We start from the raw sequence: 54,411 nt of genomic DNA on the forward strand, positions 1-54,411 counted from the left end.
GCTCACCGACCGCGGCGGAGACGGCGTCGGACTTGTCGGCAGCGACCGACAGCATCGACATCGGCTCGATCAGCTCGTCGAGGTGATCGGGTTGCGGCGTGACGATGATCCACCGCCCACCGCGGCGCAGAATGCGCGCGGTCTCGTCGACGTTGCGCGGCGCGAACACCGACAGCACGACGTCGGCGCAGTCGTCGACGAATGGGAGATCGCGCCAGACGTCGGCGACGACGGCACCGGCGCCGGGAATCCTGCGCGTCAACGCGCGGGCACAGTATTTCGAGAGATCGACACCAACGCCGCGAGAGTGCTCGACGCCGTCGAGCGCGGCCGAGAGGTAGTGTCCCGGTCCGGCACCGAGATCGACGATCACCGGTGCACCCGTGTGCACCTGAACTCTGGGAACTGCTGCTGCGGCAGCCTGGGCGACCGCGTACACGACGGGATCGAGAACACCTGCGTCGTGGACGCGCAGGCGTGCCGACACCATGTCGGCGGTGTCGGACTTGAGCGAACCCGATCGACCGTCGAGCAGCGATACGTACCCCTGCTTGGCGATGTCGAACGAGTGTCGGAGCGGGCAGAACAGGCGCCTGCCGGGTTCATCGACGGTGAGAGGCTCCCCGCAGACCGGGCAGCGGAGCAGGTCGGCGACGTCGGCGATGTCGCCGACGGACCCCGCCCGTCCTGGCTGCGCCCGTGGCTCCTGAGTCAGCCGGTGACCCCGCGCAGCTCTTCACCGAGCGCCGCGGCTTCGTCTGCGGTCAGTTCGACGACGAGACGGCCGCCACCCTCGATAGGAATGCGGACAACGATCCCACGCCCCTCCTTGGCTGCTTCCAGGGGTCCATCCCCAGTACGTGGCTTCATCGCCGCCATTTCGCAAACTCCCTTCAGAGTTCTCCTCGCCGTGGTGGATTCGACGACAGCGCACGGCTGCCGTGTCAATGATACGTGTTCACTGAATCGGCCCGACCGACGGACGCGCAAACGCCTAGTCGAATTCGTCCTGCGACGTCGAATCCCCGGCACGCGCGGCGTGCGTGGAGTCAGCGTGTGTGGAGTCAGCGTGCGTGGAGTCAGCGTGCGTGGAGTCGTAGACCGACCCGCTCTCGGCCGACACCGGTTCGGCGCCGTCACGCGCCTGCAGGGTGAGCACCACTGCACGCAGCTCGTCGATTTCCGCGGCAAGCCGCTCGAGAGCCCAGTCCACCTCTCGCGGCTTGTAGCCGCGCACCGTCTGAGCGAAGACAAGGGACCGCACATCGTCGCCTGCGATACCCGCGGCGGGCAGGCGGGTCAGGGTTGTGTCGTCGTCGATCGGGGGCAATTCTTCTCCCCGACCGAACACGAACCACACGACAGCGAACACGGCGGCCACGACCACCACCATGATCAGCAGGTAGAGCAACAGCGTCTGCATGGAGAGAAGTCTATGACCGCCGTGCCGACGCTCAGATCAGCTGGCCATCTCCTCGGCCGTCGCGTCGGCGCCGCGAACGGTGTTCATCGGCGGACGATCCTCGAGATAGAGGTCGGTGGTGTGCGGGGTGAAGGTGCCGTCCGGCTCCGCGGTGAACTGGGTGAGCCCGGCCCCTGAGTCCTCGATGCCGCATCGTCGCATCAACGTGCCGACGATCTGCCTGCTCATGACGCCCAACTCGATCAGCGGGCGGTTGCGATGTGTGCGGACACCCAGATTCACCTGGCCGATGCCGGGCAGTCCATAGCGGTCGTAGGTGTCGATCAGCAGTCCGATCTCGACTCCGTACCCCGGCGCGAATGGAACGGCCGAGAGCAACTCCCGCGTGCCCGCGTACTCGCCGCCCAGCGGCTGGAGCACTGCGGTCAGCTCGGGTTTCTGCGATGCGAGCAGCGGCCGGGCCACCAGTTCGGTGACTCGCCCGCCACCGTTGGCGTCCTGGGTTGCTCCTGTCCGCAGTGGACGCCGGTAGTAGCCCTTGACGAGGTGGATCTGCGGGTTGACCAGGAGCGGTCCGAGCATCTTGGGCACGAACATCGGGTCGGGGTCGATGAGGTCGGAGTCGACGAAGGCGATGAGGTCGCCGGTGACCGCGGCGATGGACCGCCACAGCACCTCTCCCTTGCCCTTCACCGGCTCGAGTTCCGGTACGGCCTCCTCGCGGGTGATGACCCGGGCACCGGCGGCGATTGCTCGCTCCGCGGTGGCGTCGGTGGACCCGGAGTCGAGGACGACGAGTTCGTCGACGAGCGTGCCGACGAGAGGCCTGATCGTCGCGATCACATCGGCGACGGTCTCCTCCTCGTTGAGCGCGGGCAGGACGACAGACACCGTGCGTCCCTGTTTGGCAGCCACGAGTTCTTCAATGGTCCAGTCCGGCTGTTCCCACGTGTGCGTACTCGACCACGACTGTTCCTCGCCGATGGCGTCGGCGGGGGTCGGCCACATGGCTGTGCGGTCGCGGTTGTTTGAAGTGGTCGCCCTGTGGCGAGCTTGGGTTCGACGTACCTGTTCGGTCATGCGAGTCCCCTGACTGTTCGGGCGGGTGGCCGTGTTCCCGCTATTGCAGCGACCATGTCGACCACGCGACGCGTGGCGGCGACCTCATGGACGCGAAAGATCCGAGCTCCGGATGCGGCGCTCAACGCTGTCGCGGCCAGTGTCCCCTCCACTCGTTCGTCGAGGTCCACACCCAGAGTCTCCCCCACGAAATCCTTGTTGCTCAGTGCCATCAGCACTGGCCAGCCTGTATTAACAAGATCTTTTACGTGGCGTAACAGGAGCAGCCCGTGATGAGTGTTTTTGCCGAAGTCGTGTGTCGGGTCGATAACGATTGAGTCGCGGGCCACGCCCTGCGCTTCGGCCGCTTCGGCCGCCCGGGTCACCTGGGCGATCACCTCTGCCACCACATCGGTCGGTTTCTCGCCGTAGGCGACGCGATGGGGACGCGTGCGGACCTCCATGCCGCCGGTGTGTGAACACACGATCCCGGCACGCCGTGCCGCGGCGACCTTCACCAGATCGGGATCGGCACCCGCCCAGGTGTCGTTGATGAGGTCGGCTCCCACGGCGCACGCCCGATCGGCCACTTCCGCGCGCCAGGTATCCACACTGATCAGCAGATCCGGGTAGCGCTCACGGATCCACTCGACCATCGGCACGACCCGCTCGGTCTCGGTCGCGGCGTCGACCTCCTCGCCGGGACCCGCCTTCACCCCACCGATGTCGACGATGTCGGCACCCTCGGCGACGACCTGCCTAATGCGGGCCTTCGCCGCGTCGTCGGAGAACGACGATCCGCGGTCGTAGAACGAATCGGGCGTGCGATTGACGATGGCCATCACCAGGGCCCGATCGGCAGGCACGGGCCTGCCGCACAGGGTCGCGTTCATGGGAGCCAGCGTAGCGATCGCCGCCGATCACAGACCGCGGCGACCGCCTGCGCCGGCGGTTCACTGCGTGTTCAGTTCTTGGGCACCTTGGCATTCGCCACGTCGTCGGCGTAGCCGTCGTAGTACTCGACGTAGCCCTCCGAGCGGCCCTTGAGCACGTAGAGCGGATCGTCGCCGGTGTCGGTGTAGCCCTCGTCACGGAGTTCGACCTTGCGGTTCTTGAATGTCGACGTCGCCTCGAGATGGTCGACGACGCGCACGAACAGCGGGATCGCATACGACGGCAGTGCGTCGTAGAGGTGTGCCGCGAGCTCCTTGCCGTCGAGCTCACCTCCGTCGCGGAGGGTGATCGCACCCATGCCCGCCTTGCCGTCGGCTCCGGAGACCTCGACCCCGAACACGACGGACTGGCCGACCTGACCGAACCCGTCGAGTCCCGCCTCGACCTGCGTCGTCGCAACGTTCTCGCCCTTCCAGCGGAACGTGTCGCCGAGGCGATCGACGAAGGCGATGTGGAAGAAGCCCTGATCGCGGACGAGGTCGCCAGAGTTGAACCACTCGTCGCCATCCTTGAAGGCATCGCGGACGATCTTCTTCTCGGTCTCCGAGGGATCGGTGTAGCCGTCGATCGGGACGCGGTCATTGATGCCGGAGATCAGCAATCCGATGCCGCCGCGCTTGACCTTGGTCAGTCGGCCGTCGGCGTTGCGCTGAGGCTTGCCCTCGTCGTCGTACTCGACGATCGCGTACGGCAGTGGGCAGAACCCGGCGGTGCGCTCGACACTGAAGGCATTGACGAAGACCAGGTTGAGTTCGCTCGCGCCGTAGAACTCGACGATGCGCTCGATCCCGAAGCGTCGCTGGAACTCGTCCCAGATGTCGGGGCGCATGCCGTTGCCGACGATGAGCCGGACGTCGTGTGCGCGGTCGGTCGGCTTCTCGGGCTGAGCGAGCAGGTACCTGCAGAGCTCCCCGATGTAGCAGAACGCCGTGGCGCGATTGCGGATGACGTCGTCCCAGAATTTCGACGCCGAGAAGTGCTTGCCGATCGCGATGCAGGCGCCCGCCGCGAGGACAGACGAGAGCGAAACGCTCAGCGCGTTGTTGTGATAGAGCGGCAGCGGAACGTACATGGTGTCGCTGTGCTTGAGGCGGACGGCGAGCCCACCGATTCCGGAAAGGCTTGCCAGCCAACGGTTGTGGCTCATCACGCTCGCCTTGGGCATGCCCGTCGTGCCCGAGGTGAAGATGTAGAACGCCTCGGTGGAGGCCGGCAGGTCCGCAGTGACCGAGGGGTTGGTTTCCGGTTTCCCGTCGGCTTCCTTCTCGAACTGCTCAAAGTCGTAGACATGCGTCGGCAGGGCGTCGGCATCGATGGACTCGAGGGCCTCGCTGCAGTCGGGGTCGAAGACCAGGACACGTGCGCCGAGCAGCTTCACACTGTGTTCGAGAACGTCGCCGCGCTGGTTGTAGTTCAGCATTCCGGCGATCGCACCGAGTTTGACCGTCGCGAGCATGAGCAACAGGTCCGTCGGGCAGTTCTTCGACAGGATCGCGACGACGTCGCCCTTGGTCACCCCGTCCTCTTGGAGCACCCCGGCGAACCTGTTCACATGTCGGTTGGCCTCGCCGTAGGTGATGGTCTTGCCCTCGAAGCGGATGAACGGACGCTCCGGATGATCGGCCGCACGCTTGGCGAAGATCGAGCCGATCGTGCGCTTGGCATCGGGCGGGCGCCTGATCAGACCCGGCGCGTTCTTGATCATGCCGACGGCGTCGGGAGCCATCTTGGCGACACCCTTCAACACGTCCGATATTCCGACGACCTTGGTGGCGTCACCTGACATCTATTTCCACCCTCCGCTACGTGTGCCAACACGCGTCAAAACGTGTTCTTCGACACCTTACCGTTCAGTAGCAAACGCGAGGGCGGCCGGCACCGTGTCCGCCACTTTTAGCCGCGCAAGTGACCGCTCCGACACGAACCCCTGACCGTGCAAGTCTTGCAGCCAGTCGAGCAGCGGAGAGTAGAAACCGAATGGATCGCAGATGATGACCGGTTTGTCGTGCATTCCGAGGTAGCCGCCGGTCCAGGTCTCGAAGAACTCCTCGAGGGTGCCTATCCCTCCCGGCAACGTGATGAATGCGTCGGCGCGGTCGTCCATCAGTTGCTTGCGCTGGCGCATGGTCTCGGTGACGACGAGTTCGTCGGCATCGAGGTCGGCGACCTCGCGCTCCATCAGCGCCCGCGGGATGATCCCGACGGTCGTGCCGCCCGCCGCGCGTGTTGCCGACGCGACCGCCCCCATCATCGACACGTTGCCACCACCCGAGACCAGCGTGTGTCCCGCGGCCCCGATCGCGGTTCCGAGCTCTGCCGCGAGGTCGAGGTAGCGCGCGTCGACCGGACCCGACGCGCAGTACACGCAGATCGCGGTCATCGGGTGGGAGTCGCGTCGACGATGATCTGCACCGCTTCCTCGGGGGTGTCGACGACGTGGAAGAGGTCGAGGTCGTCGGAGGAGATCATTCCGCCCGCGAGAAGACGGTCGCGCATCCAGTCGACGAGGCCCGCCCAGTGCTCACGTCCGAGCAACACGATCGGGAAGCGCACCACCTTCTTGGTCTGCACCAGGGTGAGTGCCTCGAAGAGTTCGTCGAGCGTCCCGAACCCGCCGGGCAGACAGACAAATGCCTGCGCGTACTTGACGAACATCGTCTTGCGGACGAAGAAGTAGCGGAAGTTCATCCCGAGATCGACCCACGGGTTGAGGTGCTGCTCGAATGGCAGCTCGATGTTCAGGCCGATGGAGCGCGAATCCGTATGCGCGGCACCGCGATTGGCCGCCTCCATGACACCTGGTCCACCCCCGGTGATGACCGCGTAACCCGCCTCCCCGAGCGCCTTGCCCAACCGGACGCCGAGGTCGTATTCGGGGGTTCCCTCCCGGGTGCGCGCCGACCCGAACACCGTCACCGCCTCGGCGACGTCGTTCATCGCGTCGAAGCCCGCGACGAACTCGGATTGGATGCGCAGCACCCGCCACGAGTCGCGCATGGTGCGTTCGGCGCGCAGCGTCTGGTCGCGGGGGTCCACCCACTGCAGCAGCCGCCGGTCGGTGGTCTCGGGTCGCTGCAGATCTCGCCGGATCCGCATCGGCCCGACGTAGCAGGCACCCTCGTCGATCACCACCTCGGCGCCTGTCAGGTCGCCGCTCGCGTCGGAGTCGGTGGCGCGTTGCGGCGTGCTCGGCACAGCGTCGGACGAGGCGTCTTCAGGTACGGATGACATGCAGGTCACGCTAGCAAGCCTTCGGGTGCGGATCGACGTCGTCGGGGTCCGAGAGCCGGCAGCCCTACAGACCGCACCTCATCTGTGACGATCTACCTTCTGCACTGCCGAAGGTGTCGAGTGACAGATGAGGTGCGGATCGTCGATGGTCGCGTCGAATGCGGCGCCGACGAATCCGCGACCGCCGTCAGACCAGCGGCGGCGACAGTTGCGCGAAGCCCTCCTGCCGCCGGTACGGGAAGTAGGGATAGGGCGCCTCGCGTTCGGAGACCGCGTCGAGGCGGGCCACCTGGGCGTCGTCGAGTGACCAGCCGACGCTGCCGAGGTTGTCGGCCAGCTGCGTCTGCGTGCGCGCCCCGATGATCACGCTCGACACGGTCGGCCGACGCAGCAACCAGTTGAGTGCCACCTGCGGAATGCTCCGACCGGTCTGGGCGGCGATGTCGGCGAGCACATCCACGACGTCGTAGAGCAGGTCGTCGTCGACGGGAGGTCCCGCGTCCGCGGTCGCCGACAACCTAGACGGTCCGGAGGGCGTGACCCCACGACGCAGCTTGCCCGTCAACCGACCCCAGCCGAGTGGACTCCACACGATCGCGCCGACACCCTCGGCCACTCCGAGCGGCATCAGCTCCCACTCGTAGTCGCGACCGATGAGTGAGTAGTAGACCTGGTGCGCGACATAGCGGGCGCGCGCCCGACGCTCGGCTACCGCGAGCGACGACATCAGTTGCCACCCACTGAAATTCGACACTCCGACATAGCGGATCTTGCCCGCGCGCACGAGGTCGTCGAGGGCGTCGACCGTCTCCTCGATCGGCGTGCGGGCGTCGAACGCATGGAGTTGGAAGAGGTCGATGCGATCGGTGTCGAGTCGTCGGAGCGCGGCATCGACCGCACCTATCAGGCGTGATCGCGACGTTCCGGCGTCGGTCGGCCGCGTTCCGGTCGGCAGTGCGGCCTTCGTCGACACGATCACATCGTCGCGTCGCCCCTTCAACGCCGCGCCGAGGATCTCTTCCGACGCCCCGTCCGAGTAGACGTCTGCGGTGTCGAACAGTGTCACGCCCGCGTCGAGGCACGCGTCGACCATCGCCCGCGCCTCGTCGACGTCGACACTTCCCCACGCGCCGAAGAAGTCGCCGACCCCGCCGAACGTCGCAGCCCCGAACCCGACCTCAGAGACGACGAGCCCGGAATTCCCCACGGTGCGATATTCCATATTTCCTCCTTAACGGAACCAGTTTCCCGTTAAGAACGTAGCGCATGTTGCCCCTTAACGGAACCCCTGTTCCGTTAAGGGTCGACGGTGGGTACGCTCAGTTCATGGTCGACACCACGACACCGCGTCCGGAAGGTCGCACAGCACCACCGCGTCCGGGCGGTCGCACAGCGGCGGTCCGGGCCGCGGTCCTCACCGCGACCGAGGACGCGCTCATCGACGCGGGCTTCGCGAGTATCGATCTCAGCGCGATTGCCGCTGCGGCGGGTGTCGGCAAGACGACGGTCTACCGACGTTGGGGTACACCCGAGGCGTTGGTGGCCGATCTACTGCGAGAGATGGCAACACAGTCCGTATCTGCCACGCGCACAGGCAATCTCGCCGACGACCTACTGGCAAACGCACGGCTCGTCGTCGACACGCTGCGCGATCGGAGGCAGGGCCCGCTGTTCGGCGCGCTCATCGCGGCGGCCACCGGTGACGACCGCACGCGCGACGCGCTCGCCGAGTTCTACCGCACGCGGGTGAGTGAATGGGCGAGCTGCGTCGACGACGCGATCGTTCGAGGCGACATCCCCGACGACACCGACACGTCTGCGGTGATCCGATCCGTGTCGGCGCCGCTGTACTACCTGATGCTCACGGGCGTCCGCACGCCGACCGAGCACGACGCACGGGTGGCGGTCGACGCGACACTCGCCGCGCTCGACGCCGGGGTCTTCAGCACAGACACGGTCAGGACAGATACGCCCTGAGGAGTTCGGTGACCTCGGCGATCTGAGCGACAGGTACGCGCTCGTCGACGCGGTGCGCGAGGTTCGGATCACCCGGGCCGAGGTTGACGGCCGGGATTCCGAGAGCCGAGAACCGCGACACGTCGGTCCAGCCGTACTTCGCACGGAACCGACCGTGAGCGGCGTCGACCAGCGCGGCTGCGGCGGGGTGGCTGAGTCCTGGCAGCGCGCCCGGTGCGGCGTCGGTCAGTTCGAGCGTGATCATGTCGGTGTCGAGATCGTGGGCGAACACGTCGCGAACGTGGTCGAGTGCGTCGTCGACGCTGCGGTCGGGGGCGAACCGGAAGTTGATGGTCACCCAGGCGCTGTCGGGTATCACATTGCCCGCCACTCCCCCGCCGATGCCGACCGCCGACAGCCCCTCGCGATACTCACAGCCGTCGATGTTGACGTAGCGCGGCTGATAGTTCGCAAGCGTGGTGAGGACTCCGGCGAGTTTGTGAATTGCGTTGTCGCCCATCCACGATCGCGCCGAATGCGCACGGGTGCCCGACGCGGTGAGCCGAACACGCAGGGTCCCCTGGCATCCGGCTTCGATCTGCCCGGCAGTCGGTTCACCGAGAATCGCAACGTCGCCTGAAAGCCATTCGGGCAGTTCGCGTTCGAGGAATCCGAGCCCGTTGTACTCGGCCGCGATCTCTTCGCAGTCGTAGAAGATGAGCGTGAGATCGTGCGACGGATCGTCGAGAGTTGCGGCGAGATGGAGGAAGACCGCGTCGCCCGATTTCATGTCGACGGTTCCGCAGCCGTGCAGCACGTCGCCCTCGGTATCGTCGACGGTGCGTCGGCTCGGCAGGTTGCCCGCGACAGGCACGGTGTCGAGGTGGCCAGCGAGGATGACTCGGCTCGGCTTACCGCGATTCGTGCGCGCGAGAACGCGATTGCCGTGCCGGAGCACCTCGAACCCGACCGTCTGTTCGCGGAGCGCCTTCTCGACGGCGTCGGCGATCGCCGATTCGTTGTGCGACTCGCTCTCGATGTCGACGAGTGCAGCGGTCAACTCGACGGGGTCGGCATGCAGGTCGAGTTCGGCAACGGAGTTCTCGGTGGTGCTCACCTCTCCAACTTATCGCGCGTGTGCCGACCCATCGCCCCTTGTGCACCGTCGGGATGGCACAGGCGACGGCCTCAGAGGTCGATCGTGTCCAGATGCCACTCCACGGACTCGAACGCGGGCATCTCGCGACCGTCGTCGACGCCGATCTCGCGTGCGATGGCGGCTTCGAGCGCGTTGCTCATCGCCATGACCAGGTCGTCGTTGCGGCCCTTGACGGCGCCGAGATTGTTCATCTCGCCGGGATCGGTGCGCAGATCGTAGAGTTCGACGTCGTTGTGCTCGTAGAGTTCGTCGATGTCGGCGGGAACGTGCCGTTGAATCGGCGCGAAGTAGCGGGTGAACTTGTACCGGCCGTCGAAGACCGTGCGCAGACTGCCGCGCTTGGTGAAGTCGGGTTGCCAGCCCGATGCGAACAACTCCGCCTGCGGATCCTTGCCTGCCGCCTTGAGTTCGACGACGGCACGAATCGTCTCGGCGTCGTTGGTCGCGATCCCACTGTAGGTGTAAAGGATTGCATCGCGCCTGCTGTGCAGTTCGGCCGACGCCGGGTCCGATAGCGCCTCGGAGAAGTCGCATCCGGGGAGGTCACGCCCGGCGAACTCAGATGCGTTGGTCGATGAGATTCCTGCCATCGACAACAGGCTGGGCACCAGATCGATATGACCGGTGAGCGCATTCATGCTCTGGCCACCGGCGACGTCCGGGTGGCGGACGTGCATCGGCAGATGAATGCACTCCTCGTAGGCGAACGGCCCTTTGCCGCGGAGTCCGTGCGCACCACCCATTTCGCCGTGATCGGAGGTGAAGACCACGATCGTGTTGTCGCCGAGACCGAGGTTGTCGAGCTCGGTGAGCAAGAGTTCGAGTTGGCGGTCGACAGATCGGATGCTGTTGAGGTAGAAGTCCGAATGCCGTTGCCAGCGTTCCTCTTCCAGCGGGATATGACCGAGCGTATACGCCCATGCGCGGTCGAACTCACCGTGTGCTGCCGGTCGGCCCGACTCGTCGAATCGCTGCCCGAGGCTCGACGGAAGTGTTGTGTTCCACGACTTCTCGTAGAGGACGTTGGTGGGCGCGGGCGCCGCCTCCATGAGAAGACGCCCGGTGTCCTGCACCGGCTCGCCGGGAAGATCGGTGTTGAAGTACATGATGTCGTGCGGGTTCACCAGCGACACGAACAATGCCCACGGTCGCTGCTCGTCGGTGAGGGGACGGCCCCTGTTGCGCAGCCACGCGAGCGCGGTTCCGCCGATGACGTCGTCGAACTTGTAGCCACCCAACGTCTTTCCCACCACGTCACCCGGCCACATGTAGTCAGAGAACCCGTAGTTGTTCATTTCCGCGGTGAACAGGCGCTCGGGGTTCTCGACGTCGAACGCGGCGTTGAGATGCCACTTGCCCTTGTAGGCGGTGTAGTAGCCGCCCATCCGGAGCATGTCGCCGACGGTCGGGATGTCGTAGCTCATCGGCGCCACGTAGCGCATGTCGGAGTTGTCGAACATCTTGGTGTCCGGAGTCTGCAGTCCGGTGATCATCACCGATCGCGAACTCGTGCACATCGATGCCGGGGCGTAGTGCTTCTCGAAGCTGACGCCCTCGGACTGCAGTCGTTCTCGTCCCGGCAGGTCCATGCCCTGTGGCCACGAGTCGAAGTACCGCTCTTGATCGGTGAAGACGAAGACGATGTTGGGCTGAGTCATCGGTTACCTCGAGGGGTCGAGAAGCATTCTCTGTATGCTTCACTACAGAGAATGTAGCTCTTCATATAGTGGATGTCCATGAATGCACAGAGTCCTGGGTAGGCTGGCCTGGTGAGTTCCTCGTCAGAACAGCCGTCTGCACCGTCGACGCGCCAGCGACCGTCGACCGCGCAGACAGGGCGTCGCCGTTCGCCCGGATCGCGCGAGCGAATCCTCGATGCCGCAACCGAAGTCGCGTCGGAGCTCGGCTACGACGGCACCACGATCGCCCAGGTGAGCAAGCGCGCAGGGCTGCCGCCGACATCGATCTACTGGCAGTTCGCCGACAAAGACGAGATGATCGCGGCGGTCATCGAGCGCAGCTTCCAGCGCTGGGTGACGACCATCGATCTACCGACCAATCAGGCGAGGGTCCGGGCGCTGGAGATCGGACGACATGTGGCGAGTGCGCTGACACGAAGTCCCGACTTCCACCGACTCGGACTCAAACTCGCCCTCCAACGTCGGGAGAAGCAGCCGAGCGGCCGCGAGATCTACCTCAATGCCCGCGCCATCACCCACGGCCAGTTCGCCACTCTTGTTCGCGACGCCGCGCCCGAGTTGAGCGACCGCGGGGTCGACCTGGTCGCCACCTACGCCATCTCCGGCGCGGACGGTATCTTCGTCGCACGCGAGATCGACGGCGATGCAGTCGATTTCGTCGCGCTCTTCGAACTGCACGCACGGATCGTCTTCGGGGCCGCGATCGAGATCGTGTTGGCCGACGAGGCGGCGTCGACGGCCCGGTAGCAGTCGCCGAGCACCGGTGGCATGGTGGAACGCATGCTGGGAACCGTCATCCACGCGCCATTCGACGTGCGCTTCGAAGAGCTCGATCGACCCGCGATCATCGAACCGACCGACGCGATCGTCCGGCTGTCGGCGACCTGCGTGTGCGGGTCGGATCTGTGGACCTATCGCGGCATCAACGAGATCACCCACCCCGTGTCGATGGGACACGAATACGTCGGCGTCGTCGAAGAGGTCGGGTCCGCGGTCACCGGGGTGGCGCCCGGTCAGTTCGTGATCGGCTCGTTCTTCGCATCCGACAACACCTGCGACATCTGTCGGGCCGGATACCAGACCGGCTGTGTACACCGCGCGCCCGTACGCGGCGCGCAGGCCGAGTACCTCCGCGTCCCGCTTGCCGACGGCACGCTGGTCGCGACACCCGAGGTTCCCGACGACGAGATCGTGCCCGACCTTCTCAGTGCGTCCGACGTCCTCGGGACCGGTTGGTTCGGTGCTACCGCAGCCCAGGTCGGGCCGGGCAAGACCGTCGTCGTGGTCGGCGACGGCGCCGTCGGACTGTTGGCCGTGCTCGCCTCTGCCCAACTCGGCGCCGAGCGGATCATCGCGATGAGCAGGCATGAGCAGCGCCAGAAGCTGGCCCTGGAGTTCGGGGCAACCGATATCGTCGCCGAACGCGGCGACGAGGGCGTCGCGGCGGTGAAGGAACTGACGAACGGGCTCGGCGCACACTCGGTGATCGAGGCAGTCGGCACGCAGCAGTCGATGACGCAGGCCATCGATTCGACGCGGCCGGGCGGACACGTCGGCTTCGTCGGGGTGGCACACGGAGTGGAGATTCCCGGCGACCAGCTCTTCTACAAACTCGTCCACCTCCACGGCGGCCCGGCGCCCGTCCGTCGGTTCCTCCCGGATCTCATCACGCGCATCATGAGTCGAGACATCAACCCGGGCAAGGTCTTTGACCTCACACTGCCACTGAGCGACGTGGCGCAGGGCTACGCCGCGATGGACGAGCGACGGGCGATCAAGGCGTTGCTGCAACCCTGACAAACCCACCGTGTCCGAAAGGTTCATGTGCGGACCGCGGCCGTCGCATAGTGTCGCGTCCATGAGCGAAGACATCACTCCACGACCCGTTCTCAACGCCATCTCGTTCGTCGTCGCCGACATGGCGGCGACGGTCGAGTTCTATTCGCAACTCGGACTCGAGTTCGACCCCGACGCCGCGAACGCCCCACACGCACAAGCCACCGTCGCAGGCATGCAGATCATGTTCGACACCCGCGCCGTCGTGCTGTCATTCATGCCCGACTGGTACGTGCCGGAGGGAGGCCATCGCGCCGCCCTCGCGTTCGAATGTTCTTCGTCCGCAGCGGTCGACGCCGAGCACACCCGCCTTGTCGACCTCGGCTATCGATCGCTGCTCACCCCGTTCGACGCGGTGTGGGGACAGCGCTACGCGGTCATCCTCGACCCCGACGACAACCCGGTTGACCTCTACTGCGCGCTGAGCTGAGCAACGTCGGCCTCCGTTGGCACGAACGCTGTCGGAGACGCGCCCGCAAGCGCAACGAAGTCGCGGAACATGTGGGCGTAGTCGGCGTATCCGGTGCGAAATGCCACCGCTGACAGCTCGTCGTCGCCGAGCACACTCATCGCGTGCCGCATGCGGAGAATCCTGGCCAACGTCTTCGCTCCATACCCGAAGTACTGCAACGACATTCGATGCAGAGTCCGTTCGGTGACGGACAGTTCCGCTGCACATTCGGCGACCGGCACCCGACGATGCAGCATGTCGACGAGGTGCCATGACCAGAGCGGCGGGGCCGCGTGCCGATCAGCGGTGCACAACTCGGTCAGCGTGGCGACCTTGTCGTCGGAGGCTTCCAACAGCTCACACCAGCGTTCGACACGCGGTCGCTCCCACAGGGCGTCGGCGTCGACCCGCAGATCACGGAGATCCCGGGCGGGTACACCGAGCAGCCCCTGCGCATGTCCGGGAAAGAAACGAAGCCCGACCATGTCACGCGGTTGGTGCGAGACAAAAACATTCGGACGAGTGTCCGGGCCCGCGAACAACAGACTCTCACCGGTCCAGATGACGTCCATACAGCCGTCGGGAAGGATTGTCGCTTCGCCGACGTCGACGGCACCTCGCCACGCGTGAACGACTGCCACGGGTGGGGCTGATGCCGTCATTCGTCCAGTGTCGCCCACCGCAGGTTCGGGTGTCAGCCCACCGGACCCAAAGCCCTGTCGTGTTGGGACGAAAGACCCTCTCCCCCAAGCCAACCGAGGTCGAACATTGGACACGTAGACCACTCGTCGAGGAGATGATGTCCGATGTCCATCCGCCGCACGCACACCGATAACCCGCAGCACCCAGCCGCCATCGTCGGATTCGCGATCTTCCTGGTCGGTTTCGGCGCCGCACCGCTGGCCCTGACAGCGCTCGCCTTCGGGCACGGAACCGCCGCCCTGGTCGCCGCGATCGTGGCGGTCATCGGAATGGCGATCGGGATCGGCATCGTCTCGGTGATGACACAACGCCTTCATCACAGCGCGCTGCTGCCCGATGCGTCACCGAAAGAGGAACAGCACTACCTGGAGGTTTACCGCCACCAGGCCGCCTAGCGCCCGGCCACGATAGTGGTCAGCGAGGTCGAGGTCCCGAGTTGGGCGGGGCGTCGACCTCGCTGTGCTTCCTGGTCGACGGTCGTATCTTGCCCTCATCGACCATCAAAATGTGACCTTGGTAACACTAGGCTGAGTGCGTCGTCGAATCGAGGAGATGGCGCCATGACGGCTTTCCACAGATCTCACGTGTCACACGGCAATCACCCGATGGGGGTGGTCGCCTTCGTTCTCGTGCTGGCGGGCTTCCTGTCGCTGGCGATCTCGCTGACCATGTTGGCGACGGGCGAAACCACCGCGGGCATCGTCTGGGCGGTGGTCATGGTGGCGGCGTTCGCCGGTGGTGCGGCGGTGCTGATCGCACTGAGCCGACAGATGTACCACAGCGCGTTCTTCCCGGTGAACACCGAGCACGACCGCGCCGAGTACGACCACATGTATCACCAGCACTGATTCGGGTCGATCCCGGCGACCTGCCCCAATCCGAGCGGAGGTCGCCGGTAAACTCCTGCCCGTGACGACGAATGGCGCTTACGCAACAGGCATCGCAACCGTGACCAACGGAGGGTCCGCCGATCCCGGCGTTGTCCTCGACGTCTGGTACCCGGACCCCGAACTCGCAACGCCCGATCTTGCCGACACCAAGATCCTCGAGGGCGACGACATTCCCACAGACCTGAACGATCTGGTCGGGCTCGATGAGGCACGCGGCGTCAAGATCGTCGCGGTGCGCACCTCCATTGCTGATCTGTCGGTCGCCCCGTCGGATGCCTACGACGTGTACCTGCGTCTGCACCTGCTGTCGCATCGACTCATCGAGCCGCACGAGGCGAATCTCGAGGGCATCTTCGGTCTGCTGTCGAACGTCGTCTGGACGAACTTCGGCCCGTGCCCGGTGGAGGGATTCGAGAAGGTTCGACGACGCCTTCGCGCTCGCGGACACGTGACCGTACTGAGCATCGACAAGTTCCCCCGGATGGTCGACTACGTCGCACCCGGCGGAGTCCGCATCGGCGACGCCGATCGCGTGCGTCTCGGCGCACACCTCGCCCCCGGCACCACCGTGATGCACGAGGGATTCGTGAACTACAACGCGGGCACGCTCGGGTCGTCGATGGTCGAGGGTCGGATCTCCGCGGGCGTCGTCGTCGGCGATGGTTCGGACATCGGTGGCGGAGCGTCGACGATGGGCACGCTATCGGGTGGCGGCAAAGAGATCATCTCGCTGGGCAAGCGCTGCCTGCTCGGCGCGAACTCCGGCTGCGGCATTCCTCTCGGCGACGACTGTGTCATCGAAGCAGGTCTGTACGTGACCGCCGGCACCAAGGTGACCGGACCCGACGGCGCGTCGATCAAGGCGCGCGAGTTGTCCGGACAGTCGAATCTGCTGTTCCGCCGCAACAGCCTCACCGGCGCCGTCGAGGTTGTGCCGTGGAAGGGCGACGGCATCGCGCTCAACGAGGCGCTGCACAAGAACAACTGACTCGGGGGCTGCCGGGTCGACATCGCGGACGCCTTCGTGGGGGCGTGTGATTTCGACTCGGCAGCTCGCTGCGCTCGCGGCCGGCTCAATCAGCGGCGAGGCGTCGGGCTCAATCAGCGGTGGGGCCGGCTCAATCAGCGGCGAGGCGTCGGGCTCAATCAGCGGGCGGGGCCGGCTCAATCAGCGGCGCGGCGTCGGGTCGGGTTGTAAATGTGTGTCAGATCGAAGGATGTGGGTGCTGCAGCACCCACATCTTTACGTTCAACACACATTTGTGGCGGGCCGCCGGGTGGGCGACGCACAGTCGGCGGGATAGAGCGCCCAGTCGGCGGGACGGGGCCCTCAGGCGGTGAGCCGCGCCACGGCGGCGTCGATGCGCTCGTCGGTGGCGGTCAGAGCGAAGCGCACGTGGTTGACCCCGAGCGGTCCGTAGAAGTCTCCGGGGGCAGCCAGGATTCCGCGCTCGGCGAGCCACGCAACGGTGTCGCGGCAGCCCTCGCCCCGGGTGGCCCAGAGGTACAGCCCGGCTTCCGAATCGTCGACGCGGAAACCCGCCTCGCGCACCGCGGGCAGCAACCGCGAACGGCGCAATTGGTAGCGGGCGCGCTGCGCCTCGACGTGCGTGTCGTCGGAGAGCGCAGCGGTCATGGCGGCCTGGATCGGGAACGGCACGATCATGCCCGAATGTTTGCGCACGGCAAGGAGTTCGGCGATCAGATCACGGTCACCGGCGAAAAAGCCCGCGCGATACGACGCCAGGTTGGAGATCTTCGACAGGGAGTGGATGGCGAGTAGCCCGGTGTGGTCGCCATCGCTGACCCGCGGATCGAGAATCGACACCGCCTCGGTGTCCCACGACAGTCCGAGGTAGCACTCGTCGGACGCGAGGATCGTGTCGTGCTCGCGGCACCATGCAACCACCTTGCGCAGATGGTCGACGCCCAGCACGCGGCCCGTCGGATTCGACGGGGAGTTGATGAACATGAGCGCGGGTGCCGAACTGCCCATGACCGGGCCGATCTGCAGCGTCGAATCCGCTCGTGTCACCGACGCGCCCGCCAGCAGCGCGCTGACTTCGTACGTGGGGTAGGCGACCTCGGGGATCACGACGTGGTCGCCGACGCCGATACCGAGCGCGGAGGTCAGCCCGGCGATGGCCTCTTTGGTCCCGATGACCGGGAGAATCGACGATTCGTCGAGATCCGATGCGCCGTACCGGCGTGCGAGCGCCTCTGCTGCGGCCTCGCGTAGCTCTTTCGTACCGATCGTTGTCGGATAGCCGGGGAAATCCGACGCGGACGCCAACGCCTCACGGATCAGCGTGTCGACGGGATCGACGGGCGTGCCGACAGAGAGGTCGACGATGCCGTCCTCGTGGGCGGCAGCAGTCGCCTTGGCCTCGGCGAGCGAATCCCAGGGAAAATCGGGTAGCGCCTCACTCACACGTGCCCGACGGGCCGTTCGCAAGTCAGTCCTCGCCCTCGTTCATCGGCGGGAGTTCTTTGACGAAGGGCGGGTCGAAGTCGGTCTTGCCGACCTTGCTCGCGCCACCCGGCGAACCGAGGTCGTCGAAGAAGTCGGCGTTCGCGCTGACGTAGGGCTCCCACTCGTCGGGAACGTCGTCCTCGTAGAAGATCGCTTCCACGGGACACACCGGTTCGCAGGCACCACAGTCCACGCACTCATCCGGCTGGATGTACAGACTGCGGCCACCCTCGTAGATGCAATCGACAGGGCACTCCTCGACGCAGGCCTTGTCCATCACGTCCACACAGGGCTCCGCGATGATGTACGTCACCACTTTCTCCTTTTCCGCATCACACGTTCACGTGTCCGCTCGCGCCCGCGTGTGCTCACACGGCGGCAGACCTCGACGCGAGGGCTGATCGCGTCGCACGCGCGCACCGTCGACCTCCCCCGAGACAGGCGCCGAGCACACACGCATCGTCAACCTTATCTGCCCGGCAATGCCACAGCCCACATCGCCCCGTGCAATCGCCCACATCTTTCCCGGTCAGGGCAACTCGGCACGACGAAGATCACAGTTTCGACGACTCGATTCCCTCCCCGACGGCAGCCGTCGATTTGCGTTCAGCGTGACGCCAACCCTCCCGCGGCGCAGACGTCGGGAGCATCCTGTCCTGGTGAGTCTGATCATCGCCCGGAACGGGGCCCAGCAGATCAGCGTGGGATTGGCCATCGCGCACTGTCGACGCCGCTGATCATCCGCCGATCCCCGACCCCTCTCCACCTTTCTTCCGGAGTGCTCATGACCTCGACCCTCGATCCCGTGCACCGCGCCGCGACACGACCGACGAGTGCCACCCTTCCCACACGACTTCGACCCGCCGACCTCCTGCGCATCACCGATCAGGGCGTCGCAGACGTTCTCGACGGTCGATATAACCACCTGCTGCCTCCGTCCTGGGACCCCGTCGAGCGCTGGTCGACCCGCCTCGAATCCGACGACGACCTCGACCTCTGGCTGATCAGCTGGACGCCCGACCGCTCGACGGACCTGCACGACCATGCCGGCTCACTCGGCGCACTGACCGTGCTGTCCGGCGCGCTACGCGAGTACCGCTGGACCGGCAACGACCTCGCACTGCGCATCCTGTCCGCGGGCGACCAGGCGTCGTTTCCCCTCGGTTGGGTCCACGACGTGCAGCATCACGCCAGCGCACCTCCGCTGCGCGGCCTCAACCAGGCGCACGCAACCTCGCACCGCCTCGGCTCGGTGAACGAACCGGGCCCCACCCTCAGCGTGCATGCCTATTCGCCACCCCTGACGGCGATGTCGTTCTACGAGGTCACCGACGCGAGCAGATCGCGACGCACACGCACAGAACTCACCGACGAACCCGAATGATCCCGATAGCCTTGCGGTGTGCCGATGACGATCAATGACCTCCTGCTGAACGCGCGCGAAAGCCTCCAGCGGGTCGACGCCGCGGACCTGCCCGCCGAACTCGAGAGCGGTGCAGTCCTCGTCGATATCCGGCCCGCCGCGCAGCGCGCCGCCGAAGGAGAGTATCCCGACGCACTGGTCATCGAGCGCAACGTCCTGGAATGGCGCTGCGATCCCGCCAGTGACGCCCGGATCGACGAGGCGGTCGATCACGACGTGCGGTGGATCATCCTGTGCTCCGAGGGCTACACGTCGAGCTTGGCCGCGGCGTCGTTGCAGCAGTTGGGCTTACACCGCGCCACCGACGTCGTCGGCGGCTACCGAGCGATCCTCGCCACGCAGTCAGACGACTGAACTTCTCAGTGCCGCAAGACCTCCCGAAGCCGCGAGACCTCCCGACGCCTCAGACTCGCTCACGCGACGGCGGGCCAGGGACGGCCCGACGGCATGGCGTCTGCCGCGAGTCCGGTGTCCGGGTCGGCGAGTGCCGCAACGTGCGCCGTCAGTGACGGATCGATCCAGTTCTCGGCGTCGAGCACGTACGGCGGTTGGGCCGTGATCCGCTCGGCGAGAACGTATCCCGATTCCGCGGTGATCTCGGCGAGAGTGGTCAGGTTGGGCCACGGACGTTCGGGGTTGACGTGGTCGGGCGTCAGCGGCGACACGCCACCCCAGTCGTCGATGCCCGAGGCGATCAACGCCGCGCACTCCTCCCCCGACACCAGGTTCGGCGGCGCCTGCACCCGCATGCGCGACCCGAGCACGATGCGTGCGGTTGCCACAGCCGCGAGGAACTCGGTCATCTCGGCGTCGGGTGTGCCGCGCATCGCGGTGTCGGGCTTGGCCCGGAAGTTCTGCACGATCACCTCTTGGATGTGACCGGCACGCGCGATATCGGCAAGTGCGAGTAGCGATTCCGCGCGTTCGGTCAAGCTCTCGCCGATGCCGACGAGGATGCCCGTGGTGAAGGGAATCCGCAGATCACCCGCATCGCGAAGCACCTGCAGCCGGACCAACGGGTCTTTATCGGGGCTGCCGTAGTGCGGTTGCCCCTTCTCGGTGAACAGTCTGCGCGAGGTGGTCTCGAGCATCATGCCCATCGAGGGCGCAACGGGCCGCAACACCGCCATCTCCTCGGCGCTCATCACGCCGGGGTTGAGATGCGGCAGCAGGCCGGTGTCTTCGAGGACGGCAACCGCTGCTGCGCGCACGTAGTCGAGTGTCGACGAATATCCCCGTGCGGCAAGCCATTCGCCCGCCTGCGGCCAGCGATCCTCCGGCCGGTCGCCCAGGGTGAACAGCGCTTCTTTGCAGCCGAGCGCGGCTCCCTGGCGTGCGATCGACAGCACCTGGTCGATCTCGAGGAACATGCCCTCGCCCGCCCGTGCCAGTTTGCCCGGCACCGTCACGAACGTGCAGTAGTGACACCGGTCGCGGCACAGCCGCGTCAACGGCACGAACACCTTGCGCGAGTAGGTGATCTGACGTTCCCGACCCACCTCGGCAAGCCCCTCGTCGCGCATCGCCGACGCGACCGCCGCCACCGCGGTCAGGTCGTCGCCCGACGCCGACAGCAGCGCCGTCGCCTCGGCGAGCCCGACGTCGCCGCCCGCGCGCACCACGTCGAGCGCCTCACGTGCAGTCATGTCAGTTGTCATCACGCTCACCCCTCGCGGGTCTCGACGACATACGGCCCTACATCGAACGTACCGTTTCTCTCTCGAAACGAGACTGCCGTACCAGGCCAGAGCAGCGTCAGCCTTCCGCTGTCCGGATCGACATACCAACTGTTGCAGCCGGTCAACCACACCGTCGACGAGGCGCGTTCGTCGATCTCGGCTGTGTAGGAGGCTTCGGCGTCGGCGGTGACCTCCACCGATCGGATGCCGTCGTCGGCGAGTACATCGAGCGCGCCGAGAACGTAGCCGAGTTGGGTCTCGATCATGTAGATGGCGGAGTTGTGCCCCAGTGCGGCATTGGGGCCGTCGAGCACGAACATGTTGGGGAAGCCGTGCACGGTGGTCGACGCGTACGACGTCATCCCGTCGGACCAGTGCGTGTCGAGCCGTTCGCCGCTGACACCGGTGATGCGCGTGGAGACTGGAGGTCGGGCGGCCTCGAATCCCGTTGCCATCACGAGTAAGTCGAGGTCATAGCAGCGTCCACTGGCCGCGCGAGCCTTCGATTCGCGCACCGTGTCGAGCGCACTCGGCTCGAGAATCACGTTGTCGCGCAGAAGCGTCGGATAGAAGTCGTCGCTCAACAGGATGCGTTTGCACCCGATCTCGTAGTCGGGTGTGAGGATCGATCGGAGTTCCGGATCGTCGATCTGGGCGTGCAGCTGAGTTCGTGCGCGCGCGCGGATCTCGTCGATATCCGGGTGCAGCGCGAGCCGCTGACGGAACGCGGCATCGGCGTCGCGCAGAAGCTGATCGCGCACATCATCTGCGACAGCGGGATCGAGGTAGGTGGCGCGTTCTTCAACGGTGTACTGCCGATCGTCACGCGGCACGACATACGGTGGCGTCCGACAGAAGACGACGAGTTCTTCGGCGTTCTCGGCGAGATGCGGAGCGATCTGCACCGCCGACGCACCGGTACCCACCAGACCGATGCGCGCGCCGTCGAGCGGTAGGTCGTCACGCCAGGCGGCGGTGTGGACCACCTCGCCGGTGAATGAGTCGAGTCCCTCGATGTCGGGGACTCTCGGCTCCGACAACCGCCCGACAGCGAGAACCAATGCACGGCAGATGATCTCGCCGTCGGACGTCGTGATCGTCCACCGAGCCGCTACGGGATTCCAGGTGGCGTCGAGCAGCTCACAGCCGAGTCGGAGTCGGTCGTCGAATCCCTCGTCGAGCACGGTCCGTTCGAGGTACTCGCGGATCTCGCCACCACTGGGATACACCGACGACCAATCGGCAGGCGGACGGAACGAGAAAGAGTAGAGATGCGCCGGAATGTCGCAGGCAATACCCGGATAGGTGTTGTCCCGCCACGTTCCCCCGACGGCGTCGGCACGCTCGAGAACGAGAAACGACTCGCCTCCACGTCGAGCGAGCTTGGTGGCCATCCCGATTCCGGCGAACCCGGCACCGACGATCACGACGTCGACGTCGGGCTCTGCGACAGCTCGACGGTCAGGCGTGCTCACATGATCGGCAGTCACCCGCAGGCCCGCATATTCTCGTTGCGCGGCAACGTGATTCGACGCCCCTCCGGAGGATCGCCATAGTCGGTACGACGCTGCCGGGGCAGCCGACCAACCGCGTGAGCGATCTCCGCGATGTCGTAGACGGACAGCGTGCGACCGGCCTCCTGGCCGGATTCCGGCGAGAGCTCGCCGTCGAGCAGCAAGCCGCCGATGTCGTCGGCCCCGCCCGCGAGAACGTCGAGGACGACGTCGCGATCGAGCTTGGTCCAGGCGACCTGGATGTGGTCGATGTGTCCGAGCATCATCAGACGCGCGACCGCGTGGACTGCTCGGGTCTCACGAACACCGACCGAGTGGGTGGCCGCGCCGGCGAGGTGAGGTGGTGCGTTCTCGGGCAGCAGCGGCATGACGATCAACTCGTGAAAGCCGTGGGTCTCGTCGGCGATGCGCGCGAGCAGTCGCAGGTGTGCGACCACATGCTCGGGCTCTTCGACGTGGCCGTACAGCAGAGTGGCGGTGGAGAACAGGCCCGCGTAATGGGCGGCGCGGATCGTGTCGACCCACTCCGATACCGGCTGTGGCGCACCTGCGGGATGCAGTGCCGCACGTACCTCGTCGTCGAGAATCTGTGCCGCGGTGCCCGGTACCGACCCGAGTCCCGCGGTGCGCGCCAGCCGGAGGAACTCCGGGACGTCGAGATTCATGCGCGCAGCACCGTCGCGGATCTCGGGTGGTCGGAAGGCGTGCAGGTGCATGTCGGGTGACGCGGCGTGGATTCTTTCGATGATTCGCAGGTAGACGTCGCCGCGTTCATCGCCTGGTATCGCGCCCTGCATGCAGATCTCGGTGGCGCCGAGCGTCCACGCCTCGGCGACGAGCGCCTCGATCGAGACTGCCGAATCGTCGGCCGCGACAACCGCGGTGTCGAAGTTTCGGTTCACCACGAAGGTCATGACGTCGGGATCGGTGACCTCCCTGCGGGCGGCGTCGGCGAGTGCGCACAACGCGAGCAGGTCGTCATCATCGGCGCCGAGCAAGGCCACCCACTCGGCGTCGGTCACCGACGCCGGGTCGGCTCGCACAGCGGCCAATGCCGACCGAACCGATTCGACTGGGGCGGGGCGGTCACTCGCCCACGCGCGCAACACCATGCAGAACACTCTAACGATCGCCGCCGTCGCTACCCCCGGCGGACGCGGCTGGAGAGGCTCAGCGGACGCGGAACCCCGGTCAGGCCTCGGCCTCGGGCAGGCGTCTCGACCACACCAACGCGACGGGTGCACCGAGTCCGATGATCACGAGCAGCAAGGTCGCGAGCGTCATGCTGCCCTGCAGCGCGAGCATCACGTCGCCGCCCGGGCCACCCATGCCGGCCACGGCAAGCACAATCAGCCACGCCACCAGGGGGCCGTACCGCAGCGGGCCGTCGGTGTACTTCGCGGCCAGCCACAGCAGCAGGCAGTTGAGCAGGCCGGCGCCGATCGCAGCGACCGGTACGGGTGTCCCTCCGAGGCGCAGATAGACGAAGCCGACCGAGAGGAGTCCGACGATGAATCCATCGAGGATCAGGAATCCGAGGAGCACGCGGTCGGCGACACGCATCACGCCACTCCGTCGGACGAGCCGTCAGACGCGTGGTCCGAGAAGAAGAGATCCGCAGCCCGGCGCCCAGACGTGAGGCGATCCCGGTTCGACCGCAGCACGAAGTGTTCGTCGCTCATGATCGGTTGCAGGATGTTGTTGCTGAGCGCGTACTCGGTTCCCGACGGCGCGACGGTCACTTGCGTGGCGTGTGCACGCAGCCCGTCGACCTTGCGGTCGTAGACGGCGCTGACGTCGATCGCGGCGTCGATCTCGTCGTCGGGATAGCTGGGCAACTCCCCCGTCCCGGGCATCCGCCACCCCTGCGGAACACTGCTCGCCGAGGCCAATCCCTCGTGCAGCGCACTGTGTTCGGTGACCGACTCCCAGACGATTAGCTCACGCCCGGTTCGGGCCTCGACGAGTGGGATCGCCGCCATCGACGCCGTGTGGACCATCTTGTGGTCGGGGTGACCGTAGGTGCCCGCCATGTCGTAGGTGACGAGGACGTGCGGGTCGAACTCGGCGATGACGTTCGCGAGTGTTGCCACGACGTCGTCGAAGCGCGCTTGCGCGAGCGCACGCGGATGCTGCGCCGACGCCGAACCGGCCATCCCCGAATCGCGCCAATGCCCCGCACCGCCGAGGAACTTTGGACGCAGCGGCGCTGCACCCTCCGGAGTGAGCGCGGCCAGCGCATCGGTCAGCTCGCGGATACGGTAGCCGCCGAGTTGATCGGCACCGCCGTCGGCGACCAACTGCGCCCATTCGTCGCCGATCACCTCGCCCTCCTCGCCGAGCGTGAACGTGAGGACGCGCACGTCGACGCCCTCGGCGAGGTACCGCGCGATGGTGCCCCCGGTCATGATCGTCTCGTCGTCGGGATGCGCGTGAAGCAGCAGCAGTCGACGATCGGATCGCTGGTCGCTCACGAGAGATTCCATGTGCTCGCCGTGCCGAAGATCGAGACCTGGATCGGTCCGGACAGCGGAACACGGGTCACCTTGCGCGTCACACCCACCATCATGCTGTCCTGATAGAGCGGCAGATAAATCGACTGCGCTGCCAGCAGCGGTTCGGCCTCGGTCAACTGCGGAAGCGGGTTGTCCGACGACAACGCGTCGCGCGCGAGGCCGATGAGGACGTTGTCGCAGACTCCCGAGGGATTCGACGCGTAGACGTCCTGGGTCGACGTCTGCTGCTGCTGGTCGGGGGCATCGCTCGTGGGGGTCGGCGGCGTCGAGAGGCTCGGTGCCGTACCCGGCTTGGGCTGATCGCAATCGACCTGGGACGCCAGTGCCGCGGCAGGCGGCACGCCGAGGCCCGTCCAGCCAACGGCCATGTCGACACGCGATTCGGTGAGGGCGACCCCATACAACTCGTTGTTGGGCAGGGAGACCACGGCGGCACGGACACCGGCGTTGCGTAGCTGGTCGACGATGTTGGCAGCGGCGGCGGTCGACCGCGCGTCACCGCTGATCGCACCGACGCGCACGGCGAGGTCGCGGCCGTCCTTGGAGAAAGCGGCGACACCGTCGGGTACCGGCGACATGGTCGACGCGGGGTCGGGTGGCGTCGAGGACGACGGGGAGACGGGGGCCGTCGAGGACGACGGGGCTCCCGACGAAGGTGACACAGAACTGGTGGCCGGTGCACTCGAGGGAACCGACGAACCGGCGGGCGGCGTCGAGGTCGGGGTCGGCGCTCCACGCCGGTAGCCCGCCGACCCGAGCAACTCGTCGATCTGCTCGACGCTCGGGCGCTGGCGGTCGACTGCGAAGTACCCCGGATCCGACGGTGCGAGAACGGTGTTCGCGTACGGCGTGACGATGGTGTCGCCCGCGCCCGCGTAGGTGACGACCGCCGGGTCGATCATTCCCAAGATTGCTCGACGAACCGCCACCGAGTTCATCACCGGAGTGCGCGCGTTGACGCTGATACTCAACGCTCGTGACGTCGCCGAGCGCTGCGTCGCGATCCCTGGGACGGCGGCGAGTTCTGCGCTACTGGCGGGCCCGGTGGCCAGCGTCGCGAGCGACGAGTCGCCCGAACGTACGGACTCCACCATCTGCGACGCGGTACCCGCTCTGCGCAACACCACCTGGTCGAGGATCGACGGCTTCACCCAGAAGCGGTCGTTGCGGATCAGGCGCACCTCGTCGCGGGTGGTGTCGATCGAGAACACCGAGAACGGACCAGCCGACACCGGCTTACCGCTGTCCATACCGGTCTGGAATCCGGCGGGCGCCCCCTTCAGGACGTGACTGGGAAGCAGCCAGGTGAACATCTCGCGCCATGCCGGGTATGCGCGCGCGAACTTGACCGTCACCACCTTGCCACCGCTGCTCGACTCCACGGAGTCGATCAACCGGTACCCCGCGGGCGCGACGACGTTGGGCTGTCGAGACATCTGTTGCCACAGGTAGCTGAAATCGTCGCCGGTGACGGGCAGACCGTCGGACCACTGCGCATTGGTGTGGATCTTGTAGGTGACCGTGAACGGCTGCTGCGACGTGACCTCCGCCGAGGTGAGCAGCGCCTCGGAGCGCTGCCAGACAACACCGTCGGGCGTCTGAACGGGTTCGAACGCACTCGGCAGTGTCATCGAGGCGATCGCCGTGGTGACGGGGCTCTGATCGGCGGCGAGATGCGGATTGAATCCCTGGCCGACCGAGTCGGTGGCGACGTAGATCGTCTTCTCCGTCGGGTACTCGGCGGGGGTCTGCGGTGGGGCCTCGGTCTCGCGGACCGGCGGCGGCGGGTCGGACATGCACCCGGCCATCGTCGCGGCCACAACAGCGCTCAGCACCGCCAACAGGAGGTGCCTACGCCGTCGAGAACGGTCAACCGCTCGCGCCCGCATCGGCGGCCTCCTGCCGGTCACCCACTCACCCCCACCATCACGTCCCCATGTTCACGTCAGCACCACCCCGACACTCACGAGGTCGGCTAGCCGGCCGCCTGATCACGCGTCTTGGCTCGCGAACGCTCACGGGCACGCGTGGACGAATCGAGATGCACCTTACGCACACGCACGACCTCGGGGGTCGCCTCGACACACTCGTCTGCTGCGCAGAATTCCATCGCACCCTCGAGCTCGAGATGCATTGGCTTGGCCAGCGTCTCCATGACGTCTGCCGACGACTGACGCATGTTGGTCAGCTTCTTCTCGCGGGTCACATTGATGTCGAGATCCTCCGCACGCGGGTTGATACCGACGACGTGACCTTCGTAGGTGTCGTCGCCCGGATTGACGAAGAACGTGCCGCGGTCGGCGAGCTGGATCATCGCGAACGGCGTCACCGTACCCGCACGGTCACTGACCAGTGAGCCGGTGTGGCGTGCGCGGATCTCGCCCGCCCAGGCGTCGTAGCCGTCGAACACGGCGTTGGCGATGCCGGTGCCGCGCGTCTCGGTGAGGAAGTCGGTGCGGAAGCCGATCAGCCCGCGGGAAGGCACCCGGAACTCCATGCGGACCCAACCGGATCCGTGGTTGTTCATCTGGTCCATGCGACCCTTACGCGCCGCGAGCAACTGGGTCACCGCACCGAGGTACTCCTCGGGGACGTCGATCGTCAGGTGCTCGAATGGCTCGTGCACCTTGCCGTCGACCTTGCGTGTGACCACCTGCGGCTTGCCGACGGTCAGCTCGAAGTTCTCGCGTCGCATCTGCTCGACGAGGATCGCGAGGGCGAGCTCACCACGACCCTGCACCTCCCAGGCGTCGGGCCGATTGATGTCGACGACGCGCAGCGACACGTTGCCGATGAGCTCGCTGTCGAGGCGATCCTTGACCATGCGCGCGGTGAGCTTGTGGCCCTTCACCCGACCGGCGAGCGGCGAGGTGTTGGTGCCGATGATGACCGAGATGGCAGGCTCGTCGACGGTGATGCGCGGCAGGGCAACCGGGTTCTCGGCATCGGCGAGGGTGTCGCCGATCATGATCTCGGGGATACCGGCGATGGCCACGATGTCGCCTGCGACCGCCGACTCCGCCGGACTGCGCTCCACGCCGACGGTTGCGAGCAGTTCGGTGATCTTGGCGCGCTCGACGACCGGCTCCGCGGTGCCGTCCTCCTTGGTGATCTCACGCATCCAGGAGACGGTCTGGCCCTTCTTGAGGGTGCCGTTGTGGATACGGACCAGCCCGAGGCGGCCGAGGAACGGCGAGGCGTCGAGGTTGGTGACGTGCGCCTGCAGCGGAGCGTCCGCGTCGCCCTTGGGCGCGGGGACGTGCTCCATCAGGACGTCGAAGAAGGGGTCGAGGTTCTCGCCCTCGGGTACCTCGCCGTTCGCGGGCTCCACCGTGCTGGCGATGCCTGCGCGGCCCGAGGCGTACAGGACCGGGAGGTCGAGGACCTGCTCGGCAGCGGCGGCGGCCTCGTCGTCGAGGTCGGAGGCGAGGTCGAGCAGCAGATCGTGGGTCTCGGAGACAACCTCCGAGATGCGCGCGTCAGGACGGTCGGTCTTGTTGACCAGCAGGATGACCGGCAGCGATGCGCTGAGCGCCTTGCGCAGCACGAAGCGGGTCTGCGGGAGCGGACCCTCGGACGCGTCGACGAGCAGCACGACGCCGTCGACCATCGACAGGCCGCGCTCGACCTCACCGCCGAAGTCGGCGTGGCCGGGGGTGTCGATCACGTTGATGACGACCTCGGTGCCGTCGGGCTGACGACGATGCACCGCGGTGTTCTTCGCGAGAATGGTGATGCCCTTCTCGCGTTCGAGGTCTCCGGAGTCCATCACGCGATCGACGAGCTCGGCACGCTCACCGAACACTCCGGACTGGCGGAGCATCGCGTCGACCAGCGTGGTCTTGCCATGGTCGACGTGCGCGACGATCGCGACATTGCGGAAGTTGGGGACAGCGCTCACTGAGCTCTCTTTCATCTTTTTCGACGTCCCGAAGGCATGTGCGGGCCGTCGGCGATCCGGTTTCAGGCACCGGATGTGGACTCTACGACGCTCAACAGGGTATCTGCTCGGACCATGAGAGCGCGATCACACAGGTGGGAGCGTGTTTTGCGGTGCTCTTTCGAGGGGTCGTCATCGTCACCGCGACCGACCACCCGCCTGGACTCCGATCGCCCCGGCGACGGCGAGGATTCCGAGCAGCTCGGTGAGCGCGGGGACTTGCCGCAACGCGATGAAGCCCACCACAGCGGCTGTGACCGGCAGTAATGCGAGCAGCACGGCGAACCGAGCCGGACCCACCGAACGCAGGATGACCTGATCGAGGGCGTACGGAACCGCTGTCGAGAGCACCCCGAGTCCCAGCGCGAGCAGGATGAGCCACCACACGTTCTCGCCGGCTCGCACGGCCGGTCCCACGGTCAGCGCCAGCGGCGACGTCACGATCGCCGCGACAACGAAACCCGTTGTCAGGTCCTCGATCCCCGCCCCGCGGACGGCGACGCGCCGGCCCAGCACGATGTAACCCGCCCAACACGCAGCGGCCACGAGCGCCAGCACGACGCCGAGCACACTCCCCGCCCAGTGCACGTCGACGATGAGTGCCACGCCGATCACCGCGGCGAGCAGCGCCGCGACATCGCGCCTCGTACGTGATCCGGCCGCCGCCACCGCGATGGGACCGAGAAACTCGAGTGCGACCGTCGTGCCGAGTGGCAGGTGGTCGAGCGCGAGGTAGAACGCGATGTTCATCGCGGCCGTCATCAGGCCGAACATGCCCGCGAGGCGCAGCCGCGACCACTGCCACGCGGCACGGCCGGGACGCACCACGATCAGCAGCACGAGGCCTGCCCCGGCGATGCGCAACCACGCGACACCCGCGGGCGACACCACGTCGAAGAGCTCGATCGCGATGGCGGCACCGAGGTACATCGACGTGCCACCCAGGAGCATCAGCGCGGGACCCAGCCAACGCACGTCGCGTGTGGCCGAAGGCCGCTCGACCCGTTGCCGTCGCTGTTGCGTCACAGCCGACGAACCTACTCCGCGCCGCAGTCACCTCGCACGGAAGTTTTCACCGACACGATCGTCGTCAGGACGAACCGGATGATCCTGCCGAGCCCGTCGTCAGTCCGTTCGATGGCGCCTTCCGCACGCATCCGCTCGCCGCGGCTTTCCCGGCGAATCTGTCGGCGAGCCATTCGTAGGCCTCGTTGTATCCGGCGACTCCACCCGCGATGTGGCCCAACGCAGTTCCTCCGATCACCGGAAAGCTGATGTTCCGATACTCGAGTGATCGTGGGTTCTCGGCGCACCACTCGGCGAAGAGCGTCTGACCTTGCGAGACGGGGACCGTCGGGTCAACGGGATTGCTGGACAACAGGATTGGGATATCGGTGGGCTTGCGCATACCGACCTTCTGATCATTCACGCGCGCGGCAAGCGCGGGGGTGGAGTCGATCAGCTCCCCGATTGTCTTGCCGCTGGCCGTCCACGTACTGGTCTTCGGCGATCCGATGAGGGTCGTCGCCACGATGCACTGTCCGCGAACAAGATTCGTCACGCGCTTGCCCTCGGCGTTGAGCAGCGGAGGAATCTGTTGCGCCATATCGGGATACAGCGCCATCGCCCCGTCGATGGCCCACCCGATCGCTCCGCCGAGGCGCTGACCGTCGAGGTGATTGAGCAGACTGCGCAGATCGGTCGGAGCACCGCCCGCATAGATTCCGACAACATGGTTGGCCAGGTCGGGGGCGTAGGAGTCAATCAGTTCCGCTGCAGCGGCCGTCGCGGCGCCGCCCTGCGAATAACCGGCGAGCGCGACCTTGGTGGCCGGATTCACGCCGGGCAGGTGCAACGCGGCGCGTGCGGCATCGATCACGGCGTTGCCCTGGTCGATGCGCATCGCGAAGGTGTGATCGCCGGGTGTCCCCAGTCCGATGTAGTCGGTGCTCACCACGCCGTAGCCGCGCGCGAGCAGGTTGTAGGTGATCAGTGCTTCGATCTCGGCCATCGGTCCGCCGGGTGACGCCACGTTCGGCGAGGAGACCAAACGTGAAGGCGCACACTGGTCGCCCATGCCGTGTGCACCGGGCCCGTAGGAGACGAGGGGACGCGTGCCCGGTCCGGCCCACGGCCGCGACGGTTGCAAATAGTAGCCGCTGACCGCGACCTTCTTGCCGAGAGCATTCGTCGACACATACAAGATCTTCGTCGCCGACGCCGGGATCTTCCCGGCCCGATTGGGCACGGTGATGAACGTCGACATGGACTGTGTCCGAAGCAGTGTGCCTGGCGCGGGAAGCGCGCCCGTCGGCGGTGTGTAGAAGGGGTCGCTGCCACCCGACGATCCCGCCGAACCGCTATCGGCTGAGCCCGACGACCCGAGCGGTGCCGCCGCGGCGCGACCGGCGTCGAACACCGCGCTCGTTCCCAACATCCCGGCGACCGTGAGCGCCACGACGCAAATGATGGTCGCCATCGATCGCCACCGGCCGCCACGCGACCGAACCGTACGCCGATACGGCGTTTCTCCCCCTCGATTGCCCACTCCGACTCCCACTTTCGATTCGACAGCCACAGCGATGTCGCGTGCTCCCCTGGTACGACGGGATGTGCGGATCGCCACCCCCGGTGTTCGGTGTACGACAGTAAACCGAGTGTCGTCTGAGTGCAGGTTCGATTACCGATTCGTGATGTAACGAGTTGACGCTTGCCCTGTCATCGCGCTCGGCGCAGAACCTTTCGGAGTTCGGGCAGCCACGCGGTATCGGCGGGCACCAGCCGGCCCACCGCAGCCATATCGTCGAGTTCGTCGGCGCTCACCCACAGCAGTCGGGAGTGTTCGACCGCCCTCGGCGCACCGTCGACGATCCGCGCCCACAGCGCGACGAGCGTCAGGTCGTGCGAGAGTTCGACGGAGTCGGCGAGGCGTGCACCCACCTCGACGTCGACCTCGAGTTCTTCGCGCAGTTCACGACGCAACGCGGTCGCCAGGTCTTCGCCGTCTTCGACCTTGCCACCCGGAAGCTCCCACAGACCGGCAACCTGTGGCGGATAACTGCGCTGCGCCAAAAGAAGTCGGCCATCGGAGGTGGTGATGGCACCCGCGACGACGATCCTCGTGCTCACCTGCCGATCACCGCCACGTGTTCAGGACGCAACCGCAGCGCGACGGAATCCCCCACGCGCACACCGTCCGGCGACACCGCATCGACCTCACCCACCGATGTCGACACCCGAATCCGCTGGCCTGCAGGAAGATCGGCCACCACGACCACCTCGCCACGAACCGCATCCGCGTCGAGAGTCCGGTCGCGCGCAATTGCTTCCGCGGCGAGCGACTCCGCGCGGAGTCCGAGTTCGCCTGATTCCCAGTCATTGTCGATCCGCAGGGATTCCGGGTCGACGACGCCCAACGACGTGCTGATCACACCGTCGGTTCGTCGCGCCTGCACCACCGTCGTGCATCCGAGGAACTGTGCAGTCCACGTATCGACCGGTCTCTGCCACAGCCGCGCAGGTGGATCCGTCTGCACGATGTCGCCCGACCTCATCACCGAGATCGCGTCGGCAACCAGCGCCGCCTCGGTGTGATCGTGGGTGACCAGGATCGCGGGTGTCGCGGTCGCCCGCACGGCGCGACCGATGTCGACGGCCAGCTCGTCGCGCAGTCTGCGATCGAGTGCGGCGAGCGGTTCGTCGAGCAGCAGCAGTCGGGGGTGGGGCGCGAGCGCACGCGCCAACGCGACGCGTTGCGCCTGCCCGCCCGACAGTTCGTCGACCGAACGCCGCTCAAATCCGGGCAACTGTACGAGTTCGAGCATCTCGGCAACCCGTTCGGCGATCTGTGACCTGCCCATGTGCCTGGCCTTGAGTCCGTAGGCGACGTTGGCACCGACGCTTCTGCCGCCGAACAGTTGACCGTCCTGAAAGACAACACCGAAGTCCCTGCGGTGCGGCGGCACTCGGACCACATCGTCTCCGTCGAGGCGGATACTTCCCCGCTCGACCTCTTCGAGACCTGCGATGGCGCGGATCAGCGTCGACTTTCCACACCCCGACGGACCGAGCAGCGCGGTCACGAGACCGTGCGCCCCGACGCTCCAGTCAAGATCGTCGATCACCGTGTGCGCACCGTAGGAGATGCGCACGCCCTCGAGTTCGAGCTTCACAGCACCGCCCTCGACCGAGGCCTGAGCACTTCGACGGCGAGCATCGCCACGGCGGTCGCCACGACGAGCAGCATCGACGCCGCCATCGCCGTCGCCAATTGTGTTGCGCCGGGACGGTTCAGCGCGGACCCGATCAACACCGGCAGCGTCGTGGTGTCGGCGCGCGCCAGAAAACTCGTCGCACCGAATTCGCCGAGCGCCATCACGAATGCGAATCCTGCTGCGGCGGCCAGCGACCTGCCGATCGCGGGAAGGTCAATGGTGCGCAGCACGCGCAGCGGGCCCGCCCCGAGCGTCGCAGCAGCAGCGCGTGCACGGTCGGGAACCGCGTCGAGCGCGGGCACGAGAATCCCGATCACGACCGGTATCGCGATCAGCGCCTGAACACACGGAATGATCAACGGCGAGGACGCCGTTCGTGCGGGAAGCTCCGACAGCACAATGAGATAACCGAAACCGAGTGTGACAGCACTGATCCCGAGCGGGATGAGCGCCAGGACCGCGCCAACCGTCCGCGCAGCGCCTCGTGCGGTGTGCAGTGCGATCGCGGCCATGACACCGACGACCAGCGCGATCAGCATCGCCAGCAAGGCGGAGAGAAACGAATACCGCAGCGTCGCAAGTGGTGTCACACCGTTCACCGGCTCCGCCAGCGCGCGATAGCCGGCAAGAGTCCACGCGCCGTCACGACCGGGGCGAACCGACCGCACCGCGAGCACCACGATCGGAACGACCAGGCCCACGATCGTCAAGGCCCACGCGAGCGTCGCCGACACCCGCGCCCACCCCCGGAGTCGACGACGCCGAGGCGCGCGCGTGCTCGTGGCGGAACTTCGCGACCGTGCCGTGACGAGGCGGGTGAGCAACAGTGCGACGACCACGACGACGATCTGCAACAGCGACAACGCCACCGCCTCCGGAATCCGGAAGTAGCCGATGGCCTGTTGGTAGATCTCGGTTTCCAGTGTGCGTAGCGTGCCGCCACCCAGGATGATGATCACGCCGAAACTGGTCGAGCAGAACAGGAAGATCAACGTGGCAGCGGCGCCGACCGCGGGCAGCAGCGCGGGGGCGATCACCGTCCGCCACGCACGAAACCGCCCGGCGCCCAACGTGCGTGCGGCATCGAGAGCACGGGTGTCGAGCCCGCGCCACGCCGCGCTGACAACCCTAACCACCACCGCGACGTTGAGAAAAGCGTGCGCGGCCAGCACCGCCCACCATCCGGAACCGATGTGCGCAAAGGCGAGTGGGCCGTCGAAGACCGCTCGGAACGCGACACCGACCACCACCGTCGGCAAGACGAACGGCACCGTCACGACGACGCTCAGAATCATCGCCGACGCTCCCCGCAGCCTCGACGACAACCAGACGATGGGTGCGGCAACCATCAGCGCCAGCGCCGTCGACGCGGCCGCCTGGGCGAGTGTCACCCCCAGCAGGTGAGCCGCGTGTGTTCGCGTGAACAACTCCCCCAGCGATGCTGATCCTGTTGCGGCGTCACCGTTCTGGGAGATCGCGCGCCACACGAGCGCGGCAACCGGCCACACGAAGAGCACCCCGAGGAACACCACGGGAACGGCAGCGAGCAGCCAGCCTCCGAGGCGGTTGCTGTTCAGCGACCGACTGCGCTGCGCCATTGCTGAAGCCACGTCTCCCGATTCTGCGCAATGTATGCGGGCGGGAGATTCACCGTCGACTGTGGGATCGGTGCACGTTGCGCCCAGCCGTCGGGCAACGGCGTGTTCTTCTGCACCGGGTACACGTACATCGACGCCGGAAGCGCCTTCTGCACAGTGGGACTCAGCATGAAGTCGACGAGTTTGCGGGCACCGGCCGCATTGGGAGCACCCTTGAGCACGCCGACGTACTCGACCTGCCGAAAGCAACTGTCCAGTAGTGCACTCGTCCCCGGCGTCGCAGCAGGCGACGAGGCGTACGACAGCACTATCGGCTTGTCACCCTTGCCTTCTCCGGCAGTGAAGAGCTGGTTGTACGCGATCTCCCAACCCGACACGATCGTCGCGCCCGCCGCGGACACCTGCTTCCAGTAGTCCTGCCAGTTGTTCCCGAATACTCCGACAGTGCTGAGCAGATATGCCATACCCGGCGACGACGTGCCGGGGTCGATCAGCGCGGCCTGCTTGGCGTAGGTGGGATCGGTCAGGTCGCGCAGACTCTTCGGCGGGGTCTGGCCCTCGCGTCGATACCACTCGTCGTCGATGTTGAGACAGACGTCGCCACGGTCGACCGCCGTCAGCTCGTTGTTCGAGTCGGGCACCGCGTATCGATCGGCGCCGTCGGCCAGAGCGGGCGATGCGTACGACTCGAGCGCCCCGGCCTGAATGGGTCGGGTCGCGAACGTGTTGTCGATCCCGTACACCGCGTCACCTTTCGGCGAACCCGGCGTGAGAGACACCGTCGACGCCAGCTGGCCCGCGTCGCCGCTCTTGACGACCTTGAGCGTCTGGCCGGTCTCCTTCTTGAACTCGTCGAAGACCGTTTGCGGGAGATCGAACGAATCGTGGGTCAACAGCGTGACCTGAGAATTCGACGACGGATCGTCGCCACACGCGGTCAGCATCGACGCTCCGACCGCGACAACCGCTGCGGCCACCGCCCCGGTGCGTACCAACCCTCTGCGCGTACTCCGCTCCCAGCGGGGGCGTCTCACTGCGGTCCGGTCTGTCACCAGCGCTCCTCATCTCCGGGCGATCCACATCTCGTGGTGCTCTTCGCATGCGAGATCGACGCCGTCCGACACATAGAACTCGGGCGACAGCATTGAAGAAAGACACACCACCGAGAAGACCGACGTTGATCGAACTCTTGTCGATCTAACCAGGTGCATCGCACACGTTCCGCAGACCAGCAGACAGTGCATGTCCGTACGTAACATTCGTAACAATTGCATCACCTGCACCAAAACCGGGGTGCTTGCGGCGTTAGGCTCCCCTGGACACCGCCCCATCGCCGGGGCTTAGAATGACGCGCCGGCGTTTCCGGACAGGACGCCCGGGTAGGGTCCCGAGTGCACCGTTAGCCTGTGCTCGACAAGTACCGAGTGCCCGATAACTACACCGACAACCGATAGGACTCCGACAAGTGCGTCTCTCAGCACTGACCAGTCGCGCCCGCATCGCAGTGGCCGCAGCAACGGTTGCCGTCGCCGCTTCGCTCGCCGCCCCGAGCCTCGCGCACGCGGCACCGGCGCCCACCCAGGCCACGAAGGTCGACCAGCGCACGCTGGATTCCCTCGGAGCCTTCGCGCCCGCGATCATCGGCTCGGTCACCACCCCCGGACCGGACGGCAAGGTGAACGCCCAGCTGTTGCAGCAGGCGCGAGCGATGGCCGACCAGCCGGGACTCCCCCCACAGGTCGCCGCCACCTGGCAGAAGATCACCGACTTCCTCGGCGAACCCGGCCGCAAGCAGGTCGCCCGGATCGAGGCCGCAAAGCCAGGCGACCCGGAGATCCCGCAGGGCCCGAACGCACCGAAGATCCAGGAGTTCCTCTACCCGACGCTCGGCTTCGGCTGCATGCCCGGCGGCGGCAACTCCCTCGGTCGAGCACTCGTGACGGCGGGTCCGCAGAAGGCGCCGGCTCCAGGCCCCAAGCGTGGACAGGCCGGCTACGTCTACACCAGCCTCGGCACCGGCCCCGCGATCAACAATCAGGCCCGCCAGCTGCTGGTCAGCTGGATCAACATCGACAACGGCCGCACCGGTCAGCTCCAGCTCAAGCGCAACGCGCTGATCAACGCGACCAACGGACCGGGCACCTTCACCGGGATCGCCTCTACCGGCAAGGGACGCGTGATCTCCACGATCTACGGCGACGTGACCACCAAGACCAAGGGCAAGGTGCTCAGCTGCACCATCATCCCGACGATCGGACTCGCGATCATCTGATCCGACCCGGGTAGCACTCTCGGCAAAGGCCGGGGAAGCAGCACACGCTTCCCCGGCCTTGTCGTCTCTGCTCTGCCGTTTCTGCTCTAGCGTTTGCGGCTCCCGATATCCGGCCGTCGGGTCGCATCGCTCGTGGCTGCGTCGAGGATCGCATCGGGGTCGCGTGCACATCACAGCTCGGACTCGCGACTTGCAGACCCAACCTCAACCATGATCTCTTGTAACTCTAGAAACATCTGTCACATCTGCACCACGCGTATCGTGCGTGGGCTGATGGTCGTGTCGAGGAGAAGCATGATGATGTCGGCCCTACACACCGCAACCGGGCACAGCACCATGACCGGGCACCGCGAGCAGAACCGACGTCGACTCCGCGTTGGCGTCGCAGGAGCGGTCACGGCCGCCGCGATGTTGCTCGTCGTACCGGCGACGGCATCAGCTGCGCCCGCACTGCCCACCGCTCCGACGACCCTGGCCCCCGACCCTCAGTCGCTCGGCAGCGTCCCGCTCGACCACGAGCTCGCCGAAGCAGTCAAAGTACTCAAGGCCGCAGGCGTCGACCAGTTGGCATTGAAGGCCGCTGAGGCCGTGAAGTCCTCGTTGGGGCAGCTTTCCACCGCCGACATCGAGAGCAAACTCAACACCCTCTCCGTTGCACTCGGTGGCGCTTCGGCGTCGCGCGACGTGAGTGCCACCGGCGGCGCACCCCATCCCGTCGCCGGTTCCGACGTCGAGTCAGCACTCAAAACGCTCGGCATCCAACCGTTCTCGCCCGCCATCGCACCATTCTGCGCAGCGCCTACCGACGACAACCCGCTCGGGATCGTGACAGGCGCTGCCGGTGCAGCGCCGGGGCCGTGGCCCGCCAAGGAGGAGCCGATGAAGGTTGTCGAACCCCTGGCACCGCTTCTGAAGCTCATCCCCGGCATCACCTTGCCGGAGAAGCTGAATCTCGTGGGCAAGGGTGAGACGGCTTTCGCTTTCGTCCCGGCCGCTGTCGGTACCGGCACCGCCGATGACGGCCAGATGCAGGTTGCGTGGTTCAACACCTCGACACTGCAGGGTGGTTTCGAAAAGCTTGCCCCGGTGACGGATCCGCGCGCGAAGATTCTGCTTCCGTTGCTGTCCGGTGTGCGCCTCGCTCCGGTGAAGACCGGTAGCGGCACCATTCTGGCCGCCATCTACGGGACGTCGAACAACGCGGGCCGCTCATGCTTCTTCCTGCCTGCGATCGGCGTGGTGAACGCCAAGTGACGACGTCATCTCGCCGCCGGAGACCGCGGAGGCAGGCAGGGGATATCGCATGTGACAGATCGGTATCAGACAGATCGGCATCGGGCAGATCGCTGCGTGTGGCGACGTGCGCAGCCATCGCCTGCGTAGGCCTCGCGGCAGCACCTGCCCTGGCGTCGGCGGCCCCACCAGCGTCGGCCGGTGAGCCGAGCGCGCAGTCCTCCTCGGACCCCGCCAAGACTTCCGACCCCACCAAGTTTTCCGACACCACAACGACTGTCGATGCGGTCACGACAAGCGGGGCGTCGGCAGGCGCGGTGTACTCGCGGCGGCCGATCACCCGATCGGATCTGGTGCCCGGCGCGGCGAGCGGCACGGTGTTCACCTACGCGACCACCGGGGCAGATCACAAGCCGCAACGATCGAGCGGCGTGCTGCTGACACCCTTCGGATCCGTTCCCGCAGGCGGATTCCCGGTCATCGCGTGGGCGCACGGTTCCCGGGGCCTGGCAGACGGGTGCGCTCCGTCGGTGCGGCCGGCTGTCGCTGATCTCGATCAAGCACGGACGTGGCTGTCACGTGGCTACGCGGTGGTGAGCACCGACTACGCGGGACTCGGAACCGCCGGAACACCACAGTATTTCGACACCGATGCGACGGCGCGCAACATCGTCGACGCGGTGCGTGCCACCCAATCATTGCGCAGCGATGTCTCGCGTCGGTGGGCCGTCGTCGGTCAGGGACAAGGTGCCGCAGCTGCGGTCACACTCGCTCGGATCGGGCCGACACTCGGCGGCCCGAACCTGGACTTCCGCGGCGCCGCCGCGTCGTCGATCCCGGCACAGTTCTCGTCGCTGCTCACGAAACTCGGCCCCGGCACCGTCAACCTGCCCGCCGGGTTGACCGCCGACGCCCTCTACACTCTCAGCGCCATCAGCAGCGCGCGCCCGTCAGTGGATGTGGTCGACTACCTCACCGAGAGCGGCAGAAGCTGGTTGAACCGTGCGGCGCAACTGTGCGTCGCCGATCTGACCCGCGAGGTCGACGGTGTGTCGCTGGGATCGCTGTTCTCCAAACCACTCTCGGGCAATCGAGAGCTCGCAGGTGTTCTCGAGGCGGCATCGGTGTTGCCGGTTCGTGGCTTCACCCGACCGGTGATGATGACGCAGGGGCTCGTCGATCCGTCCGTGATCGTGCCGCTGACGCTGAACTACATCAACGACGCCCGGATGGCCGACAGACAAGTCACCCCGCGCCCGTATCTGACTCTGTCCGCTGACGGCGCAAACAAGATGGCCGACAACGACATCCGTTCGTTCATCGCCACCGTCATGCGCTGATGGGTCCTCGACAGCGAGCCGCGTCGGGAGGATTTCGACACCGAGCGGCGTCGGCAGGCTTTCCCCTCGCCTACGCACTCTCATCGGCTGTCGCGAGCGCCGCGGGCGCATTCGGAACACGACGCGCCGCCGCACTCACCAAGCCGATTCCGCTCGCCCTGCTCGCAGGACGCGCACTACTGCGTCGACAGCACCACTACTCCGGTCTGGGCATCGACGATGCGCTGCTCGCCGGTGCCATAGCGTTCTCGGCAGCAGGCGACCGCGCGATGCTTCTGGAGGAGTTCACGCCGACCGACAGCGAAGCCGATCGCGTGACAAAGGATCGTCGACTCGCCACGGGCGCAGCGCTTTTCGGTGCTGCCCAACTCTGTTACTGCGCGCTGTTCTGGCGACGCGGTGCCCGACCGACGGTCAAGGCATTCGCGCCGAGGATGGCGGCCCTGAGTGAGTCGGCCGCAGTCCTGGCCGCCAACCGACCTCGTCCGCTGCTCGTGCTCGCCCCGTACGGCACCTCGTTGGCGGCGATGTCGACGCTCGCGGGCGCCGTCGACTCCCCGCAGCCGTCCGCTCGCATCGGCGGACTGTTGTTCCTCGCATCAGATTTCACGATTCTCAACCGCCGACACCTGATCTCGGGTGCCACCGCGCGCAGCATCAGCGAAGTCTGGGTCCTCGCAAGCTATTTCGCGGCACAGTATCTGCTCACCGATGCAGTCGACGTCGCGGCGTCACCCGACGCAGCCGGCGAGCTCGCCTGACCCGGACCTAACTCGACTTCGCCCGCTTCGTCGCCTCGAAGCGGGAGAGATCGTCTGCCGCAACGGCATCCATCTCCTCGAGTTCGAGACCCTTGGTTTCGCGCACCTTCGCCCTGACGAAGAAGTACGACGCCGCGGCACAGAACGCGAAGAAGCCGTAGACCCATCCGAGTCCGAGGCTCGAGCTGGCCTGCGGGAAGAGCATCGAGATGGTGAAGTTCGCCAGCCAGTTGAACGCGGTACACACACCGAGCGCGACCCCGCGGATTCGGTTGGGGAACATCTCGCTGAGCATGACCCACATGACCGGACCCCAGGTGGCGGCGAACGCGATCACGAAGAGGTTGGCTCCGATCAGCGCCACGACACCCCAGTGCCCATTGAGCGTCAGACACTCGGAATTGGTGTTCCCCGGTGTGCACTGCGTATCGCCGACAGAGCCGGTCTCCTTGTAGTGCGACTGTGTGAAGGCGACGCACGCCATGACGAGTCCGATGAACATGCCCACCGAACCCCAGAGAAGCAGCACTCGCCGCCCGATTCGATCGACGAACAGAATCGCCACGAACGTCATCACCACGTTGATCGCCGACGTGATGACCGACGTGGTGAACGCGGAGTCTGTGCTGAATCCGACGGACGTCCACAGGCTCGTCGAATAGTAGAAGATGGCGTTGATACCGACGAACTGCTGGAAGATCGCCAGCCAGATACCCACCCAGACAAGCGGATGCAGACCGAACGACGGACCGCGCAGATCCGACAGCTTGGCCGACGATTCACGCTTGACGGTCAGTTTGATCTCTTTGACACGATCGAGCGGATGCTGCTCTCCGGTGACCTCCTGCAGGATGCGGGCGGCCTCCTCGTCGCGGTTGTGCCCGACGAGATACCGCGGAGACTCCGGGATCAGCAGCGCGAGAATGCCGTACACGACTGCGGGAATGACGCCGACCAGGAACATCCACCGCCAGGCCTCGAGTCCCCACCACAGGGTGTTCATGGGGTCGCCACCGGGCGCGGCCTGTTGAAAGAGCTTGTCCGACAACAGCGCTGCGAAAATGCCGAGTGTGATGGCCAACTGCTGCATGGATGCGAGCGCGCCGCGATAGCGCGCCGGCGCGATCTCGGCGATGTAGGCGGGGGCGATCACCGAAGCGATGCCGATGCCGAGTCCGCCGATCACGCGCCAGATGAGCAGGTCCCAGACCGTTTGGGTGTACGCGGTTCCGACGGCCGACGCGGTGAACATCACCGCACCGAGGACCATCACGCGTTTGCGACCCCAGACGTCGGCAAGACGACCGGCAAACCATGCACCGACAACGCAACCGAGCAGTGCGATCGCGACGGCGAAGCCCTTGAACAGCGATCCCAGCCCGAAGGTGTCCTGGATGGAGTCGACCGCGCCGTTGACAACGGAACTGTCGAAGCCGAAGAGGAATCCGCCGACGGCCGCTGCGACGCTGACGCCGATGACCCGCGCTGTGTGTTGATCAGATGAAGGGGCAGAACGTGCTTGTGACATTGCCTGACCTCGCCTCGATGCTCGGTTCGCGGGGACGCAGCGCCCCAGACGTGATTTTCACGTTACCCAATGTTGTTCAGCGTGAAGGCGTTTTGCACGGCACCACACGCGAAACCGTGACAGCGCGACGAGATCGAGCTCAGATCGTGACAGTCCGGCGTTCAGGCGGTTGCCGTGCCGCGGCACGTCGAGAACTGCGGGTTGACCATCGGTACGAACGCGATGGCCCCGATCTTCTGTCGAATGACGAACGACACCGGTCCGGAACCCGGATGAATGTCGATCTGCCAGGAGATGTTTCGCGCCCGGCTCGGCGCGCTGACCACACCCGTGCGACCCGTCGCCAGGTTGCGCCACGAGACCGTGACGTCCATCGAGTACTCGACGAGCCCCGGCTTGCCGCGATCGGTGCCGATCAGCTCGATCGCCGGAGGTGGCAGACCGTCCGACGGGAAACGGATGCCGTTGAAGACATCGACGTGGATGCGCAATGGCCCCAAGGGCCACGGATTGGCGCTGTCGCACCTCAGCGAGGTCACGAAGTTGGGGTTGCTGTATTCCGGAATCGCCTGCGCGCCGCCGACGCCGACGGTCGTCAGTCCCGTAATCGCGAGGATTGCCGCACCCACGATCACCGCCATCCGGCGCACCATCAGCCTGCCTGCACCGACTACCCCTTCGCGCATGGCGTCATTGTAGGAGTCCCTAGGATGGAGCCATGGCAAAACTGCAGATTGCCCAAGACCCGGCCGCAGACGAACTGCTGTCGACCGACGCGTTCGCACTGCTCACCGGCATGTTGCTCGATCAACAGTTTCCGATGGAGCGCGCCTTCGCCGGGCCGGCGAAGATCCGCGACAGGTTCGGTTCGCTCGATCCCGAAGCGATCGCCGACGCCGATCCCGAGGCCTTCGCCGACCTGTGCGCCACACCGCCTGCCATCCATCGCTACGGCCGCTCCATGGCAGGCCGTGTGCAGTCGCTCGCCCGGGTTATCGTCGACGAGTACGACGGCGACACCGCGCGCCTGTGGACGACAGCCACCACCGGCAAGGAACTGTTCGACCGCATACGCGCACTGCCCGGCTTCGGCGATCAGAAGGCGAAGATCTTCACGGCGCTCCTCGCAAAGCAACTCGACGTCGCTCCGCGCGGCTGGACCACGGTCGTCGGCGACTACGGCAAGAAGGGTTTTCGGTCGGTTGCGGACGTAACCGACCCCGACTCACTGCAGAAGGTTCGGGACTTCAAAAAGGCCGCCAAGGCAGCAGCCAAAGCGGGCGATCAGGCGTCGTCGAAAGGCTAGGGTGTCGTGGTGGTCGAAGAACGTGACACCGATGTCGACATCGTGCCTGTGGACCTGCGCTCGGCCGTCGACCTGCCGTTCCGCCTAGGGTTCGCGATAGCAGGTGTGGCACTGACCGCCGCGGAATCGGCGGTCACCATCGCGCGAGTGACCGCGACGAGTGTGCAGCACGAGATCGGGCAGGCCATCGGGGTCTCGGGCGCCGAACTCGGCGGTGCACGCGCCCCGCTCGCGCTGCTGGCTCAGCTGAGCGATCTGATGTCACCCGACCGCCCGCTGGGCAGGCTTATCGCGCCGGGAGGTCCACTCGAGCGACTGGTCACTCCCGGTGGCGTCATCGATCGCCTCACCGCCAAGGACGGCCTCCTCGAGAAGTTGACGGCCCCGGGCGGGATCTTCGACCAGATCACCGACGAGAACGGCATTCTCGTCCGGCTGACCGCCAAGGACGGACCGCTCGACCGACTCACCCGCGAGGGCGGCGTCGTCGACCAGTTCACCGAGAACGAGGGCATCCTCGAGCGTCTGACGTCCGAGGGTGGGATCGTCGACCAGCTCACCGCTCCCGGTGGAGTGTTGGAGAAGGCGACAGAACCCGGTGGTGTCCTCGACAGGCTCGCGGCCGACGGTGGTCTTCTCGATCAACTCGTCGGCGAGAACGGCGCGGTCGAGCGCGCCATCACGCCCGGCGGCACGCTCGATCGCATCACCGAACTGACAGAGGTCATCGCGACGCTCGCCCCGAATCTCATCGCGATGCAGGACACGGTCCACGAGCTCGCCGAGACCGTCGATCTTCTCAACCAGACTGTGGCACCGCTCGGCGGACTCGCCGACCGGCTGCCGAAGCGGCTCACACGTGGCCCACGGAATTCTCTTCCGAGCGGCCACGATCCATCGCGGGCGCCACACGACCAGCTTTGACGCTGCGGGGTCGGAGGGTCCCGAGCCGGTCGATCGCTTCGGACAACAACGTCACGTAGTCGTCGACGTCGGGAGCGATTTCCGGCGACGTCGTCACCGAGATGGTGACTCGATCGGCGATTCCGTGCACGCCGTGCGTCAGCCCTTGCACGGGAGACAGCGCGGGGAAGCCTGTTGTCGCGAGGACCGGTCTGCCATCGAGCGCGAGGTCGCCCGCACCCCGATTCACCGACGACACAACGGTGACCCCGGTGATGTTCTCGGGAACCAACGTCGGATCGAAGTGTCCGATGCCCCACCGGGTCAACGCCGCGGGAGTCGCGGCGGTTGCCGCACGCGATGCGACGCGCGCCGGATCGTCGTCGGCGCGACGGGCGGTGTCGATCTCGGCGGCGATCAGACGAGCCCGCTGCGCGAGATCCGGCTCGTCGACGTGGAGGTCGACGCCGACGTTACGAAAGTTGTTGCGCACCGCCTTCTTTGGTGACCGTGCGACGGTGAGCTCGACGACGAGACTGCCCTCGGGATCGGCGAGGAACGTCGGCAGTGCCAGCGAAATGGCCACCAGCGCACCGACTGTGACACCGAGGTCACCGATACGCAGAGCCTCGCGCTCCACGGTGATCGTGCGCAGGGTTCGACCCGCTCCCGGTGCGCGATTCAGGCGTGAGAGCGGCACACCGCCGCTCTGCTGTGGCGGAGAAGCCCGATACCGTTGCCAGGCAACGAATCCGCGAGCGATCATCGAAGCGACCTGCGCGGGCAGACGCATCGCCCCGATCACCGCACCTGCGACCCGCAACGCCGAATCCGGAAGTGCGCGTGCCGGATACGCCGAGGAGGCGGGTTTCTCGGCAACGGGTCCGAAGAGGTCGCGGGCGATGGCCGCGGTGCGCCGACCGTCCCCGAGCGCATGCGAGAACTGCAGGGCCACGACGACGCCGCGACCATCGCCACCTCTCGGTCCGGCGGCGTCCGGAACCTCGTCACCGAGAGCTCCCGTGCCCGGAACCGACGACACGTGAGCGAAAAGATGTACCCGCCAAGCCATCTCGGTCGGATCGAGCTGCTCGGCCATCCGATCGGCCAGAATCGCGAGACATTCCTGCCAGGTGAGCGCGGCGTCGTCGACGACGAACTGCCGCGGCAGAATATCGGCGTGCACCCAGTAGGGCCGATCGAGCGTGAACGGTATGTCGAGGACGCGCAGCCTCAGGTCCGCGATGTTCGCCGCCCTCGTCGCGATCCACGCTGCGAGCTCAGCGGCGTCGACCGGCCGGTCGTCGGCGAAGATGTAGACCACGAACTGGTCGTTGGGGATGATCGGCGCCATCCAGTACGGCACCACATCCGTGGCCGACAACCGCTGCATCGGGCGAGATCCCGTCAGCCCTTGGGGGTTTCGAAGTGAACGAGACCCTGGACGTGGACGTCAGAACCGTCCACCGCAGCCCGGATCAGTTCAATTTCTGGTCCGAGCACAGCGGCGACGTCGTCGTAGGAGTACGTCGGCGGCGCCGTCACGGTGACCCTGATGAGTTTGCGACCTCTGTCGTCGAGGGCCTTGGCCGAGACATCGTCGAACATCGTGTGTCCGGCGAGGTCGGCGGCGACCGCGTTCGCGATCAGTTTGGGCGCGACGATCAGTTCGCCGTCGTCGTTGCTGCCCGCGAGCTCGAGGTCGTCGACCTTGCTCGGGCGAATGGCCGTTGAGATCAGCGACCATCCCCAGATCAGACCGATGATGACGATTCCGAACAGCAGCACCGTCCACCAGTCCGTGCCGTCGAGGCGGGCGGGCCAGCCCGAATCGAGGTGATCGGCCCAGTCACGAACCTTGGGCACGTTGAGTTTCCACAGAACAGCACCCACTCCGACGACGAGGCAGATCAGACCGATCAGTCCTGCCGTGATCCGGTGAAATGACGCGGGTCCGCGGTTCATCGCGATGCCCCCTTCTTGTGTCGAGTGACCACCTTGAGCTTCACGCGCATCTTCTTCTCCAACGACGACGCAACGCTTTCGAGCGTGTCGCGAAGCGCCGACTCGTCGACCGCGGAATCGGTGGTGACGAGGACCTTGGCACGCCGTCGTCCGACGACCGTTGTCGCGTGTTCGACGCCCGGCACCGACAGCGCCGCTGTGCTGAATCGGCGTGCGACGTCGCCGCGTCGAGTCCACAGGACCTCGAAATCGCCGAGACTGACGTGAGTGCGTCGACGCGGAGCGAGAGCCGTCCACACCAGGAGCAGGCCCACGATGATGAACCCGACTACCGCAGCCCACATCCAGTCCTGCCACGTTGCCCCGTTGATCCAGTCGGCAGCGGCCTGAAGCCACCGCGTGCCGGACACCCAGCCCGCCTCGACGAGCAGGTCGTGGATGGCGACCGCGACCAGCGCGAGCAATGCGATCCCGATGATCACCCCGGAGACAACGGATTTCGGTCCCGCTGCCGGGGTGAAGACCTTGCCCTTGTGCGTGTCAGCGGTACGCGCCTCGACGACGGCGCGCTCGTTCTTGTGCTCTGGCTTGTCCTCTGCGTTCTTGTCACCTGTGGCGTTCTTGTCACCTGGGGCGGCGTCCGTAGTGGTCGTGCTCATGACTCCTCCTCGTCGCTGTCGGTGTCTCGGTGACTGTCGGTGTCCCGGTGACTGCGGGTGTCGCGGTCACGATCAGGGTCCTGGTCCCGACCCTCCGGCGAATCGCCCGACTGCCCGGCGAGTTCCGATGGCGTCGTCGGGTTCGGGATCTCGACGTACCCTGCCTGGCGCCGCTTTGCCTGCGTCGTCGTCACGATCTCTGCGACCGTCACATCCACGCGTCCGGGGCGCACTCCGGTCAGGCGGGTGACCTCTGCCGCGACGTGATCGCGAACCTCGGCACACACCGCGGCAACCGCGCACGGCCACCGCAGCGCAACCGTGAGTGTGATGGTCGGCGCGGTCTGTGACATGTCGGTCGACGCGGACGGATACCCACCCGAGAGTGGATTGAGCGCGTTCAGTACCGATTCGCCCTTGCCGTCGGATTCGATCACCCCGTCTACCCCGAGTGCGGCTCGTTCTGCGATCTTCTCGCCGACGCGGTCGTCGAGGACCAGACTTCCGCGTGCCCCGGGATCGGACGCGTCGGCAGCCTCTGGCGACAAGGCCGGCGCTGCTGTACCGACCGCCGACGCGCCTAGATCGCCACGGGTGACGGTGACCGCATCAGCCACGGTTCCGGCTCTTCAGCAATCGACCGAGATCGAGCACACCGTCGCGGTGTAGCCCGATGACCAGTCCCACCGCTCCGAGCACGATGGCCAGGATGAAGCCGGTGAAGCCACCGGTCGTTGCCGCGAGTGCGAGGAGCAATCCGACAATCAGACCGATCACCGCGTTGTTACTCATCGTTGTTCACCTCTGTTGATCGAGTTGGATGTGCCTGCGTCGATGTATCGGCGACGGGGATGTCACCGATGGGGATGTCACCGATTGGGATGTCACCGACGGGAATGTCGCCAACGGGGATCTCTCCGGCTGGGGTATCCCCGCCTGATGTGGTCCCGGCTGACGTGGTCTCGCCTGATGTGGTCTGGGGTTCGTCGTGAGACTCGGTGGGTCCGACCGAGATGTCCTCGACGACCACCGAGACGGGTACGCCTGCTACCTGCGACGCGACCGTGACGACCTCGTCGGCGACCGCTCGCAGGTCGTGGTTGATGTCGACGACGATGTGTACCTCGCCCGAGTCGTCGGACATGCGCACACCGCTGACCCGGCTACCGGGCAGATACGTCGCGACTTCACCGAAGACTCCGGCGTGCAGCCCCGTGACCCCGGGCACCGCCTCCGCCGCCGCTGCGACCTTCTGCGCCACCGACCCCGCTCCGACATCGGAGCGGGTGGCGGCGTCCTGATCGCCTGCGCCGCCGGACAGCGACGACCCCGACAGCGACGACGACTCAGACATCACTGCACCCGCGGCGCGCTCGACGAGTCGTCGTCATCGTCGCCGAAGTGGATGTCGTGCACGGTGACATTCACCTCCGTCACCTCGAGTCCGGTCATCTGCTCGATCGAGGTGATCACGTTGCGTCGGATTGCCGCAGCGAGTTGGTGAATGGCGACGCCGTAGTCGGCGACGATCGAGACGTCGACAGCGGCCTGCCGCTCCCCGACCTCGACGTTGATGCCCTGAGTGGTGCTGGTGCCCGTACCCGGGATCACCTCGCGGACCTTGCCGACCATGCGTTCGGTCGTGCCGCCGACGTCGTAGACGCCGTTGATCTCGCGGGTTGCGATGCCCGCGATCTTGGCGACCACCTGGTCGGCGATCGACGTCTTACCGCGTTCTCCGGCGGGCGCCACCTTCTTGGAGGCGTCGGTCAGCGCGACGGCGCTGCTCTTGGCGCTCTCGGTGCTGCCTGTGCTCGACTGATTGGTTGCGGTTCCTGTGGCTGCGCTCTCGGCCATGACGCTCCTCTTTCCTCGTTCTCATCCGATGTAGATGGTCAGACGACGGCATCCCGACAACCTCGACCGCACGTGCCAACTTCTCGGCACGCCGTCCGGCGGTCGCCGGAATGGGGAGCGATGACGGCGGGGATCTATGACCCGCTTCCCCATCGCTCCCGTATAAGGTCAGTCGTAGTGAATCCGATATCTGCACGCGTGAATTCGCGTGACCCCGGACACAGTGACGAGTCACCGTCAGCGGCAGGCCGACACGCGGGCACGCCGGGTCCGACGCTGCGTTCGGCTCCCGGTCCGTCGACACAGGCGCCCGCGCTGAGCGACTTCTCCGAGGATGAACTCGCTGCCGCCGCGGCAGCGGGCGACGCCGAGGCGTTCTCGGTCCTCGTCGGAAAGCTCTCCCCCTCCCTGCTGCGCTACCTACGCCGCATGGTCGACGATCCGCAGACCGCGGAGGATCTGGCCCAGGACACACTCCTCGACGCATGGCGCGGACTACCCGATTTCGCATTCCGCAGTTCGTTCAAGACGTGGATGTTCGGGATTGCACACCGCAGAACCGTCGACCACTGGCGTCGACGTCGCGACATCCCGACCGCGGAAGAACGCTTCGCCGACCTCACCGACCCCCATCCCCTTCCTGCCGACGACGTGCTGCACACGTCTCTCGTCGAAGCGCTGCGTCGAGAACTGACGACCCTTCCGGAGACATCGCGCGCCGTATGGTGGCTGCGAGAAGCCGAGGGACTCTCGCTCACCGAGATCTCTCGGGTCTTGCAGATCTCCGTCGGCTCGGTCCGCGGGCATCTGCAACGAAGTCGGCGCTACCTCGCGACCCGCCTTGCCCCGTGGCGTCCCGACGCAACCAATGACGGCGCAACCAATGACGACGCAACCAACGCTGAGAAACCCGGCCGAGGGCCCGACAACACAGGGCGAACACGTACAGGGCCGGCGAGTACAGGGCAATCAGGTACAGGGCCATCAACTACCGGGTCACGTTCGCTGAGAGGAGGACGACGATGACGCGAGCAGGCAGGACAACGCGCGGCGCAGGTTCTCCCGACACGGACTTCGACGACCGCTACGAGAGACTCGACGACGACTCCGACGAGACCGACGCGTGGCTCGTGGACGCGAGTCGCCGACTCGAGGAACCCGACCGTTACATCGCCCGGCTGATCACGTCGATCACGGGAAAGCTCGGACGAGTCCGACGCAGCGGCCGCATTCTCGACACCGACGACGGCACCGTGCGCGTCAACGACCGCGTCGTCAAACAACTACTCGCCACACGCATCCGGCACACCCTCGGCCGACTCGTCGTGCTGGTGGAACTCGACAGCCCCGACGGCAGCGAGATCCCCGACACCGGCGAGAACCTGCAGTCGCAGGGCAGCCCGGAGAACGCTGTCAGTCGGGTGCGTATCGGGCTGATCGCCCGCTACCACGACGATCTCGTCGTCGATTCCGATCGCGTGCGCGAGGTCGCCGACGCCGTGCTGGCGTCGACGCTCGGACCATCGACCTCTGCGACCGCACGCCGACACATCGACATCCGCTGGCAGGATCTGTACACCCTAAATTGGATCGACTGAGCCCGAGTCCATACGCGTGTTTCGCTCTCGCGATTGGCACGAGCGTCTATATGCTTTGCCCGACGGGTTTCTTCGTCATAACCGTCATAACGGGCGCGGCAACAGAGGCAGTACGGCTGCGCCATCGGGATTGCTGCGTCACGAGGGATATCTGCGGGGGCCGACGCCGACAGAAAGGTCGACATGGCGGACGAAGACACGAGTGACGACAAGGTGATCGACGACCCGGGTTCGCCGACCTGGGCACTTCCCCGGGGAACGGTGGTGCTGCTGACCATCGCGGGCATCGTTGTCGCGGTCTTGGGAATCAAATCGATCGGATCGATCGTCGGGCCCGTGTTCCTCGGCCTGATCATGACCGTCGCTGTTGCCCCGTTGCCCGGCTGGTTGCGACGCAAGGGCTGGCCCAAGTGGGCCGCATTCCTCGCGACGGTCCTACTGGTCTACGGGATCATCCTCGGGCTGTTCGGTTCGGTCATCTACTGCATCGCCCGGCTCGCGACGATCCTCCCCCAGTACAGCGACAAGTTCAACGACCTCATCGACGACATCCAAAAAGCACTGTCCGACCACGGCATCGGACAGGACAAGGTCAACGACATGCTCTCGCACGTCGACGCGGGCAAGGTATTCGATGTCGTCGGCGACGTCGTGTCGAGCACGGCGAGCGCGGCGTCGGCTCTCATCTTGGTGCTCACCGTTCTGCTGTTCATGGCCGTCGACTCGATCAACGCCGACGAACGTTTCGACGTTCTGAAGAAGGTTCGCCCCGACGTGGCGCACGCGTTTCAGACGTTTGCCTCGGGCACGCGTAACTATCTCGTCGTCTCGACGGTGTTCGGCCTGATCGTGGCCGTCTTCGATACCGGCGCCCTGTGGCTGATGGGCATTCCGCTCCCGCTGCTGTGGGGCCTGCTCTCGTTCATCACCAACTACATCCCGAACATCGGCTTCGTGCTCGGAGTCATCCCGCCCGCGATCCTGGCACTCCTCGACGGAGGCTGGACGCTCGCGTTGTGGGTCATCATCGTCTATTCGGTGATCAACTTCGTGATCCAGTCGGTGATCCAGCCCAAGTTCGTCGGCGACTCCGTCGGTCTCACCACGACGGTCACGTTCCTGTCGCTGATCTTCTGGGCTTGGGTGATCGGCCCGCTCGGTGCGCTTCTCGCCATCCCACTCACGCTGCTGTGCAAGTCGCTCCTGATCGACATCGATCCGTCGACCCGCTGGGCTGACGTACTGGTCTCGTCGGGTCGACCGACCACGGACGAGGTCGAGGACGCGCGACGTCACAACGATCGGGAGGAGCGGATCCGCAAGGTCGAGAACCAGACTCTACGCGCGGGCGACAGCGACAACAGCGACAGCAGGGATGGCGAGGAGAGAGGTGGCGGTGAAAGCATCGCCTGATGGTCTCGTCAGCGATCTGACCAGACCGGCTCTCGCTTTGCGAGAAAAGCCGTGATCCCCTCCTGTGCGTCACACGTCATCGCGTTGGTGGCCATCGTCGAACTCATCGAGCGGTACGCCTGCGGCTCGGGCTCGTCGATCTGCCGATAGAAGGCACGCTTCCCGATCATCAGGGTCGACGCACTCGACGCCGCAATCCGCAGCGCAAGACCACGGACGGTGTCATCGAGAGCTTCCGGTTCGACGACGTCATTGATCAACCCCCAATCCGCCGCGGTCGCCGCGTCGATCGGGTCTCCGGTCAGCAGCATCTTCATCGCACGCTTACGCCCGATCGCCCTGGTCAGCGCCACCATCGGCGTCGAGCAGAACAATCCGATCCGTACGCCCGGCGTACTGAACGATGCCGCTGTGGACGCCACGGCGAGATCGCACGCGGCGACGAGCTGGCATCCCGCCGCGAAGGCGGCCCCCGCGACCTGCGCGATGACCGGTTGACGGATCTCGTGGATGGTCGCCATCAGCTCGACACACGTCGCGAACACCGCCTCCTCGTCCGCGAGAGTTCTGTCGACGAGTTCGGTGAGGTCGTGTCCCGCAGAAAAGGCGGGTCCTTCTGCCCGAATGACGACCACACGTACGCCGGGGTCCTGATCGAACTCACGCAGCGCCGTTGTGGCTGCCCGCATCGTCGACGTCGAGAGCGGGTTGCGTCGTCGTGGATCGGTCAGCGTGAGGTAACGCAGCGGCCCGTCGTGCGAGACAGTGACCGTGGTGGAATTCATTTCCGACATTTCGTCCTCATTTCTCCGCGCTCAACGTTAACCAACTCGACGATATCTGTGCGCCGGACCACAAAATAGTGGTGATCTGTCTCACAGTATAGGCACTCATTAAACTTGCGAAATAGCACGACGAAACGCCGGAGTGCGCAGGCATTTCTCAGAAAAATGCCAGATTTATCTTGGGTAATCGTCACAGCGCAGGTCAGAAAGTCGATGTGACCTTTCCGTGATCACTCCGTAAGGTCGCCGTTGGTCCAAATACGAGTCACCCGAACACCCCACTCAATTTGTCCTGACCGGGTGACTGATAGGAGGAACAATGACCACGCGGATGAAGAAGACCGCCCTTCGCGCCGGAATCATCGGCGCGATCGCACTTGCTCCCTTCGGCGTCGCGACCGCGACCGCCTCTGCGGATGGACACGACTGGGATGCCGTCGCCAACTGCGAGAGCAGCGGCAACTGGGCAACCAACACCGGCAACGGCTACTACGGCGGCCTGCAGTTCTCGCAGAGCACCTGGGAGGCCAACGGCGGCAGCGGCAGCGCGTCCAGCGCGTCGCGCGAGGAGCAGATCCGCGTCGCGGAGAACGTACTCGCAACTCAGGGACCGGGCGCATGGCCCGTGTGCGGCCAGTACCTCTGATCCTGAGGTCTGCCCACCTGCCGTGACGACCCGATCGGGTCAACGGTTCTTGTCAACGCCCCGCGACTACGCGGACGCCCGTGGTGTACCACGCGCGTTTGCCCGGTCGCGGGGCGTTTGCGCGCCTATAGGGCGCCAGACCCCGTGATCGCGGGCTACGATTCGCGACATGGATGCCGGGCACGGATCGTCGGAGAGCACTCATCACGTGTCCGACGCCGACCGCTCGACGCTGTCGATGTCATTGCTGATGACGCCGGGCATGGCCAACTTCACCGGAAACGTCCACGGCGGCACGCTGCTCAAACTGCTCGACGAGGTCGCCTACGCATGCGCGAGCAGATACTCGCGTCGATACGCGGTCACGTTGTCGGTCGATCGCGTCATCTTTCGTGAACCGATACGCGTGGGCGAGCTGCTCATCCTGTCGGCGTCGATCAATTACACCGGCCGCACGTCGATGGAGGTCGGGATCAGGGTCGAGACCGAGAACATCCATACCGGGATTCGCCGACACACCAACAGTTGCTACTTCACCATGGTCGCCATGGGCGACGACGGACGGCCGCGCGAGGTACCACCGCTCACGCCCGAGACCGACGACCAGAAACGACGCTTCGCCGAGGCTGAACTCCGCCGCGAGGCGCTGCGCTCCGCGCGTGACGGATAGCCGCGACCGCCGTGGCAGCACTCCCATCGGATGTAGGGCGCGCAGCGGTTGACGCTCACTGCCGGTGGCCATAGCGTCGAAGCGAGGTCGGGTCGCACGGAACACCGGCCACCAGCCCCTCGTCAGCCCCCTCTCCTTCAACTCCTGGCCCCTAGCCCCTGACCTCTAGCCCCGGCGGTGAGCGATGCACCACAGCAGAACCGAGAACGACAGGCGATGAGAGTCGCACTGTTCGCAACCTGCTTCAACGACACGATGTGGCCGAACACCCCACGCGCCACCGTGCTGTTGCTCGAACGCCTCGGTGTCCGAGTCGAGTTCCCTGTCGAGCAGACATGCTGTGGGCAGATGTTCACCAACACCGGCTACGCCGACGAGGCCATTGGCGGTGTCCGACAGTTCGTCGACGTCTTCTCCGGATACGACGCGATCGTCGCCCCCTCGGGTTCGTGTATCGGATCGGTCCGCCACCAACATGCGGCCGTTGCCGCCCGAACCGGCGACACCCGGCTCCGCCACGCGGTCGACGAAATGACACCACGATTCTTCGAACTCAGCGAGTTTCTCATCGACGTGCTCGGCGTCACCGATGTCGGTGCCTACTTTCCCCACCGGGTCACCTACCACCCGACGTGTCACTCCCTACGGATGCTGCGTGTCGGCGACAAGCCACTTCGCTTGCTGCGCAGCGTACGTGGCATCGATCTCGTCGACTTGCCTGCCGCCGAACAGTGTTGCGGCTTCGGAGGTACCTTCG

The 54,411-nt window shown here is 66.0% G+C and carries 58 protein-coding genes; 21 read left to right on the plus strand and 37 right to left on the minus strand.

Annotated features, from left to right (window positions below; translation table 11 throughout):
* The 9 genes from GOSPT_RS15535 to GOSPT_RS15570 all read right to left on the minus strand — a co-directional run.
* Positions 1–664: putative RNA methyltransferase (locus GOSPT_RS15535; protein ID WP_373278552.1), on the minus strand; the 664-nt coding region annotated here is incomplete at its 3' end.
* 47 nt (positions 665–711) lie between these two features.
* Complete coding sequence (locus GOSPT_RS23255) at positions 712–879, minus strand: DUF3117 domain-containing protein (protein WP_004019232.1); 168 nt, start codon at positions 877–879, stop codon at positions 712–714.
* 115 nt (positions 880–994) lie between these two features.
* Entirely contained in the window at positions 995–1,423 is a 429-nt protein-coding gene (locus GOSPT_RS15540) for a DivIVA domain-containing protein (RefSeq protein ID WP_005207357.1), read from the minus strand.
* A gap of 36 nt (positions 1,424–1,459) precedes the next feature.
* The gene (locus GOSPT_RS15545) at positions 1,460–2,503 is read right to left on the minus strand and encodes a glucosyl-3-phosphoglycerate synthase (protein ID WP_005207358.1); all 1,044 of its coding nucleotides are present in this window, start codon (positions 2,501–2,503) and stop codon (positions 1,460–1,462) included.
* A complete protein-coding gene (gene folP, locus GOSPT_RS15550) occupies positions 2,500–3,375 on the minus strand; it encodes a dihydropteroate synthase (protein WP_005207359.1) in 876 nt (291 codons plus the stop codon). The genes GOSPT_RS15545 and folP overlap by 4 nt, the downstream gene beginning before the upstream one ends.
* Positions 3,376–3,446: 71 nt before the next feature.
* The gene (locus tag GOSPT_RS15555; protein WP_005207360.1) at positions 3,447–5,222 is read right to left on the minus strand and encodes a long-chain-acyl-CoA synthetase; all 1,776 of its coding nucleotides are present in this window, start codon (positions 5,220–5,222) and stop codon (positions 3,447–3,449) included.
* 57 nt (positions 5,223–5,279) lie between these two features.
* The gene (locus tag GOSPT_RS15560) at positions 5,280–5,816 is read right to left on the minus strand and encodes an LOG family protein (RefSeq protein ID WP_005207361.1); all 537 of its coding nucleotides are present in this window, start codon (positions 5,814–5,816) and stop codon (positions 5,280–5,282) included.
* Positions 5,813–6,667, minus strand: coding sequence for an LOG family protein (locus tag GOSPT_RS15565; protein WP_039856238.1), 855 nt, complete (start codon positions 6,665–6,667; stop codon positions 5,813–5,815). The genes GOSPT_RS15560 and GOSPT_RS15565 overlap by 4 nt, the downstream gene beginning before the upstream one ends.
* A 187-nt stretch (positions 6,668–6,854) precedes the next feature.
* On the minus strand, positions 6,855–7,889 hold the full coding sequence (locus tag GOSPT_RS15570) for an aldo/keto reductase (RefSeq protein ID WP_005207363.1): 1,035 nt from the start codon (positions 7,887–7,889) through the stop codon (positions 6,855–6,857).
* 104 nt (positions 7,890–7,993) lie between these two features.
* Here GOSPT_RS15570 and GOSPT_RS15575 point away from each other — a divergent pair, with 104 nt between their 5' ends.
* Complete coding sequence (locus tag GOSPT_RS15575; RefSeq protein ID WP_039856239.1) at positions 7,994–8,644, plus strand: TetR/AcrR family transcriptional regulator; 651 nt, start codon at positions 7,994–7,996, stop codon at positions 8,642–8,644.
* Here the strand turns inward: GOSPT_RS15575 and dapE are convergent.
* Both dapE and GOSPT_RS15585 read right to left on the minus strand, forming a co-directional pair.
* Positions 8,625–9,740, minus strand: a complete 1,116-nt coding sequence (gene dapE / locus GOSPT_RS15580) for a succinyl-diaminopimelate desuccinylase (protein WP_005207365.1) — start codon at positions 9,738–9,740, stop codon at positions 8,625–8,627. The two genes, GOSPT_RS15575 and dapE, sit on opposite strands and share 20 nt — an antisense overlap.
* Before the next feature lie 71 nt (positions 9,741–9,811).
* Positions 9,812–11,440, minus strand: coding sequence for a sulfatase family protein (locus tag GOSPT_RS15585; RefSeq protein ID WP_005207366.1), 1,629 nt, complete (start codon positions 11,438–11,440; stop codon positions 9,812–9,814).
* A 111-nt stretch (positions 11,441–11,551) separates the two neighbouring features.
* On the opposite strand from GOSPT_RS15585, the gene GOSPT_RS15590 reads away from it, so the two are divergent.
* The 3 genes from GOSPT_RS15590 (at position 11,552) to GOSPT_RS15600 (ending at position 13,748) form a co-directional block, all read left to right on the plus strand.
* The gene (locus GOSPT_RS15590) at positions 11,552–12,229 is read left to right on the plus strand and encodes a TetR/AcrR family transcriptional regulator (protein WP_005207367.1); all 678 of its coding nucleotides are present in this window, start codon (positions 11,552–11,554) and stop codon (positions 12,227–12,229) included.
* A gap of 33 nt (positions 12,230–12,262) precedes the next feature.
* On the plus strand, positions 12,263–13,279 hold the full coding sequence (locus tag GOSPT_RS15595; RefSeq protein ID WP_039856253.1) for a zinc-dependent alcohol dehydrogenase family protein: 1,017 nt from the start codon (positions 12,263–12,265) through the stop codon (positions 13,277–13,279).
* A gap of 61 nt (positions 13,280–13,340) precedes the next feature.
* Positions 13,341–13,748, plus strand: a complete 408-nt coding sequence (locus GOSPT_RS15600) for a VOC family protein (RefSeq protein WP_005207369.1) — start codon at positions 13,341–13,343, stop codon at positions 13,746–13,748.
* Here GOSPT_RS15600 and GOSPT_RS15605 read toward each other — a convergent pair.
* Positions 13,730–14,431 (minus strand): AraC family transcriptional regulator, encoded by a 702-nt coding sequence (locus GOSPT_RS15605; protein ID WP_141630904.1) that lies wholly within the window; start codon positions 14,429–14,431, stop codon positions 13,730–13,732. The genes GOSPT_RS15600 and GOSPT_RS15605 overlap by 19 nt on opposite strands.
* Positions 14,432–14,575: 144 nt before the next feature.
* On the opposite strand from GOSPT_RS15605, the gene GOSPT_RS15610 reads away from it, so the two are divergent.
* From GOSPT_RS15610 to dapD, 3 genes are all read left to right on the plus strand, one after another.
* Positions 14,576–14,866: a hypothetical protein gene (locus GOSPT_RS15610; RefSeq protein ID WP_005207371.1), complete on the plus strand. Its 291-nt coding sequence runs from the start codon at positions 14,576–14,578 to the stop codon at positions 14,864–14,866.
* A 165-nt stretch (positions 14,867–15,031) separates the two neighbouring features.
* The gene (locus tag GOSPT_RS15615; RefSeq protein WP_005207372.1) at positions 15,032–15,319 is read left to right on the plus strand and encodes a hypothetical protein; all 288 of its coding nucleotides are present in this window, start codon (positions 15,032–15,034) and stop codon (positions 15,317–15,319) included.
* A 61-nt stretch (positions 15,320–15,380) separates the two neighbouring features.
* Positions 15,381–16,349 carry a 2,3,4,5-tetrahydropyridine-2,6-dicarboxylate N-succinyltransferase gene (dapD, locus tag GOSPT_RS15620; protein WP_005207373.1) on the plus strand — a complete coding sequence of 323 codons (969 nt, stop codon included), beginning with the start codon at positions 15,381–15,383 and terminating at the stop codon, positions 16,347–16,349.
* Positions 16,350–16,691: 342 nt separating this feature from the next.
* Here the strand turns inward: dapD and dapC are convergent, their stop codons facing one another.
* Both dapC and fdxA read right to left on the minus strand, forming a co-directional pair.
* Positions 16,692–17,816, minus strand: coding sequence for a succinyldiaminopimelate transaminase (gene dapC / locus GOSPT_RS15625; RefSeq protein ID WP_005207374.1), 1,125 nt, complete (start codon positions 17,814–17,816; stop codon positions 16,692–16,694).
* 1 nt (position 17,817) lies between these two features.
* Positions 17,818–18,150 carry a ferredoxin gene (fdxA, locus tag GOSPT_RS15630; protein ID WP_005207375.1) on the minus strand — a complete coding sequence of 111 codons (333 nt, stop codon included), beginning with the start codon at positions 18,148–18,150 and terminating at the stop codon, positions 17,818–17,820.
* 468 nt (positions 18,151–18,618) lie between these two features.
* Between fdxA and GOSPT_RS15635 the strand changes: the two genes are divergently transcribed.
* Both GOSPT_RS15635 and GOSPT_RS15640 read left to right on the plus strand, forming a co-directional pair.
* Complete coding sequence (locus GOSPT_RS15635; protein WP_005207376.1) at positions 18,619–19,218, plus strand: cupin domain-containing protein; 600 nt, start codon at positions 18,619–18,621, stop codon at positions 19,216–19,218.
* Between the two features lie 24 nt (positions 19,219–19,242).
* Positions 19,243–19,611 (plus strand): rhodanese-like domain-containing protein, encoded by a 369-nt coding sequence (locus GOSPT_RS15640; RefSeq protein WP_174273065.1) that lies wholly within the window; start codon positions 19,243–19,245, stop codon positions 19,609–19,611.
* Positions 19,612–19,670: 59 nt separating this feature from the next.
* On the opposite strand, the gene cofG is transcribed toward GOSPT_RS15640, so the two are convergent.
* The 13 genes from cofG to GOSPT_RS15705 form a co-directional block, all read right to left on the minus strand.
* Positions 19,671–20,903: a 7,8-didemethyl-8-hydroxy-5-deazariboflavin synthase CofG gene (cofG, locus tag GOSPT_RS15645; protein ID WP_005207378.1), complete on the minus strand. Its 1,233-nt coding sequence runs from the start codon at positions 20,901–20,903 to the stop codon at positions 19,671–19,673.
* A gap of 17 nt (positions 20,904–20,920) precedes the next feature.
* Positions 20,921–22,411: a flavin-containing monooxygenase gene (locus GOSPT_RS15650; protein ID WP_039856258.1), complete on the minus strand. Its 1,491-nt coding sequence runs from the start codon at positions 22,409–22,411 to the stop codon at positions 20,921–20,923.
* Positions 22,412–22,422: 11 nt separating this feature from the next.
* Positions 22,423–23,562: an FO synthase gene (locus tag GOSPT_RS15655; RefSeq protein WP_039856243.1), complete on the minus strand. Its 1,140-nt coding sequence runs from the start codon at positions 23,560–23,562 to the stop codon at positions 22,423–22,425.
* Between the two features lie 79 nt (positions 23,563–23,641).
* On the minus strand, positions 23,642–24,013 hold the full coding sequence (locus tag GOSPT_RS15660) for a hypothetical protein (RefSeq protein ID WP_005207381.1): 372 nt from the start codon (positions 24,011–24,013) through the stop codon (positions 23,642–23,644).
* On the minus strand, positions 24,013–24,936 hold the full coding sequence (gene mshB / locus GOSPT_RS15665) for an N-acetyl-1-D-myo-inositol-2-amino-2-deoxy-alpha-D-glucopyranoside deacetylase (RefSeq protein WP_051993949.1): 924 nt from the start codon (positions 24,934–24,936) through the stop codon (positions 24,013–24,015). The genes GOSPT_RS15660 and mshB overlap by 1 nt, the downstream gene beginning before the upstream one ends.
* Complete coding sequence (locus tag GOSPT_RS15670; RefSeq protein WP_051993951.1) at positions 24,921–26,855, minus strand: ABC transporter family substrate-binding protein; 1,935 nt, start codon at positions 26,853–26,855, stop codon at positions 24,921–24,923. Before GOSPT_RS15670 ends, mshB begins: the two co-directional genes overlap by 16 nt.
* Positions 26,856–26,941: 86 nt before the next feature.
* Positions 26,942–28,867, minus strand: a complete 1,926-nt coding sequence (gene typA, locus GOSPT_RS15675; RefSeq protein WP_039856245.1) for a translational GTPase TypA — start codon at positions 28,865–28,867, stop codon at positions 26,942–26,944.
* Between the two features lie 177 nt (positions 28,868–29,044).
* A complete protein-coding gene (locus tag GOSPT_RS15680) occupies positions 29,045–29,932 on the minus strand; it encodes an EamA family transporter (protein ID WP_005207385.1) in 888 nt (295 codons plus the stop codon).
* A 64-nt stretch (positions 29,933–29,996) separates the two neighbouring features.
* Positions 29,997–31,385 (minus strand): lipase family protein, encoded by a 1,389-nt coding sequence (locus GOSPT_RS15685; RefSeq protein WP_005207386.1) that lies wholly within the window; start codon positions 31,383–31,385, stop codon positions 29,997–29,999.
* Between the two features lie 239 nt (positions 31,386–31,624).
* Complete coding sequence (locus tag GOSPT_RS15690; protein WP_005207387.1) at positions 31,625–32,035, minus strand: NUDIX domain-containing protein; 411 nt, start codon at positions 32,033–32,035, stop codon at positions 31,625–31,627.
* Positions 32,032–33,078 carry an ABC transporter ATP-binding protein gene (locus GOSPT_RS15695; RefSeq protein WP_005207388.1) on the minus strand — a complete coding sequence of 349 codons (1,047 nt, stop codon included), beginning with the start codon at positions 33,076–33,078 and terminating at the stop codon, positions 32,032–32,034. The genes GOSPT_RS15690 and GOSPT_RS15695 overlap by 4 nt, the downstream gene beginning before the upstream one ends.
* Positions 33,075–34,718: an ABC transporter permease gene (locus GOSPT_RS15700; protein ID WP_005207389.1), complete on the minus strand. Its 1,644-nt coding sequence runs from the start codon at positions 34,716–34,718 to the stop codon at positions 33,075–33,077. Before GOSPT_RS15700 ends, GOSPT_RS15695 begins: the two co-directional genes overlap by 4 nt.
* Positions 34,694–35,770: a thiamine ABC transporter substrate-binding protein gene (locus tag GOSPT_RS15705; RefSeq protein ID WP_005207390.1), complete on the minus strand. Its 1,077-nt coding sequence runs from the start codon at positions 35,768–35,770 to the stop codon at positions 34,694–34,696. The genes GOSPT_RS15700 and GOSPT_RS15705 overlap by 25 nt, the downstream gene beginning before the upstream one ends.
* A gap of 413 nt (positions 35,771–36,183) precedes the next feature.
* On the opposite strand from GOSPT_RS15705, the gene GOSPT_RS15710 reads away from it, so the two are divergent.
* From GOSPT_RS15710 to GOSPT_RS15725, 4 genes are all read left to right on the plus strand, one after another.
* Entirely contained in the window at positions 36,184–36,990 is an 807-nt protein-coding gene (locus GOSPT_RS15710) for an Rv1157c family protein (RefSeq protein WP_005207391.1), read from the plus strand.
* Positions 36,991–37,287: 297 nt separating this feature from the next.
* Positions 37,288–38,244, plus strand: coding sequence for a hypothetical protein (locus GOSPT_RS15715; RefSeq protein ID WP_005207392.1), 957 nt, complete (start codon positions 37,288–37,290; stop codon positions 38,242–38,244).
* A 98-nt stretch (positions 38,245–38,342) separates the two neighbouring features.
* The gene (locus tag GOSPT_RS15720; protein ID WP_005207393.1) at positions 38,343–39,563 is read left to right on the plus strand and encodes a lipase family protein; all 1,221 of its coding nucleotides are present in this window, start codon (positions 38,343–38,345) and stop codon (positions 39,561–39,563) included.
* Positions 39,563–40,324 (plus strand): lysoplasmalogenase family protein, encoded by a 762-nt coding sequence (locus GOSPT_RS15725; RefSeq protein ID WP_005207394.1) that lies wholly within the window; start codon positions 39,563–39,565, stop codon positions 40,322–40,324. The genes GOSPT_RS15720 and GOSPT_RS15725 overlap by 1 nt, the downstream gene beginning before the upstream one ends.
* Positions 40,325–40,331: 7 nt before the next feature.
* Here GOSPT_RS15725 and GOSPT_RS15730 read toward each other — a convergent pair whose 3' ends face one another.
* Positions 40,332–41,852, minus strand: coding sequence for a sugar porter family MFS transporter (locus GOSPT_RS15730; RefSeq protein ID WP_005207395.1), 1,521 nt, complete (start codon positions 41,850–41,852; stop codon positions 40,332–40,334).
* Between the two features lie 161 nt (positions 41,853–42,013).
* Entirely contained in the window at positions 42,014–42,493 is a 480-nt protein-coding gene (locus tag GOSPT_RS15735; protein WP_039856249.1) for a hypothetical protein, read from the minus strand.
* A 77-nt stretch (positions 42,494–42,570) separates the two neighbouring features.
* Between GOSPT_RS15735 and GOSPT_RS15740 the strand changes: the two genes are divergently transcribed.
* Both GOSPT_RS15740 and GOSPT_RS15745 read left to right on the plus strand, forming a co-directional pair.
* Positions 42,571–43,158 (plus strand): HhH-GPD-type base excision DNA repair protein, encoded by a 588-nt coding sequence (locus GOSPT_RS15740; protein ID WP_005207397.1) that lies wholly within the window; start codon positions 42,571–42,573, stop codon positions 43,156–43,158.
* Positions 43,159–43,167: 9 nt separating this feature from the next.
* Positions 43,168–44,082 (plus strand): hypothetical protein, encoded by a 915-nt coding sequence (locus GOSPT_RS15745; protein ID WP_039856265.1) that lies wholly within the window; start codon positions 43,168–43,170, stop codon positions 44,080–44,082.
* Here the strand turns inward: GOSPT_RS15745 and GOSPT_RS15750 are convergent.
* The 7 genes from GOSPT_RS15750 to GOSPT_RS15780 are packed head-to-tail and all read right to left on the minus strand — an operon-like array spanning position 44,012 to position 48,542.
* On the minus strand, positions 44,012–45,454 hold the full coding sequence (locus tag GOSPT_RS15750; RefSeq protein WP_005207399.1) for a WS/DGAT domain-containing protein: 1,443 nt from the start codon (positions 45,452–45,454) through the stop codon (positions 44,012–44,014). The two genes, GOSPT_RS15745 and GOSPT_RS15750, sit on opposite strands and share 71 nt — an antisense overlap.
* 14 nt (positions 45,455–45,468) lie before the next feature.
* Positions 45,469–46,026 carry an Asp23/Gls24 family envelope stress response protein gene (locus tag GOSPT_RS15755; RefSeq protein WP_005207400.1) on the minus strand — a complete coding sequence of 186 codons (558 nt, stop codon included), beginning with the start codon at positions 46,024–46,026 and terminating at the stop codon, positions 45,469–45,471.
* Positions 46,023–46,685, minus strand: coding sequence for a DUF6286 domain-containing protein (locus tag GOSPT_RS15760; protein ID WP_005207401.1), 663 nt, complete (start codon positions 46,683–46,685; stop codon positions 46,023–46,025). Before GOSPT_RS15760 ends, GOSPT_RS15755 begins: the two co-directional genes overlap by 4 nt.
* A complete protein-coding gene (locus GOSPT_RS15765; protein ID WP_005207402.1) occupies positions 46,682–47,302 on the minus strand; it encodes an Asp23/Gls24 family envelope stress response protein in 621 nt (206 codons plus the stop codon). The genes GOSPT_RS15760 and GOSPT_RS15765 overlap by 4 nt, the downstream gene beginning before the upstream one ends.
* On the minus strand, positions 47,295–47,477 hold the full coding sequence (locus tag GOSPT_RS15770) for a DUF2273 domain-containing protein (protein WP_005207403.1): 183 nt from the start codon (positions 47,475–47,477) through the stop codon (positions 47,295–47,297). The genes GOSPT_RS15765 and GOSPT_RS15770 overlap by 8 nt, the downstream gene beginning before the upstream one ends.
* Positions 47,470–48,039 (minus strand): hypothetical protein, encoded by a 570-nt coding sequence (locus GOSPT_RS24360; RefSeq protein ID WP_005207404.1) that lies wholly within the window; start codon positions 48,037–48,039, stop codon positions 47,470–47,472. The genes GOSPT_RS15770 and GOSPT_RS24360 overlap by 8 nt, the downstream gene beginning before the upstream one ends.
* Complete coding sequence (locus tag GOSPT_RS15780) at positions 48,039–48,542, minus strand: Asp23/Gls24 family envelope stress response protein (protein WP_005207405.1); 504 nt, start codon at positions 48,540–48,542, stop codon at positions 48,039–48,041. Before GOSPT_RS15780 ends, GOSPT_RS24360 begins: the two co-directional genes overlap by 1 nt.
* A 315-nt stretch (positions 48,543–48,857) precedes the next feature.
* Between GOSPT_RS15780 and GOSPT_RS15785 the strand changes: the two genes are divergently transcribed.
* From GOSPT_RS15785 to GOSPT_RS15795, 3 genes are all read left to right on the plus strand, one after another.
* Complete coding sequence (locus GOSPT_RS15785) at positions 48,858–49,568, plus strand: RNA polymerase sigma factor (protein ID WP_373278553.1); 711 nt, start codon at positions 48,858–48,860, stop codon at positions 49,566–49,568.
* A complete protein-coding gene (locus GOSPT_RS15790) occupies positions 49,565–50,140 on the plus strand; it encodes a hypothetical protein (RefSeq protein ID WP_005207407.1) in 576 nt (191 codons plus the stop codon). Before GOSPT_RS15785 ends, GOSPT_RS15790 begins: the two co-directional genes overlap by 4 nt.
* Before the next feature lie 183 nt (positions 50,141–50,323).
* Positions 50,324–51,553, plus strand: coding sequence for an AI-2E family transporter (locus tag GOSPT_RS15795; protein WP_005207408.1), 1,230 nt, complete (start codon positions 50,324–50,326; stop codon positions 51,551–51,553).
* An 8-nt stretch (positions 51,554–51,561) separates the two neighbouring features.
* Here GOSPT_RS15795 and GOSPT_RS15800 read toward each other — a convergent pair whose 3' ends face one another.
* On the minus strand, positions 51,562–52,347 hold the full coding sequence (locus tag GOSPT_RS15800; protein WP_005207409.1) for an enoyl-CoA hydratase: 786 nt from the start codon (positions 52,345–52,347) through the stop codon (positions 51,562–51,564).
* A gap of 310 nt (positions 52,348–52,657) precedes the next feature.
* On the opposite strand from GOSPT_RS15800, the gene GOSPT_RS15805 reads away from it, so the two are divergent.
* The 3 genes from GOSPT_RS15805 to GOSPT_RS15815 form a co-directional block, all read left to right on the plus strand.
* Positions 52,658–52,984 (plus strand): transglycosylase family protein, encoded by a 327-nt coding sequence (locus tag GOSPT_RS15805; protein WP_005207410.1) that lies wholly within the window; start codon positions 52,658–52,660, stop codon positions 52,982–52,984.
* A gap of 169 nt (positions 52,985–53,153) precedes the next feature.
* A complete protein-coding gene (locus tag GOSPT_RS15810) occupies positions 53,154–53,654 on the plus strand; it encodes an acyl-CoA thioesterase (RefSeq protein WP_005207411.1) in 501 nt (166 codons plus the stop codon).
* Positions 53,655–53,870: 216 nt separating this feature from the next.
* Positions 53,871–54,411 (plus strand): (Fe-S)-binding protein (locus GOSPT_RS15815; RefSeq protein WP_005207412.1); only part of this gene is annotated, 541 nt, incomplete at its 3' end.

The sequence above is a fragment of the Gordonia sputi NBRC 100414 genome (assembly GCF_000248055.1).
GTDB classification, from domain to species: domain Bacteria; phylum Actinomycetota; class Actinomycetes; order Mycobacteriales; family Mycobacteriaceae; genus Gordonia; species Gordonia sputi.

Bases quoted from the DNA above. Each gene is read 5' to 3' on its own strand.
- GOSPT_RS15735 (WP_039856249.1), bottom strand. From the start codon at position 42,493: ATGGCGGTGATCGTGGGTGCGGCAATCCTCGCGATTACGGGACTGACG.
- GOSPT_RS15800 (WP_005207409.1), bottom strand. From the start codon at position 52,347: ATGTCGGAAATGAATTCCACCACGGTCACTGTCTCGCACGACGGGCCG.
- GOSPT_RS15640 (WP_174273065.1), top strand. From the start codon at position 19,243: ATGACGATCAATGACCTCCTGCTGAACGCGCGCGAAAGCCTCCAGCGG.
- GOSPT_RS15685 (WP_005207386.1), bottom strand. From the start codon at position 31,385: ATGGCGACCATCATTTGCGTCGTGGCGCTCACGGTCGCCGGGATGTTG.
- GOSPT_RS15635 (WP_005207376.1), top strand. From the start codon at position 18,619: ATGACCTCGACCCTCGATCCCGTGCACCGCGCCGCGACACGACCGACG.
- GOSPT_RS15600 (WP_005207369.1), top strand. From the start codon at position 13,341: ATGAGCGAAGACATCACTCCACGACCCGTTCTCAACGCCATCTCGTTC.
- GOSPT_RS15700 (WP_005207389.1), bottom strand. From the start codon at position 34,718: ATGGCGCAGCGCAGTCGGTCGCTGAACAGCAACCGCCTCGGAGGCTGG.
- GOSPT_RS15725 (WP_005207394.1), top strand. From the start codon at position 39,563: ATGGGTCCTCGACAGCGAGCCGCGTCGGGAGGATTTCGACACCGAGCG.
- cofG (WP_005207378.1), bottom strand. From the start codon at position 20,903: ATGACTGCACGTGAGGCGCTCGACGTGGTGCGCGCGGGCGGCGACGTC.
- GOSPT_RS15755 (WP_005207400.1), bottom strand. From the start codon at position 46,026: ATGAACCGCGGACCCGCGTCATTTCACCGGATCACGGCAGGACTGATC.
- GOSPT_RS15540 (WP_005207357.1), bottom strand. From the start codon at position 1,423: ATGCAGACGCTGTTGCTCTACCTGCTGATCATGGTGGTGGTCGTGGCC.
- GOSPT_RS15750 (WP_005207399.1), bottom strand. From the start codon at position 45,454: ATGCAGCGGTTGTCGGCCACGGATGTGGTGCCGTACTGGATGGCGCCG.
- GOSPT_RS15810 (WP_005207411.1), top strand. From the start codon at position 53,154: ATGGATGCCGGGCACGGATCGTCGGAGAGCACTCATCACGTGTCCGAC.
- GOSPT_RS15740 (WP_005207397.1), top strand. From the start codon at position 42,571: ATGGCAAAACTGCAGATTGCCCAAGACCCGGCCGCAGACGAACTGCTG.
- GOSPT_RS15790 (WP_005207407.1), top strand. From the start codon at position 49,565: ATGACGCGAGCAGGCAGGACAACGCGCGGCGCAGGTTCTCCCGACACG.
- GOSPT_RS15560 (WP_005207361.1), bottom strand. From the start codon at position 5,816: ATGACCGCGATCTGCGTGTACTGCGCGTCGGGTCCGGTCGACGCGCGC.
- GOSPT_RS15670 (WP_051993951.1), bottom strand. From the start codon at position 26,855: ATGCGGGCGCGAGCGGTTGACCGTTCTCGACGGCGTAGGCACCTCCTG.
- GOSPT_RS15760 (WP_005207401.1), bottom strand. From the start codon at position 46,685: ATGAGCACGACCACTACGGACGCCGCCCCAGGTGACAAGAACGCCACA.
- GOSPT_RS15585 (WP_005207366.1), bottom strand. From the start codon at position 11,440: ATGACTCAGCCCAACATCGTCTTCGTCTTCACCGATCAAGAGCGGTAC.
- GOSPT_RS15770 (WP_005207403.1), bottom strand. From the start codon at position 47,477: ATGAGTAACAACGCGGTGATCGGTCTGATTGTCGGATTGCTCCTCGCA.
- GOSPT_RS15715 (WP_005207392.1), top strand. From the start codon at position 37,288: ATGATGTCGGCCCTACACACCGCAACCGGGCACAGCACCATGACCGGG.
- GOSPT_RS15795 (WP_005207408.1), top strand. From the start codon at position 50,324: ATGGCGGACGAAGACACGAGTGACGACAAGGTGATCGACGACCCGGGT.
- GOSPT_RS23255 (WP_004019232.1), bottom strand. From the start codon at position 879: ATGGCGGCGATGAAGCCACGTACTGGGGATGGACCCCTGGAAGCAGCC.
- GOSPT_RS15545 (WP_005207358.1), bottom strand. From the start codon at position 2,503: ATGACCGAACAGGTACGTCGAACCCAAGCTCGCCACAGGGCGACCACT.
- GOSPT_RS15655 (WP_039856243.1), bottom strand. From the start codon at position 23,562: ATGGTGTTGCGCGCGTGGGCGAGTGACCGCCCCGCCCCAGTCGAATCG.
- GOSPT_RS24360 (WP_005207404.1), bottom strand. From the start codon at position 48,039: ATGTCTGAGTCGTCGTCGCTGTCGGGGTCGTCGCTGTCCGGCGGCGCA.
- GOSPT_RS15730 (WP_005207395.1), bottom strand. From the start codon at position 41,852: ATGTCACAAGCACGTTCTGCCCCTTCATCTGATCAACACACAGCGCGG.
- GOSPT_RS15605 (WP_141630904.1), bottom strand. From the start codon at position 14,431: ATGACGGCATCAGCCCCACCCGTGGCAGTCGTTCACGCGTGGCGAGGT.
- folP (WP_005207359.1), bottom strand. From the start codon at position 3,375: ATGAACGCGACCCTGTGCGGCAGGCCCGTGCCTGCCGATCGGGCCCTG.
- GOSPT_RS15595 (WP_039856253.1), top strand. From the start codon at position 12,263: ATGCTGGGAACCGTCATCCACGCGCCATTCGACGTGCGCTTCGAAGAG.
- GOSPT_RS15805 (WP_005207410.1), top strand. From the start codon at position 52,658: ATGACCACGCGGATGAAGAAGACCGCCCTTCGCGCCGGAATCATCGGC.
- GOSPT_RS15565 (WP_039856238.1), bottom strand. From the start codon at position 6,667: ATGTCATCCGTACCTGAAGACGCCTCGTCCGACGCTGTGCCGAGCACG.
- GOSPT_RS15780 (WP_005207405.1), bottom strand. From the start codon at position 48,542: ATGGCCGAGAGCGCAGCCACAGGAACCGCAACCAATCAGTCGAGCACA.
- mshB (WP_051993949.1), bottom strand. From the start codon at position 24,936: ATGGAATCTCTCGTGAGCGACCAGCGATCCGATCGTCGACTGCTGCTG.
- GOSPT_RS15610 (WP_005207371.1), top strand. From the start codon at position 14,576: ATGTCCATCCGCCGCACGCACACCGATAACCCGCAGCACCCAGCCGCC.
- GOSPT_RS15575 (WP_039856239.1), top strand. From the start codon at position 7,994: ATGGTCGACACCACGACACCGCGTCCGGAAGGTCGCACAGCACCACCG.
- GOSPT_RS15570 (WP_005207363.1), bottom strand. From the start codon at position 7,889: ATGGAATATCGCACCGTGGGGAATTCCGGGCTCGTCGTCTCTGAGGTC.
- GOSPT_RS15660 (WP_005207381.1), bottom strand. From the start codon at position 24,013: ATGCGTGTCGCCGACCGCGTGCTCCTCGGATTCCTGATCCTCGATGGA.
- GOSPT_RS15555 (WP_005207360.1), bottom strand. From the start codon at position 5,222: ATGTCAGGTGACGCCACCAAGGTCGTCGGAATATCGGACGTGTTGAAG.
- GOSPT_RS15615 (WP_005207372.1), top strand. From the start codon at position 15,032: ATGACGGCTTTCCACAGATCTCACGTGTCACACGGCAATCACCCGATG.